At 70.5% G+C, this 55,382-nt stretch carries 53 protein-coding genes and 9 pseudogenes (1 of these 62 running past the window's edge); 31 read left to right on the top strand and 31 right to left on the bottom strand.

Annotated elements, in window-relative coordinates:
• Positions 1-1,438: AfsR/SARP family transcriptional regulator (locus tag EES42_RS39955; RefSeq protein ID WP_241196890.1), on the bottom strand; the 1,438-nt coding region annotated here is incomplete at its 3' end.
• Between the two features lie 232 nt (positions 1,439-1,670).
• Between EES42_RS39955 and EES42_RS39960 the strand changes: the two genes are divergently transcribed.
• Positions 1,671-2,324, top strand: coding sequence for a cutinase family protein (locus EES42_RS39960; protein WP_124723119.1), 654 nt, complete (start codon positions 1,671-1,673; stop codon positions 2,322-2,324).
• An 85-nt stretch (positions 2,325-2,409) separates the two neighbouring features.
• On the opposite strand, the gene EES42_RS39965 is transcribed toward EES42_RS39960, so the two are convergent.
• The 3 genes from EES42_RS39965 to EES42_RS39975 all read right to left on the bottom strand — a co-directional run bounded on the left by EES42_RS39965 (position 2,410) and on the right by EES42_RS39975 (position 4,614).
• The gene (locus EES42_RS39965) at positions 2,410-3,480 is read right to left on the bottom strand and encodes a BTAD domain-containing putative transcriptional regulator (protein ID WP_124723120.1); all 1,071 of its coding nucleotides are present in this window, start codon (positions 3,478-3,480) and stop codon (positions 2,410-2,412) included.
• Positions 3,481-3,593: 113 nt separating this feature from the next.
• Complete coding sequence (locus tag EES42_RS39970) at positions 3,594-3,953, bottom strand: VOC family protein (RefSeq protein ID WP_124723121.1); 360 nt, start codon at positions 3,951-3,953, stop codon at positions 3,594-3,596.
• Between the two features lie 181 nt (positions 3,954-4,134).
• Entirely contained in the window at positions 4,135-4,614 is a 480-nt protein-coding gene (locus tag EES42_RS39975) for a winged helix-turn-helix transcriptional regulator (protein ID WP_124723122.1), read from the bottom strand.
• Positions 4,615-4,729: 115 nt separating this feature from the next.
• Here EES42_RS39975 and EES42_RS39980 point away from each other — a divergent pair, with 115 nt between their 5' ends.
• Both EES42_RS39980 and EES42_RS39985 read left to right on the top strand, forming a co-directional pair.
• A complete protein-coding gene (locus EES42_RS39980) occupies positions 4,730-5,974 on the top strand; it encodes an MFS transporter (protein ID WP_124723123.1) in 1,245 nt (414 codons plus the stop codon).
• Positions 5,975-6,006: 32 nt separating this feature from the next.
• On the top strand, positions 6,007-6,669 hold the full coding sequence (locus EES42_RS39985; RefSeq protein ID WP_124723124.1) for a lysophospholipid acyltransferase family protein: 663 nt from the start codon (positions 6,007-6,009) through the stop codon (positions 6,667-6,669).
• A gap of 180 nt (positions 6,670-6,849) precedes the next feature.
• On the opposite strand, the pseudogene EES42_RS46935 reads toward EES42_RS39985, so the two are convergent.
• Positions 6,850-7,095 (bottom strand): annotated as a pseudogene (locus EES42_RS46935) (DUF5988 family protein); the annotation flags it as partial.
• Between the two features lie 64 nt (positions 7,096-7,159).
• Positions 7,160-8,671, bottom strand: a complete 1,512-nt coding sequence (locus EES42_RS39995; RefSeq protein ID WP_124723125.1) for a DHA2 family efflux MFS transporter permease subunit — start codon at positions 8,669-8,671, stop codon at positions 7,160-7,162.
• 170 nt (positions 8,672-8,841) lie between these two features.
• On the opposite strand from EES42_RS39995, the gene EES42_RS40000 reads away from it, so the two are divergent.
• The 3 genes and pseudogenes from EES42_RS40000 to EES42_RS40010 all read left to right on the top strand — a co-directional run.
• On the top strand, positions 8,842-9,297 hold the full coding sequence (locus EES42_RS40000; RefSeq protein ID WP_124723126.1) for a MarR family transcriptional regulator: 456 nt from the start codon (positions 8,842-8,844) through the stop codon (positions 9,295-9,297).
• A gap of 269 nt (positions 9,298-9,566) precedes the next feature.
• Positions 9,567-10,196 (top strand): annotated as a pseudogene (locus tag EES42_RS40005) (alpha/beta fold hydrolase).
• Between the two features lie 4 nt (positions 10,197-10,200).
• Positions 10,201-10,428: pseudogene (locus EES42_RS40010) on the top strand (metallophosphoesterase); the annotation flags it as partial.
• Positions 10,429-10,487: 59 nt separating this feature from the next.
• Here the strand turns inward: EES42_RS40010 and EES42_RS46940 are convergent.
• Positions 10,488-10,817, bottom strand: a pseudogene (locus EES42_RS46940) (FAD-dependent monooxygenase); the annotation flags it as partial.
• Positions 10,783-10,884 (bottom strand): annotated as a pseudogene (locus EES42_RS47460) (hypothetical protein); the annotation flags it as partial. The pseudogenes EES42_RS46940 and EES42_RS47460, both read right to left, overlap by 35 nt.
• A 216-nt stretch (positions 10,885-11,100) precedes the next feature.
• Here EES42_RS47460 and EES42_RS40025 point away from each other — a divergent pair.
• Positions 11,101-11,736 (top strand): L,D-transpeptidase family protein, encoded by a 636-nt coding sequence (locus EES42_RS40025; protein ID WP_124723128.1) that lies wholly within the window; start codon positions 11,101-11,103, stop codon positions 11,734-11,736.
• Positions 11,737-11,841: 105 nt separating this feature from the next.
• Here EES42_RS40025 and EES42_RS40030 read toward each other — a convergent pair whose 3' ends face one another.
• Complete coding sequence (locus EES42_RS40030; protein ID WP_124723129.1) at positions 11,842-13,020, bottom strand: GDSL-type esterase/lipase family protein; 1,179 nt, start codon at positions 13,018-13,020, stop codon at positions 11,842-11,844.
• Positions 13,021-13,093: 73 nt separating this feature from the next.
• Entirely contained in the window at positions 13,094-13,663 is a 570-nt protein-coding gene (locus EES42_RS40035; protein ID WP_124723130.1) for a TetR/AcrR family transcriptional regulator, read from the bottom strand.
• A gap of 555 nt (positions 13,664-14,218) precedes the next feature.
• Here EES42_RS40035 and EES42_RS40040 point away from each other — a divergent pair.
• Both EES42_RS40040 and EES42_RS40045 read left to right on the top strand, forming a co-directional pair.
• On the top strand, positions 14,219-14,758 hold the full coding sequence (locus EES42_RS40040; RefSeq protein WP_124723131.1) for an ArsR/SmtB family transcription factor: 540 nt from the start codon (positions 14,219-14,221) through the stop codon (positions 14,756-14,758).
• On the top strand, positions 14,755-16,017 hold the full coding sequence (locus EES42_RS40045; RefSeq protein WP_124723132.1) for an MFS transporter: 1,263 nt from the start codon (positions 14,755-14,757) through the stop codon (positions 16,015-16,017). Before EES42_RS40040 ends, EES42_RS40045 begins: the two co-directional genes overlap by 4 nt.
• 210 nt (positions 16,018-16,227) lie before the next feature.
• On the opposite strand, the gene EES42_RS40050 is transcribed toward EES42_RS40045, so the two are convergent.
• From EES42_RS40050 to EES42_RS46945, 3 genes and pseudogenes are all read right to left on the bottom strand, one after another.
• A complete protein-coding gene (locus tag EES42_RS40050) occupies positions 16,228-18,138 on the bottom strand; it encodes an ABC transporter permease (RefSeq protein ID WP_346775443.1) in 1,911 nt (636 codons plus the stop codon).
• Positions 18,102-18,794, bottom strand: a complete 693-nt coding sequence (locus tag EES42_RS47750) for an ABC transporter permease (protein ID WP_323187758.1) — start codon at positions 18,792-18,794, stop codon at positions 18,102-18,104. Before EES42_RS47750 ends, EES42_RS40050 begins: the two co-directional genes overlap by 37 nt.
• A 209-nt stretch (positions 18,795-19,003) precedes the next feature.
• Positions 19,004-19,102: pseudogene (locus EES42_RS46945) on the bottom strand (ABC transporter ATP-binding protein); the annotation flags it as partial.
• A gap of 476 nt (positions 19,103-19,578) precedes the next feature.
• Here EES42_RS46945 and EES42_RS40060 point away from each other — a divergent pair.
• Together EES42_RS40060 and EES42_RS40065 are read left to right on the top strand one after the other, a co-directional pair.
• Positions 19,579-19,854 carry a hypothetical protein gene (locus EES42_RS40060; RefSeq protein WP_124723133.1) on the top strand — a complete coding sequence of 92 codons (276 nt, stop codon included), beginning with the start codon at positions 19,579-19,581 and terminating at the stop codon, positions 19,852-19,854.
• Positions 19,851-20,123 (top strand): hypothetical protein, encoded by a 273-nt coding sequence (locus EES42_RS40065; RefSeq protein ID WP_124723134.1) that lies wholly within the window; start codon positions 19,851-19,853, stop codon positions 20,121-20,123. Before EES42_RS40060 ends, EES42_RS40065 begins: the two co-directional genes overlap by 4 nt.
• 18 nt (positions 20,124-20,141) lie before the next feature.
• Here EES42_RS40065 and EES42_RS40070 read toward each other — a convergent pair.
• The 3 genes and pseudogenes from EES42_RS40070 to EES42_RS40080 all read right to left on the bottom strand — a co-directional run.
• Positions 20,142-20,478, bottom strand: a pseudogene (locus EES42_RS40070) (transposase); the annotation flags it as partial.
• A gap of 79 nt (positions 20,479-20,557) precedes the next feature.
• Positions 20,558-20,812 (bottom strand): DUF6332 family protein, encoded by a 255-nt coding sequence (locus tag EES42_RS40075; RefSeq protein ID WP_206433823.1) that lies wholly within the window; start codon positions 20,810-20,812, stop codon positions 20,558-20,560.
• A 276-nt stretch (positions 20,813-21,088) separates the two neighbouring features.
• Entirely contained in the window at positions 21,089-21,316 is a 228-nt protein-coding gene (locus EES42_RS40080; protein WP_124723135.1) for a hypothetical protein, read from the bottom strand.
• Positions 21,317-21,460: 144 nt separating this feature from the next.
• On the opposite strand from EES42_RS40080, the gene EES42_RS40085 reads away from it, so the two are divergent.
• The 3 genes from EES42_RS40085 (at position 21,461) to EES42_RS40095 (ending at position 22,960) form a co-directional block, all read left to right on the top strand.
• The gene (locus EES42_RS40085) at positions 21,461-22,015 is read left to right on the top strand and encodes a pentapeptide repeat-containing protein (RefSeq protein ID WP_124723136.1); all 555 of its coding nucleotides are present in this window, start codon (positions 21,461-21,463) and stop codon (positions 22,013-22,015) included.
• A 75-nt stretch (positions 22,016-22,090) separates the two neighbouring features.
• Positions 22,091-22,474 (top strand): VOC family protein, encoded by a 384-nt coding sequence (locus tag EES42_RS40090; RefSeq protein WP_124723137.1) that lies wholly within the window; start codon positions 22,091-22,093, stop codon positions 22,472-22,474.
• A gap of 99 nt (positions 22,475-22,573) precedes the next feature.
• Positions 22,574-22,960: a nuclear transport factor 2 family protein gene (locus EES42_RS40095; RefSeq protein ID WP_124723138.1), complete on the top strand. Its 387-nt coding sequence runs from the start codon at positions 22,574-22,576 to the stop codon at positions 22,958-22,960.
• 85 nt (positions 22,961-23,045) lie between these two features.
• Here EES42_RS40095 and EES42_RS40100 read toward each other — a convergent pair whose 3' ends face one another.
• Complete coding sequence (locus EES42_RS40100) at positions 23,046-23,615, bottom strand: TetR/AcrR family transcriptional regulator (RefSeq protein ID WP_124723139.1); 570 nt, start codon at positions 23,613-23,615, stop codon at positions 23,046-23,048.
• Positions 23,616-23,716: 101 nt separating this feature from the next.
• On the opposite strand from EES42_RS40100, the gene EES42_RS40105 reads away from it, so the two are divergent.
• Both EES42_RS40105 and EES42_RS40110 read left to right on the top strand, forming a co-directional pair.
• Entirely contained in the window at positions 23,717-24,628 is a 912-nt protein-coding gene (locus EES42_RS40105) for an alpha/beta hydrolase family protein (RefSeq protein WP_124723140.1), read from the top strand.
• A gap of 309 nt (positions 24,629-24,937) precedes the next feature.
• A complete protein-coding gene (locus EES42_RS40110; RefSeq protein ID WP_124723141.1) occupies positions 24,938-25,597 on the top strand; it encodes an MSMEG_1061 family FMN-dependent PPOX-type flavoprotein in 660 nt (219 codons plus the stop codon).
• Between the two features lie 63 nt (positions 25,598-25,660).
• Here EES42_RS40110 and EES42_RS40115 read toward each other — a convergent pair whose 3' ends face one another.
• The 3 genes from EES42_RS40115 to EES42_RS40125 all read right to left on the bottom strand — a co-directional run bounded on the left by EES42_RS40115 (position 25,661) and on the right by EES42_RS40125 (position 27,914).
• Positions 25,661-26,005, bottom strand: coding sequence for a hypothetical protein (locus EES42_RS40115; RefSeq protein ID WP_241196891.1), 345 nt, complete (start codon positions 26,003-26,005; stop codon positions 25,661-25,663).
• A 133-nt stretch (positions 26,006-26,138) separates the two neighbouring features.
• Positions 26,139-26,771: an RNA polymerase sigma factor gene (locus EES42_RS40120; protein ID WP_124723142.1), complete on the bottom strand. Its 633-nt coding sequence runs from the start codon at positions 26,769-26,771 to the stop codon at positions 26,139-26,141.
• A gap of 294 nt (positions 26,772-27,065) precedes the next feature.
• Positions 27,066-27,914 carry an alpha/beta hydrolase gene (locus tag EES42_RS40125; protein WP_124723143.1) on the bottom strand — a complete coding sequence of 283 codons (849 nt, stop codon included), beginning with the start codon at positions 27,912-27,914 and terminating at the stop codon, positions 27,066-27,068.
• A 164-nt stretch (positions 27,915-28,078) separates the two neighbouring features.
• Here EES42_RS40125 and EES42_RS40130 point away from each other — a divergent pair, with 164 nt between their 5' ends.
• On the top strand, positions 28,079-29,992 hold the full coding sequence (locus EES42_RS40130) for an SMI1/KNR4 family protein (protein WP_124723144.1): 1,914 nt from the start codon (positions 28,079-28,081) through the stop codon (positions 29,990-29,992).
• 290 nt (positions 29,993-30,282) lie between these two features.
• Here the strand turns inward: EES42_RS40130 and EES42_RS46950 are convergent.
• Positions 30,283-30,393: pseudogene (locus EES42_RS46950) on the bottom strand (transcriptional regulator); the annotation flags it as partial.
• Between EES42_RS46950 and EES42_RS40140 the strand changes: the two are divergent.
• Complete coding sequence (locus EES42_RS40140) at positions 30,389-30,994, top strand: SgcJ/EcaC family oxidoreductase (protein WP_241196892.1); 606 nt, start codon at positions 30,389-30,391, stop codon at positions 30,992-30,994. The pseudogene EES42_RS46950 and the gene EES42_RS40140 overlap by 5 nt on opposite strands.
• A gap of 30 nt (positions 30,995-31,024) precedes the next feature.
• On the opposite strand, the gene EES42_RS45295 is transcribed toward EES42_RS40140, so the two are convergent.
• Positions 31,025-31,279, bottom strand: coding sequence for a TetR/AcrR family transcriptional regulator (locus tag EES42_RS45295; protein WP_164495520.1), 255 nt, complete (start codon positions 31,277-31,279; stop codon positions 31,025-31,027).
• A 148-nt stretch (positions 31,280-31,427) separates the two neighbouring features.
• Positions 31,428-32,141: a GNAT family N-acetyltransferase gene (locus tag EES42_RS40145; RefSeq protein WP_124723146.1), complete on the bottom strand. Its 714-nt coding sequence runs from the start codon at positions 32,139-32,141 to the stop codon at positions 31,428-31,430.
• A gap of 399 nt (positions 32,142-32,540) precedes the next feature.
• Here EES42_RS40145 and thpR point away from each other — a divergent pair, with 399 nt between their 5' ends.
• From thpR to EES42_RS40180, 7 genes are all read left to right on the top strand, one after another.
• Positions 32,541-33,167 (top strand): RNA 2',3'-cyclic phosphodiesterase, encoded by a 627-nt coding sequence (thpR, locus tag EES42_RS40150; RefSeq protein ID WP_124723147.1) that lies wholly within the window; start codon positions 32,541-32,543, stop codon positions 33,165-33,167.
• Positions 33,168-33,344: 177 nt separating this feature from the next.
• Positions 33,345-33,575: a histidine phosphatase family protein gene (locus EES42_RS40155; RefSeq protein WP_241196893.1), complete on the top strand. Its 231-nt coding sequence runs from the start codon at positions 33,345-33,347 to the stop codon at positions 33,573-33,575.
• A 284-nt stretch (positions 33,576-33,859) separates the two neighbouring features.
• Complete coding sequence (locus EES42_RS40160; RefSeq protein WP_124723148.1) at positions 33,860-35,404, top strand: FMN-binding glutamate synthase family protein; 1,545 nt, start codon at positions 33,860-33,862, stop codon at positions 35,402-35,404.
• A 928-nt stretch (positions 35,405-36,332) separates the two neighbouring features.
• Complete coding sequence (locus EES42_RS40170; protein ID WP_124723149.1) at positions 36,333-37,286, top strand: GlxA family transcriptional regulator; 954 nt, start codon at positions 36,333-36,335, stop codon at positions 37,284-37,286.
• Positions 37,287-37,406: 120 nt separating this feature from the next.
• Positions 37,407-38,405, top strand: a complete 999-nt coding sequence (gap, locus tag EES42_RS40175) for a type I glyceraldehyde-3-phosphate dehydrogenase (protein WP_124723150.1) — start codon at positions 37,407-37,409, stop codon at positions 38,403-38,405.
• A gap of 186 nt (positions 38,406-38,591) precedes the next feature.
• The gene (locus EES42_RS45300) at positions 38,592-38,744 is read left to right on the top strand and encodes a hypothetical protein (protein WP_206433824.1); all 153 of its coding nucleotides are present in this window, start codon (positions 38,592-38,594) and stop codon (positions 38,742-38,744) included.
• A 497-nt stretch (positions 38,745-39,241) separates the two neighbouring features.
• Entirely contained in the window at positions 39,242-40,228 is a 987-nt protein-coding gene (locus tag EES42_RS40180; protein WP_206433825.1) for an MFS transporter, read from the top strand.
• A 243-nt stretch (positions 40,229-40,471) separates the two neighbouring features.
• On the opposite strand, the gene EES42_RS40185 is transcribed toward EES42_RS40180, so the two are convergent.
• Complete coding sequence (locus tag EES42_RS40185; RefSeq protein WP_124723151.1) at positions 40,472-40,993, bottom strand: MarR family winged helix-turn-helix transcriptional regulator; 522 nt, start codon at positions 40,991-40,993, stop codon at positions 40,472-40,474.
• Positions 40,994-41,162: 169 nt separating this feature from the next.
• Between EES42_RS40185 and EES42_RS40190 the strand changes: the two genes are divergently transcribed.
• Positions 41,163-42,431 (top strand): FAD-dependent monooxygenase, encoded by a 1,269-nt coding sequence (locus tag EES42_RS40190; protein WP_124723152.1) that lies wholly within the window; start codon positions 41,163-41,165, stop codon positions 42,429-42,431.
• Here the strand turns inward: EES42_RS40190 and EES42_RS40195 are convergent.
• A complete protein-coding gene (locus EES42_RS40195) occupies positions 42,377-42,913 on the bottom strand; it encodes an NUDIX hydrolase (RefSeq protein ID WP_241196894.1) in 537 nt (178 codons plus the stop codon). The genes EES42_RS40190 and EES42_RS40195 overlap by 55 nt on opposite strands.
• A gap of 123 nt (positions 42,914-43,036) precedes the next feature.
• Here EES42_RS40195 and EES42_RS40200 point away from each other — a divergent pair, with 123 nt between their 5' ends.
• Together EES42_RS40200 and EES42_RS40210 are read left to right on the top strand one after the other, a co-directional pair.
• Positions 43,037-43,570: a nucleotidyltransferase domain-containing protein gene (locus EES42_RS40200; protein ID WP_124723198.1), complete on the top strand. Its 534-nt coding sequence runs from the start codon at positions 43,037-43,039 to the stop codon at positions 43,568-43,570.
• A 23-nt stretch (positions 43,571-43,593) separates the two neighbouring features.
• A pseudogene (locus EES42_RS40210) lies at positions 43,594-44,100 on the top strand (nucleoside hydrolase).
• A gap of 34 nt (positions 44,101-44,134) precedes the next feature.
• Here the strand turns inward: EES42_RS40210 and EES42_RS45305 are convergent.
• The 4 genes from EES42_RS45305 to EES42_RS40230 all read right to left on the bottom strand — a co-directional run bounded on the left by EES42_RS45305 (position 44,135) and on the right by EES42_RS40230 (position 49,308).
• Complete coding sequence (locus EES42_RS45305; protein WP_164495511.1) at positions 44,135-44,638, bottom strand: response regulator transcription factor; 504 nt, start codon at positions 44,636-44,638, stop codon at positions 44,135-44,137.
• 572 nt (positions 44,639-45,210) lie between these two features.
• The gene (locus tag EES42_RS40220) at positions 45,211-47,346 is read right to left on the bottom strand and encodes a serine/threonine-protein kinase (RefSeq protein ID WP_164495512.1); all 2,136 of its coding nucleotides are present in this window, start codon (positions 47,344-47,346) and stop codon (positions 45,211-45,213) included.
• A gap of 109 nt (positions 47,347-47,455) precedes the next feature.
• The gene (locus EES42_RS40225) at positions 47,456-48,103 is read right to left on the bottom strand and encodes a response regulator transcription factor (RefSeq protein ID WP_124723158.1); all 648 of its coding nucleotides are present in this window, start codon (positions 48,101-48,103) and stop codon (positions 47,456-47,458) included.
• Positions 48,088-49,308 carry a sensor histidine kinase gene (locus EES42_RS40230; protein ID WP_124723159.1) on the bottom strand — a complete coding sequence of 407 codons (1,221 nt, stop codon included), beginning with the start codon at positions 49,306-49,308 and terminating at the stop codon, positions 48,088-48,090. Before EES42_RS40230 ends, EES42_RS40225 begins: the two co-directional genes overlap by 16 nt.
• A gap of 109 nt (positions 49,309-49,417) precedes the next feature.
• On the opposite strand from EES42_RS40230, the gene EES42_RS40235 reads away from it, so the two are divergent.
• From EES42_RS40235 to EES42_RS45835, 3 genes are all read left to right on the top strand, one after another.
• Positions 49,418-50,185: an ABC transporter ATP-binding protein gene (locus EES42_RS40235; RefSeq protein WP_124723160.1), complete on the top strand. Its 768-nt coding sequence runs from the start codon at positions 49,418-49,420 to the stop codon at positions 50,183-50,185.
• On the top strand, positions 50,182-52,569 hold the full coding sequence (locus EES42_RS40240; RefSeq protein WP_241196895.1) for an ABC transporter permease: 2,388 nt from the start codon (positions 50,182-50,184) through the stop codon (positions 52,567-52,569). Before EES42_RS40235 ends, EES42_RS40240 begins: the two co-directional genes overlap by 4 nt.
• Before the next feature lie 250 nt (positions 52,570-52,819).
• Positions 52,820-53,248: a DUF1772 domain-containing protein gene (locus EES42_RS45835; protein ID WP_331750580.1), complete on the top strand. Its 429-nt coding sequence runs from the start codon at positions 52,820-52,822 to the stop codon at positions 53,246-53,248.
• Between the two features lie 133 nt (positions 53,249-53,381).
• Here the strand turns inward: EES42_RS45835 and EES42_RS45840 are convergent, their stop codons facing one another.
• The gene (locus EES42_RS45840; RefSeq protein ID WP_124723161.1) at positions 53,382-54,347 is read right to left on the bottom strand and encodes a terpene synthase family protein; all 966 of its coding nucleotides are present in this window, start codon (positions 54,345-54,347) and stop codon (positions 53,382-53,384) included.
• On the bottom strand, positions 54,344-55,382 hold the 3' portion of the coding sequence (locus EES42_RS40260; RefSeq protein ID WP_164495513.1) for a cytochrome P450. It continues 338 nt past the right edge of the window; 1,039 of the gene's 1,377 nt are visible here — the last part of the coding sequence; its start codon lies beyond the right edge, outside the window — the gene reads right to left on this strand; its stop codon occupies positions 54,344-54,346. The genes EES42_RS45840 and EES42_RS40260 overlap by 4 nt, the downstream gene beginning before the upstream one ends.

Below are 55,382 nucleotides of genomic sequence, written 5' to 3' on the forward strand. Positions count from 1 at the left end.
GGGCCGGCCTCGACGGCCGCGCCGCGAGCCGGGCCCCCACCACGGCGAGCGCCAACGGCAGCCCCCCGCAGTACGCGACCAGGTCGTCGGCGGAATCCGGGTCGTCCCTCAGCCGCTCCGCACCGGCCGCCGCCGCCAGCACCGCCAGGGACTCGTCGTCGTCCAGCGGTGCGAGGGCCACGGTGTCCGCCCCGGTCACCCGGGCCAGCCGGGCCCGGCTGGTGATCAGCACGGCCGCCTGCGGGCTCGCGGGCAGCAGCGGCGCCACCTGGAGGTCGCCGACCGCGTCGTCGAGGACGACGAGGAGCCGCTTGCCGGAGGTCCGCGCACGGTAGAGCCGGACCAGCTCGTCGCGGTCGGTGGCGCGCGGGGAGCCGCCGTCGAGACCGGGCTCGCCCAGCGCCCGCAGCAACCGCACCAGCACCTCGCCGGCGTCCTTGGGCGTGCCGTCCTGATCGCACAGCTCGGCGAAGAGCTGGCCGTCGGGGAAGTGGCCGGCGCTCTCCTCGGCGGCGCGCACGGCGAGCGCGGTCTTGCCCACCCCGGCCATCCCGGTCACCAGCAGCCGCCGGGGCCGGTTCGTCCCGGCCGCCAACCGTGCGGTCAGCAGGGACAGTTCCGCGGACCGGCCGACGAAGCCGTCCTCCGCGGCCGGAAGCATGGTGGGTACATCGGACCGCCCCCGCGCTGCCCCTGCACCTCGCAACCCCAACTCCCCGCCCAGCACGGCCTGGTACGTCGCGCCGAGCGCCTCGCCCGGGTCCACCCCCAGCTGATCGACGAGCACCTTGCGCCCCTCGTAGTACGTCTGGAGGGCGTCGGCCTGCCGCCCGCACCGGTACAGCGCGGTCATCAGCTGGGCGCGCAGCCGCTCGCGTACGGGATGTTCGGCGACCAGGCCCGTCAGCTCGGCCGTCACCTGCTCGTGCATGCCCAGCGCGAGATCCGCCTCTATGCGGTTCTCCAGCGCCAGCATCCGCGCCTCCTCCAGTTGCGGCAGCTCCGCCTCCAGAAGGAACTCGGTCACATTCGACAGGGCCGGACCGCGCCACCACCCGAGCGCCTCGGTCAGCAGTGCCTGCGCGTCGGCGAAACGCCGCTCCCGCAGTGCCTCACGGCCGAGCCGGTCGAGCCGCTCGAACTCGACGACGTCGATCCGGGCCCCGGGCGCCCGCAGCACGTAGCCGGGCTGCCGCCGCACGATCTCGACCTCGTCACCGAGCAGCTTGCGCAGCCGCGACATGTACGTATAGATCTGCGCGCTCGCTGTGACCGGCGGGTCCCACCCCCACAGCAGCGCGCCGAGTCTGGAGTCCGAGACGACCCGCCCGTGTGCGAGCAGCATCGCGGCAAGGACCGTATGCACCTTGGAACCGGACAACGCGATCCAGTCCCCGTCACGCCGGGCCTCCACCGGCCCGAGAATCCGGAAGTCCATGCGGCAAACCCCTTTCAGGTCTGAGCCTCCTGCATGAACTCCGAAGTTAGGCGGCGCCCTTATCCATGGGTTATCGCCGACGGCCGGACGCCGATACCGCCCGCGATACGGCCCGCCGGAGCCGGGTTTCATCGCGATGTCATCGACCGCTGCCACTGTCTTCGATGACCCGGGCCGACCGCGTACCGCACCGGAACGCGGCCGCGCCGGCCAACCACATGGGGAGGACGGAATGCGAACAAGAAGTATCGCGGCCGCGGCAGCCGGTCTGCTGCTGACCGCCGGGATTTCGGTGGCACAGGGGACCGCGGCACAGGCGGCGGCACCGTGCGAGGGCACCTACACGATCGTCGTCGGGGGCACGGGCAGCTCCTGGAACAACGACGGTTTCTACGGCAACATCCAGCAGCACGTCGGGTACCCCACCCAGATCCCCAACGGCGCGAGCGCCCGGGCGGGCGTCAACGAGCTGAACCGGCTGGTCCGCGACCAGCGGGCGGCCTGCCCCGGCCAGCACGTCAAGATGGCCGGATACTCCCTGGGCGCCGCGGTGGTGCACATCTGGGTCACCGAGAACTGGCAGACCTTCGGCAACGTCAACGCCATCCTCATCGCGGACCCCAAGCGCCAGGGCAACCCCGGCGCCAACGGCGGATCCGTGCCGTTCGGCGGGATCGTCGGAGCACCGCTCGCCGGTGCCGACAAGTTCTTCGGCAATGTGCCGGTCAAGACCATCTGCCACTGGGACTACGTCTGCGACGAGTCCGCCGGCATCTGGACGTACCCGGCCAACCACGTCAACAACTACCCCGAAGACTTCAACATGGACCACCACAACGACGGCGCCAACGAGCAGTGGTACAACGGCGCCTGGTACCCCGCGTAACCACGGACGCCCCGATCACCACCTGCCGACGGCCGGTCGGCCGGCCACCGGCAGGTGGTGCTCACCCACCGGCGTCCCGGACCGGTCACGGCGCGAGACCGCCGAGGCCGGCTCCGGGGACCAGCCCGGCCTCGTCCCCGCGCAGAATCATCTGGCACGTCCGCCGCAGCATCCGGCCGGGACGAACCCCCAGGTCGTCGGCCAGCCGGCGGCGGGCACGATCGAACACGGACAACGCGTCGGCCTGCCGGCCACCGCGGTAGAGCGCACGCATCAGCATCGCCGCCACCGACTCGTTCAAGGGATGCGCCGCGGAGAATGCGGACAGCTCGGCGATCGCTTCGCAGTGCCGGCCCAGTCGCAACTGCCACTCCGACTTCCGCTGCACGACGGCGATCCTGCGCTCGGTGAGCCGCAGCCGTTCCAGCTCGGCGAACGGACCGGGCAGACCGGCCAGCAGCTCCCCGCGGAACAGCCCCAACGCCCGGGAGCACAGTCGGACCGCCTCCGCCGTCTCGCCCGCCCGATCGGCCGCCGAGGCATCGGTGACCAGCGCCTCCATGCGCGCCACGTCCACCTCGACCCCGCCGGCGGAGAGCCGGTAGCCGCACCGGTCGTGCTCGATCACCGACTCCGGGCCGCCCCCGGGGCGCAGCGTCTTGCGCAACCGGTAGATGTACACCGGCACCACATTCGTGACCGGCGGCTCCATCCCCCACACCCCGTCGAGCAGCTCCTGCTGACTGACCGTCCGTCCCGTACACAGCGCCAGTGCCGCCAGCACGGCCTGCTGGCGCAGATGCCCCGGATCCAGGGCCCGTCCGCCCAGCCGCACCTCCAGCGGCCCGAGCACGGAGATCTCCACCCTCGGCCCGCCCGCCGACCGCACCACCGGGCCCGCCGCCTGCGGACGGGGACCGCAACCGGGCACGACCAGGCCGCAGTCGAAGGCATGGACGACGGCGGCGGCCCGGTCGCGCAGCCCGAGCTTCACGAGGATCCGCGCCAGGTGCCCGGCCACGACGTCCTCGGAGACGGCGAGGTCGGCAGCGATCTCGTCGTCCCGCAGACCGCAGCCGACCGCGTGGAGCACCTTGCGCTCCTGTCGTCCCAGGGCTGCGGCGGTCGGCCGGCGGGTCGTGACGGTCGTCGGCATCGCTGCTCCCCGAGCTCCGGGCCGGTCGTTCTGGCGGGCGCCGTCGAAAAGGTAAGGGCGGGAGCGCCGGACGAGGCATCCGGAACGATCCGGAGTGACATGTGCCGACGCGCCTACGGCCCCTCGATGCCGACGACGGTCCCGAACGGATCACGCAACTGGGCGATCCGCCGCCCCGGCCCGATCACCAGCGGACCCCGGTGGTGCTCACACCCGGCCGCCAGCAGACGCTCGCGCACCCGGTCGACATCCGCCACTCCCCAGTACACGACCGGGCTGCCGCCACGCGGATTGCGCTCGTCGTCGGCGGGGTGGAACCCGATCTCGACCCCGCCGGCCTCCACCCAGGCGTAGACGTCTCCGGCATCGCTGACGTCCACCTGCACGGGGACACCCAACAGCTCTCCCCACCAGCGGGCCGAGGCCTCGGGATCCAGGGCGAACGTCATCACGGTACGAACCCTGTCGAACACGACCCACCTCCAAGGTGAGCCATCCTACGAGTCCCGGGGCACCGGGAGCGCCTGTCCGAAGTGCGGCCTCCCCGCTCCCGCACCCCATCCCACCAGCGGCTATCGGCTCAGCCGCTTGAACCGCCGTACTGCCGGGGGCAGGAAGACCGCCGTCAGCAGCACCGGCGGGCGTAGTCCGCGCCTATCGGCCCGGCGGGCGGTGGGGTGTCGTGGTGCCGTCGAGTTTGGTGACGACCGTCTCGTCCGGCGTGAGGGGCCGGCCGTCGTGCGCCCGGACCTCCAGCGGGAGCAGGGGGAGGCCCTGGCGGCGATCGGTCAGTTCCGAATGGGGTTCGCCGGGTTCGAAGAACCGCGCCTCGCCCCACTGACGCAGCGCGACGATGACGGGGAAGAGCTCCCGGCCCTTCTCCGTCAGCTCGTACTCGTTGTGCGCGCCGCCGTCCGGCGCCGGTACCGACTCCAGGATCCCGCCCGCGACCAGGGTGCGCAGCCGGGCGCTCAGGATGTTCTTGGCCACCCCGAGGCTGCGCTGGAACTCGCCGAAACGCCGGCTCCCGTCGAAGGCGTCGCGCACGATCAGCAGCGACCACCAGTCGCCGATCGCGTCGACCGATCGCGCGACCGGGCAGTCGCTGTCGTCGAACCTGGTCCGTTTCACCACGACGCTCTCCTCTGCTCTGCGGTCAACCGCCCATCCCATGTCGGTTGCAACATGCTACCAGCTACCTCTACGGTCACTGGTGGCAACATGCAACCGAACTGCTGGAGGGTCCACCATGCACCAGGCGACACCCGCCGCCGCACTGCCCCGCGGCGCCACCGCACTGTTCGCGGTCGCCTGCGGAACCGCGGTCGCCAACGTCTACTTCGCCCAGCCGCTTCTGGTGGCCCTCGGCAACGAGTTCGCGATCGCCCCGGCGGCGCTCGGCGCCGTCGTCACCCTCACGCAGATCGGGTACGGCCTCGGCCTCTTCCTCATCGTTCCGCTCGGCGACCGGCTCGACCCCCGTCGCCTGATCACGGTGCAACTGCTTCTGCTGGCCGCCGCGCTCCTCTTCGTCGCGACCGCGACCAGCAGCGCGGCACTCCTCGCCGGAATGGCCTCCGTGGGGCTGCTCGCGGTCGTGACACAGTCCCTCGTCGCCTGCGCCGCCTCCTTCACCGAGCCCGCCCGGCGCGGCCGCGTCGTCGGCACTGTCACCAGCGGCGTCGTCACCGGCATCCTGCTCGCCCGTACCGTCTCCGGACTGCTCGGCGACCTCGCGGGCTGGCGCTCGGTCTACCTCACCTCGGCGGTACTGACCTGTGCGGCGGCCCTCGCCCTGCACCGCGTCATACCCCGGCGCGACACACCGGCACCCACACTGGGATACGGGCGCCTGCTCACCTCCACCGTCCGCCTGTTCACGCGCGAACGCCTGCCACGGCTGCGCGCGCTGTTCGCGCTCCTCGTCTTCGCCGCGTTCAGCACCCTGTGGAGCAGCGTCACCCTGGTCCTCAGCGATCCCCCGATGTCCCTGTCGTCCACCGCGATCGGCGCGTTCGGACTGCTCGGCGCCGCCGGAGCACTCGCCGCGAACGTCGCGGGCCGGCTCAACGACCGCGGCCTCGCGAACCGGACCACCGGCTTCGGCCTGGCCCTGCTGACCCTCTCGTGGCTGCCCCTCGCCCTCACCCGGCACTCGCTGTGGGCCCTCGCGGCCGGAGTGGTCCTCCTCGACCTCGCCGTACAGGCCGTGCACGTCACCAACCAGAGCCTGATCCACGCGCTGCACCCCGAGGCGGGCAGCCGGCTCATCGGCGGCTACATGGTTTTCTACTCGATCGGAAGCGCAGTCGGGGCCCTTGCCGCGACAACCCTGTACGCCGCGGCGGGCTGGAGCGCGGTGTGCGTGCTGGGCGCCGGATTCAGCGGCCTCGCACTCGTCGTCTGGGCACTCACCGAGAGCGGCGCCACCCGGCCTGCCGGGAAGATGAGTACGACGACTCACGCTCCGGCCGGCGCCCGCCCCCGACGATGAGGACCAACATCGTCCAGACCGGGAGACCGTTCATGCTCAGCCGCATCGCCGACGTCCTGGTGCCCGCTGTCGGCCGCCTGACGGTGACCGCCGACCCCGGCACCGAACTCGCGCCCGGCAGCATCGTCGCCGCGAACCACACGTCCTTGGCCGATCCCGCGATCGTGACCGCCGCCCTGCACCGCCTCGGCGCCGAGCCGGTCATCATGGCGGCCGCGGGGCTGTGGCGCGTCCCGGTGCTCGGCCGTGCGCTCGCCCGCGAAGGGCACATACCCGTCATCCGCGGTGACCGGCGCGCCGCGGCCGCGCTGGACGCCGCGGCGGAAGCCCTGGAGCAGGGACGGCTGGTCCTGATCTACGCCGAAGGGGGCCTGCCCCGCCGCAGGGATGCCGCGGAAGCGGCACCCGGCACCTTCCGCAGCGGCCTGGCCCGGCTCGTCGAACGCACCGGCGCCCCCGTCGTACCCGTGGGCCAGGCCGGAGCCCGCCGGATCACCTCGGGCGGCGCCGCCAAGCAACTCGCCGGCCTGCTCACGGCCCCACTGCGCCGGCCGGACCTTCACGTACACGTGGGCGCGCCACTGGAGTTGACCGGCGACCGCGCCATCCGGACGGCACTGGCCCGGACCGCGGTGACCACCGCGTGGCGTACGGCCGCCGCCCATCTGCGAGAGCCCGCCGCACTCGCCGCGTAGCCCCCGGGAGCGGCGGCCCGCCCGGCCCTCCCGTTCCCGCGCCGGTGCGGACAGCGGAGGGCAGCGGTCCGGGACGCTGCCGGGCCGCTGCCTCATGGATCGTTCCGTGTTGTCGGCCGACGCCGACCGGTTCCGGTCGCGCCCGGCCTGTCCGGCCTGTCCGGTCTGCTCGGCGACGTAGGTGCAGCCGCTCCAGGCGAACACCTGGAGCTCTCGGTTGCCTTCGACGACGGTCTCGTCGGTCGGCTCGAAGTGCTCGTACCGGTTGCCCGAAAGTACCTTCACCTTGGAGTTCGTGTTCGCGATGTAGCGCACGCGGTCCTCCTCGTGGATGAGGAACGTAGGACCACCAGTGAGAATGACGTTGGGATTCTCCATGACTGCCGTCTCCTTCGGCGCAGGTGCGGATTGTTCGGAAGTCCTCATTGCTTCGGCTTGGCAGTAGGGGTGCTTCGCTGCGCGCAGGATCGGCGGTTGCTCTAAAGCTCGTCTAAAGCGTTTTCCCGTCCGCCGGCCCCGTCGTGGCGCCGACGGCCCGGCCGGTCCGGGGGCCGGCCCCGGCCGGAGGAACGACAGGGGCTGTGGCCGGGTCGGTGCCCGGTGTGCGGGACTTGGTGTGGTTGCGGATCAGGAGGCAGGCGAGCAGGCCGACCATCAGGACCGAGATGGGCAGGGCCACGGTGCTGTGCAGAGTGGAGAGGAAAGCGGCCGAGTAGGTCTGGCCGGCCGAGATCCCGGCGGAGAGCTGTCCCTGCACCAGGGCGCCGACAGCGGCTGCGCCGATGACCGAACCGATCTGGCGGACGGTGTTGTTGACACCCGAGGCGGCTCCGGCGAGCTGGGGCGGGATATTGCGCATGGCCTCGGTGGACATCGGGGCGACGATGCATCCGACGCCGAGCCCGGTGAGCAGGGTGGCGGGGACGAAGGCGTACCAGGAGGTCGCGGGGCCCGCGATCAGGGCGATGGCGAGGACGCCGGACGCGTACAGGGCCAGTCCGGTGATCATCAGGTACTTGCCGCCGATCCGGTCGGACATGCGCCCGGCGAACGGGCCGAGTGCCATCGACACCAGGGAGGACGGGGCCAGCACCAGACCCGCCTTCATCGCGCTCATGTGCAGGACGGACTGGAGGTAGAGGTTGAAGGGCAGCACCAGCCCCAGCATGGCGATCGAGACGAGTCCGACCAGCACGGTCATCACGGTGAAGTTGCGGTCCTTGAAGAGCGCGAAGGGGACGAGCGGCTCACGGTCCTGCCGGCCGCGCTGGTGCAGCAGGAACCCGACGGCCAGGGCCGCGCCCGCGGCGAGCAGCGTCCAGATGCCCGGACCCCACTGGTAGCGCTCGCCCTCCTGGAGACCGAACGCCAGGCAGAACAGGGTGGCGGTGGCGAGAAGAACGCCCGTCAGGTCGAAGCGGTGGGCGCGGGCGGGGCGGATGTCGGGGACGAGCAGGAACGTGAGGACGAGCGCGGCGATCCCGATCGGTACGTTTACCAGGAAGATCCAGCGCCAGCCCACGGCCGAGACCAGGACGCCTCCGAGGGTCGGCCCGGACAGGGTGGCCAGGCCCGCGACCGTGCCCCAGATGCCCAGCGCGGAGCCGCGCCGGGAAGCCGGGAAGACGGACACGATCAGGGTCATCGTCTGCGGTACGAGGAGTGCGGCGCCCAGCCCCTGTACTCCGCGGGCGGCGATCAGGGCCGCTGCGTTCGGGGCGAATCCGCAGGCGATGCTTGCCAGGGTGAAGACGACCAGGCCCGCGGCGAACAGGTTGCGCGGGCCGCGCATGTCGCCGAGCCGGCTCGCGGTGATCAGCAGCACGGAGAGCGTCAGCGCGTAGGCACTGACCACCCACAGGGTCTGGTCGAGCGAGGCTCCCAGGCCGTTGATCATGTCGGGGATCGCGATGTTCACGATCGTCAGGTCCAGCAGGGTCATGAAGAACCCGAGCGAGAGCGTCACCAGGACAGCCCAGGGGTTCCCGCGCCACTTGAGCACGACCGTCTCCTTCGTCCGTCGATGGCCGGTGTCCCGGCGTCTGCTTCGAAGCTAACCCATCTTCTTAGATGTATCAAGATAGATGTATCGAAGTAGTTGCATCGCTGGAAGATGCATCCTTGGGAGATGCATCTTCAGAAGATGCATCGAAAGCGATGTAACCTGCCGGCATGGATGGAGTAGAGCTATTCCTGCTGGGGCGAACCTTGATGAAGATCGGGGAGGGCGCGATGCCCGAGCCGGAGGGCGGCGCGGCCCGCTACGGCGGCGGTGTGCGTTCGGTCCTCATCGTGGTGAGCGACCTGGCCACCCACCCCGACAGCGCGGTCGGCGAGATCGCGGCCCGTACCGGCCTTCCACAGAGCCAGGTCTCCACCGCGGTGGCCCGGCTGAAGGAAGCCGGTGCCGTGGTCACCAACCCCGACCCCGCGGACCGCCGCCGCCTACTGGTCCGGCAGTCCGCCAGCCCCTCCGACCGGATGGCCCAGGTCAGGGCAACCTCCATCGAGGGCGCACTGGCCGACGCGCTCGGCGACGATCCCGAGCGGCTCAAGGAAGTCACCGAGGCCCTGGACGTGCTCGCCCGCCACCTGTCCCCGCAGGCCAGGTCCCGCAAACAGGCCTGACGAATCCGCTCCCGGGGCGGACGCAACCGCCGCTTCGGACGATCCCGGAGTGCCCCACCCCGGCGTGCCCCGGCGCGCACAAGCTCCGCTTAACCGGGAAGAGCTGGCTTTCCGGCACATGAGCATCCACGAGACCGAAGCAGAACTGTGGATCCGGCGCTTCCACCCGGCTCCCGAGAAGCCGATCAGGCTCGTCTGCCTGCCGCACGCGGGCGGCACCGCCTCCTCCTTTTTTCCGCTACTCGCAGGTCCTCGCGGCGACCGCGGACGTGCTCACGATCCAGTACCCGGGGCGCCAGGACCGGCGGCACGAACCGCCACTGACTACGGTGAGCGCCCTGGCGGACCGGATCCACCGGGTACTCGCGCCCTACCACGACCGTCCGCTGTTCCTCTTCGGCCACAGCATGGGCGGCGTCCTCGGCTTCGAGGTGGCCCGCAGGATGGAACGCGAGGGCCGGCCGCCCAGCGGTCTCATCGTCTCCGGGCGGCGCGCCCCCGACATCTACGCCGCGGACAATGTGCACACCCGCGGGGACGAGGCGCTGATCGCGGAGATGAGTACCCTCTCGGGCACCGACCCGGGGGTCCTCGCCGACGAGGAGATCCTGCGGATGGTGCTGCCCGCCATGCGCGCCGACTTCAAGGCGATCGAGACCTACCGCTACCGGCCGGACGGACCGTAGCCGGCCCTCGGCTGCCCGCTGAGCGTGCTCACCGGGGAGTCCGACCCGCGCGTCAGCCTGGAACAGGCCAAGGCGTGGCGGGAGTTCACCAGCGGCCCCTTCACCTTCCGCAGCTTCCCGGGCGGCCACTTCTTCCTGACCCCGCAGCAGGACGCCGTCACCGCGGCGATCGCCCAGGACATGGCCCTGATCTCCCAGCCCGCCGCCCACTGAACCCGTGGCGCACGGGAAGCTGCTGGCCATCAGTGACCTGCACGTCGGTTACCCCGAGAACCGCCTCGTCGTCGAAGGGCTGCGGAGCACGAACGATCAGGACTGGCTGATCATCGCCGGTGACATCGGCGAGCTGGTGCCGGACATCGAATGGGCCGTGCGGCTGCTGGGCGAACGCTTCGCCAAAGTGGTGTGGACACCGGGGAACCACGAACTGTGGACCCCACCCGAGGCACGCAGAGTGCCGGAACCCTCCGGCGAGACCACCGTGAGCGTCACGCCGTCCGCGTCCTGCTCGATATCGATGACTTCCTGGCCGAGCCGCACCTCGACACCCAGCTCGACGGCGCGCTCCCGCAGCAGCTGCTCGCTGCGCCACTGCGGAACGATCAAGTCGTAGTCGGTCTCGGCCAGTTCGCCGTCGATGTCCCGGTAGACGAGACCGAAGTGACTGCGCCCCCAGGTGGGCGTGTCCGGTGTCCGGAAGCGTTCCTCCAGGCCTCTCTTGCGCAGGAAGTCCGCGATGTGTGCGTTGGAGCATGCCGCCGGAACGCTCCAGGAGCTCGGACCGACGTTCCAGTACGACCGTGGGAACCCCGGCCGGCCCCAGCTCGCACGCAAGCGTCAGACCGGCGGCGCCACTACCGACGATGACTATGGGATCAGACATGGTCTCAGCTTCCGCCATCGGGCTTAAGCGACCGCAAAGCGCCAGGGCCTATGGGGGTCGCGCAGGCTCACGACCGCCCCGGTCCCTGTCCGGGAAACGGTGGTGACCAGCCAGGACAGCGGCGGACTGTCCGGGACAGCGGGCATTCCTTGCTGCACGGCGCACGCGGCCAGCAGGGTCGGTGTTGCCGGCGAAACAGTCACGTACAGCGACCCGTCAGACAGGAGTGCTCACATGCGCAAGAACGTATGGTCCGCACGCATCGTCCCCCTCGCGCTCGCCGCGGTCTTCGTCGGTGGCCTGAGCGCCACCACGGCCGCCCCGGCCCAGGCGCGCACCGAGACCAAGGCGTCCGCCCAGACATCCGCCCAGACATCCGCCCAGGCGTCCGCCCGGGTGACCGACGCCTACTACCTGCGCTTCAACAAGGGTTCGGTCACCAACTCCCGCCTCGAACTGGTCAAGCGCACGCCCGGCCGGGACAAGGTGATCAAGACCTACAAGGCGGGCTCGGGCCAGGTCAAGAACACCTGCGCCGTCGGCAAGGGCTGGCTGCCCAACGCCGGGGCGAGCAAGCCGTACGCCGTTCAGTGGCACCGCAAGAACTTCGACGGCATCATCAACGGCTTCGTCATCAAGATCTCCGACCGCAAGTGCCACAACGGCACCAAGCGCACCGAACTGTTCATCCACAGCGAGATGAAGCCGAACGGCAAGCAGGGCACCATCGAGTCCGAGCGGTGGACCAACAGCGGCCCCAACGACTACTACTCCAACGGCTGCATCAAGCTCAACCCGACCAACATCAAGGACCTGTTCAAGCGGCTGGACCGGGTCGGCTGGCCGAAGAAGATGTACGTGGTGAACTGACCCCGCGCCAGTGCTCCGTCCGTGGTGCCCGGGAAGCCCGTCCAGAGGCTTCCCGGGCACCACGTGTCGGTGGCGACGCGTCACCGGCGAGAACCGCCGGCGGCATCAGCCGGTACTGACGGCGAACGGGCCGCCGTCGCCGAACACGAGCCGGGCGAAGTTCTCGCCGATGCGGCGGTGTCCTGCCGGGTCGGGGTGGACCTCGTCGGGCAGCGGGAATTCGGCGTAGTCCTGCTCGCCGTACAGGTCACGGCCGTCGAGGTGGTACAGGTTCGGGTCGTCGGCCGCCCGCTGTCCGACGATCCGGGCGAGCTCGTTCCGGATGACGTTGAGTGTCAGGCGCCCGGCGGCGCGTTCGGCGGGATCGCCGGTCGCCTTGAACCGCAGGGTGCCACCGTCGAAGTCGGGGGCGAGAGGGCCGGGGGTGTCCTCCTGGACCGGACACAGGACGGGGGAGACGACCAGCAGAGGCGTGGTCGGATGCCCCTCGCGGATGGTGTCGAGGAAGCCGTGGACCGCGGGGCCGAAGGCGCGCAGGCGCATCGCGTCGGAGTTGACGACATTGATGCCGATCTTGACGCTGATCAGGTCGGCGGGCGCGTCCCGCATCGCCCGGGCGGTGAACGGATCCAGCAGCGCGCCGCCGCCGAACCCCATGTTGACCAGCTCCACCCCGCCCCGGGCGGCTGCCAGGGCCGGCCAGGTGGCGGTCGGACGAGTGGCGTTCGAGCCGTGGCTGATGGAACTGCCGTGGTGCAGCCAGACCCTGCGCCCGTTGTCCGGCGCCTGCTCGACGGGGGCGTCGGTGCGCAGGGCGATCAGCTCGGTGATCTCCGTGTGCGGGAGCCAGATCTCGATGTCCTTGTCACCGGCCGGAAGACCGGTGAACCGGGCGGTGCCGGCCGGCCCCTCCGAGAGCTCGGAGGACTGGGTGACCATGTCGGTGATCGTGCGTACGTTGCCGCCGGCCACCGTGGCCTGGGCGGTGAGACGCCCATCGACCAGCAGGTCGTACACGCCGTCCGCCGGGGCCGGGAGACCTCGGTAGACCCGCTTGGTGGGCAGTGTGTCCAGCTCGATCGTGGTGGCCCGGGTACGGAAGGCCAGCCGTACGCCGGAGGGCTGGGCCTCGGCCACGGCCAGTTGATCGTCGGGGATCTGTCGGCGTGCGCGGGCGGGCAGCCGATGCGGCAGCAGACCGTGCGCGGTCGTTTCCACATCGAGGAAGCCGCGCAGGAGGTCCGTGGTGACCGGCGTGGTGATCGTGTTGTGTTCGGTGTTCATCGCCTCAGTGCCTCAGCCTGTTGATCAAGATTCTCGGAATGTTGTGGATGAGCCGGTGCGGCACCCCCGCGGGTCAGGGTGTGGCCCGGTTCCGCAGGAGGGCGTCGAGGGAGTCCACGATCCAGAGCCAGGACTCCTGCGAGTCCGGGGCGCTGTGCTCGAAGCCTCCGGCCAGCTCCAGGCTGACGTAGCCGTGGAAGACGCTCCCCAGCATCCGGACCGCATGCGTCTGGTCCGGCCCCGTCAGGTCGTAGCCACGCAGGATCGCCCGGGTCATCTGTGCGTGCCGCACCCCGGCGCTGGCGGCCGCCGTCTCGGGATCGAGCCGGAGCCGTGCGGCGGCGTACCGGCCAGGGTGCTCCCGGGCGTAATCGCGGTAGGCGTCCGCGAAGGCGGCCAGGGCGTCCTTGCCGGCCCGCCCGGCCACGGCGTCGGCGACCCGGTCGGCGAGTTCCTCCAGGGCGAACAGGGCGATCCTGGTCTTGAGCTCCTGGGAGTTCTTCAGATGCGAGTACAGACTCGCGACCTTCACGTCGAACCGCCGGGCGAGCGCCGAGACGGTCACCTGGTCGAAGCCGACCTCGTCGGCCAGCTCCGCCCCCGCCAGCGTCAGCCGCTCCGGGGTCAACCCCACTCTGACCATAACCTTCCTCCTGTTCAGCGATAGCCATTATGCTTTTGCCTAAAGCTTTTAGGCAAAACGGCCTCCTCCTCATGGAGCCGCTGGCTGAACACGTCGACGGGCTGGTCGACCGATTGCTGTGAGGGCGTCTGCCCGGATCGGTTGCTCTTTCCGCTCGCGGAAGTGCGACCACATCGGCGACTTCGCCGGCTTTGCCGACTTCGCCGACTTCTTCGGCTGATTGCGCTCGGTCGTTCCGTCGGGGAGACGGCTGTCGACCAGGGCGGACGTGCGGACGTACGGGCCCCACCGGGACCCGTGCGTCCGTGCGTCCGTGGGCCCAGCTGCCCAGCTGCCCATCCGCCCGTGCGTCCGGGTGAAGGGCGAGCTGCTCACCTCGGAACGGATCCGGGCCGCCGTTCCGATCCAGCCTCGGAAGCCCGGGATCTCCAGGCCTGCTTCTACGGCCTTCTTCGCGGTCTTGTCCGCGAACCACCGGCCACCGCCTCCAGAAGCCTGAACGGAAACGGAACAACCCCCTTGCCCAATGGTCAAGAAACGTTGACCATTGGACGCATGCCTACCGACGATCTTCCCGAGACGTTCCACGTCACCACCGACGAGCAGCTGCGCGCCGTCTCCAATCTCACGCGTCACCGGATCATGGCCGTGCTCCGCTTCGAGCCCGCGACGATCACGCAGATCGCCGAGCGAGTGGGCCTTGCGAAGGGGAGTTCCAGCTACCACGTACGGCTGCTCGAACGGGCGGGCCTGGTGAAGGTGGTACGGACGCGGAAGGTCCGGGGGGTCACCGAGCGGTACTACGCAATGGCCGCGCGGGCGATCGCACTGCCGGATCCGGGCGAGGGAGGGCCGGATGTGCTGATGCGGCATGCGGTGGCGGACCTGGAAGCGGCGCCGGCGGATGGCGAGCGGCACGTACGGATGGCGCATCTGCGGCTCACCGAGGAGCAGTTCGCGGAGCTGGGGGCGCGGCTGCAGGCGCTGGCGGACGAGTACCGGGAGCTGTCCGATTCCTCGCTGCCGGACGCATCACTCGTCTTCGCACTTTTCCACCCGGCATCGCGCCAGCAGGCCGAAGGGGACGCCAAGTGACGTCAGACGTACGGAAGTTGCCGACCGGGTTCGGGCGGCTGTGGACTGCGCAGACGGTGTCCTCGCTCGGTGACGGGGTGTCGCATGCCGCGCTGCCGCTGATCGCGTTGACGTTGACACGGGATCCGATGGCGCTCGCCGTCGTCACGGCCGCCGGAACGCTGCCGTGGCTGCTCTTCGGGGTGCTGGGCGGTGCGCTGGTGGACCGCTGGGACCGTCGGCGCACGATGTGGGTCACGGACGCGGCGCGTGCGGTGCTGCTCGCGATACCGGCGGCAGCGGCCGCGCTCGACCTGCTGAGCATTCCGCTGCTCGCGGCCGTCGCCTTCCTGCTCGGCCTCGGCGGGCTCTTCTTCGACACGGCCGCCACGGCCTGTCTGCCGGATCTGCTCGGCCGCGACCCCGCGCTCCTGGAACGCGCCAACTCCCGCCTGCGCGGCACCCAGACCGCCGCGTCCGGCTTCGCCGGTCCGCCTGCGGGCAGCGCCCTGCTCGCACTCGGGCGGGCGGTTCCACTGCTCGCCGACGCGGTGTCGTTCGCGGTCTCCGCGCTGCTCGTACGGTCGCTGCCCGCCGCACCCCGGCCTCTACCGCAGGCCCGTGAGTCGCTGCTGCGGCAGGCACGGGCCGGCGCCTCGTACGTATTCCGGGATCAGCTGCTGCTCGGGCTCGCGTTACGTCCGGCGGTCGGGAACATCGCCTTCCTCGCCGTGGAGACCGTACTCGCCCTCTTCGCGCGCGATCGTCTCGGCATCGGCACCTTCGGCTTCGGCCTGCTCCTCACGGCGGAGGCCACCGGCGGTCTGCTCGGTGCGGGCATCGCCTCCTTCCTCGGCCGGCGACTCGGCACCGGCACCGCGCTGACCTGCACGGCCGCAGCCGAGGGACTCGCCGTCCTGGGCCTTGCCGCCGCCCCGAACCCGTACGTCGCCGGCCTCGCGCTCGCCGTCTGCGGAGCGGGCATGGGTGCCACGATGGTGCTCGGCCCCTCCCTCCGACAGGCGATCGTCCCCGCCCAACTGATGGGCCGGGTCGCCTCCACCTCCCGCATGCTCGCCATGTGCGCCGCCCCGTTCGGCGCCTTCCTCGGCGGCTGGCTGGCCACCACCTACGACGTACGCACCCCGCTCTACACCGCCGCCGGCCTCCTCCTCACCATGACCGCCGTCACGTCGACCATGACCAGCGACCGCCGGGTCGAGGCGGCGCTGCGTGCCGCCGCCCCGGCCGATGAATCAGATCTCACCCGGAATCCCTGAATCCCGATCAGGAGCGTGCCGTCCGGGGCTCCGCGAGCCCGTTGGGCCGGTGCTGAGCGCACCTTGATGCTGAACGGACGGAGCCTCGGCTTCTTGGCTGAGCTGTCTGATGCAGGAGACGAGATCCGCCCGTGTTGTCACCCAGGTGGTGTCGTTCAGTGAGTCCATGGCGTAGATCCTGCACGGTGCGTACCGGTGAATGGGCGTGGTTCACTGCGCGTTGATCGCCCGCAGCATGTTCAGGCGGGCCGCCCGCCCGGCCGGCCAGAGCGAGGCGAGGATGCCGATGAGTACGGCCACGGCGAGGAACAGGGCCAGGCGCGGCCAGGGCACCGTCGTCGTGTAGTCGGGCAGACCCGAGGCCGTCAGGCTGCCGCCCGTCCAGGCGAGGAAGACGCCGGTGCCGATGCCGAGGACCGCGCCGAACAGGGAGATGACGACCGACTCCAGGCGGAGCATCCGGCGGATCCCCGTGCGGTCCAGGCCGATGGCGCGGAGCATGCCGATCTCGCGGGTCCGCTCGTACACCGACATGGCGAGGGTGTTGATCACGCCGAGGATCGCGATGACGGCGGCCATGCCGAGCAGCCCGTACATCATGGCGAGCATCACGTCGATCGCGCCGGATTCCTCCCTGGTGATCTGTTCCCGGCTCTGCACCTTCAGCAGCGGGCTGTCGCCGAACGCGGAGCGGATCTCACGGTCGAGGCCCGCGGCCCTGCCGGGTTCGGCCTTCACGAGGACGCTGTCGTACCCGCCGTCCATGGCGTACGGCAGGACATCGCCGAGGTCGCCGACGACGCCGGACACGACGCGGTTCTCCGCATAGACGCCGACGACCGTGAGCTGCTTGAGCCCCGCCGGCTTCCCGGAATCCAGGTCGAACCGGCCCTTCACGATGTCGCCGGTCCGCAGCCCCGCCCGCCCGGCGTAGGTCTCGGAGACCGCGATCCGGCCGGGGCCGAGCGCGGCGGCCGAGCCGCTGGTGAAGTCGATGTCCGAGACCTTGCCGAGCTGCTTCGGGTCGAGGCCGGAGACCAACGCGTACTCACCGTCCACCGTGAGCCCGGCCGAGGCGAGAGGGGTCGTCGCGGCGACGCCGGGGACGTCGGCGATCTTGTCGGCGAGCTTCGGGTCCAGGCCCAGATACGCGGAGTTGGCGATCCTGTAGTCGGCGGTGAGGCCCTGCACGGCGGCCCGGCTCATGGCCCGGTCGACGGAGTGGCCCGCCACGGTCAGGCCGGTGATCAGGGTGAGGCCGATCATCAGGGCCGAGGAGGTGGCGGCCGTGCGGCGCGGGTTGCGCAACGCGTTCTCCTGGGCGAGCTTGCCGCTGACACCGAAGAGGCGGGTGGTGACCCGGCCCGCCAGGAACACCAGTGGCCGGGACAGCAGTGGGGCGAGCACGATCGTGCCGGCCAGGGTGAGGAACGAACCGAACATGGCGAGCAGCAGGTTCGTCTCCGCACCGTTGTCCAGTGTCGATACGTACAGCATGACGGCGACGCCCGCGCCGGTGAGCAGCGCGCCGAGGGCATTCCGTACGCGCATGCCACGGGCCGGGGCCGATGCCTCCACGCTGCTGAGCGCCTCCACCGGGGCGATCTTCGCGGCCTTGCGGGACGGCAGCCAGGCGGCGAGCACCGTGACCAGTACGCCGACGGTCAGGGACCCGAGCAGTGCGGTGGGTGCGACGACCAGCGGGCCGTCGGGAAGCCCGGCGCCGGCCGAGTCGAGCAGCGGACGCAGTCCGGCGGCGATGCCGAGGCCGAGGACGAGACCGGCGGCGGACGCACCGAGTCCGAGTAGTCCGGCCTCGACGAGGACGGAACGCACGACCTGACGGCGGGAGGCGCCCACGGCGCGCATCAGGGCGATCTCGCGGCCGCGCTGGGCGATCAGCATGGTGAAGGTGTTGGCGATGATGAACACGCCCACGAACAGGGCGATTCCGGCGAACACCAGCAGCATCTTGGTCAGTGCCTCGGTGTTCTCCGCGGTCTGCCGGGCCTGCTCGGCGGCGAGTTCGGCGCCGCTCGTCGCGGTCGCGCCCTCCTTCGGCAGCAGTGCGCGGACCCGCTCGGTCAGGGCGTGCTGGTCGGTGCCGGGCGCGGCGGCCACGGAGATCTCGTTGAACCGGCCGGGGGAGAGGAACAGGCCCTGCGCGGTCCTGGTGTCGAACAGGACGAGAGTGCCGCCCGCGGTGACCCGGGGGCCTCGGTACGGACGATTCCGACGAGATTCTTGGTGAGGGCGGGTCCGGTGGTGGCGAACCGTACGGTGTCGCCGATCCGGTAGCCGGCCTTCTCGGCGGTCGTCGTGTCCAGTGCCAACTCGCCCCCGGCGGCCGGTGCTCGGCCGGACACCAGCGGGTGCCGGGCGTCCTTGCCGTCGGTCCCGATGACGTAGTCGGCGGCCAGGTTCTGCCAGCTGCTGTCGGCGTTGAGCGGCTCGCCGTCCTTGCGGGCGAGGGTCGCGCTGCCGTTCACGGAGGGCCGCGCGGCCGTGACGCCGGGCAGGTCGCGCACGCGGTCGACGAGGCGCGAGTCGAGGACGGTGGTCGGCGTCTCGCTCCCGGCCCCGGGGACGTACTCGGCCTGCACGGAGACCGCCACGTCCTTGAGGCTCACGGTGGAGGCGGCGCGGAAGGCGCTCGCGACCGTGTCGCCGAAGACGAGGGTGCCGGAGACGAAAGCGACGCCGAGCATCACCGCGAGCGCGGTCATGACCAGCCGGGCTTTGTGCGCGAGGACGTTGCGCAGGGCTGTTCGCAGCATGGAGATGGTCCAGAAGGTCCGGAGGGACGGGGATTTCGCGATGTACGGGCCGTGCCGGGGGTCGTGCGGGGTGTGCCACGGGTCGTGCGGGGTCTGCCGGTTGTGCGGGACGTTCGGTGGGCTCGCGGAGGCGTCAGGTTTCGGTCTCGTACGGGCGTCGGGCGTCGGGCGCCGGGCGTTGGGCGTTGGGCCCCGGGCTCGCGCGCCGCTCAGCTCGTACGGTTCCCGGCGTCGAAAAGCCGCATACGGTCGAGGACGCCCTCCGCCGTCGGGGCGAGCAGCTCGTCCGTGAGGCGGCCGTCGGCGAGAATCCGGGACCGGCCGGGCGGGCGGTCGGCTCCGTTCCATGCTCGGCGCGCGCCGCGGCCGATCCGTAGGTCTCAGGGCGTGAATGCGCGGCCTGCCGAAAGTCGGGCGGAGAGAGGCGCCGTAGTTCTCGCGACCGACCGGGGGTCCTACTTATGGCAGAGGGAAGCGGGGAGCGGGTGGGGCGATCGGTGGCCGGTCGGCGGATACCCGGGGTGCTGACGTGCGCGCTGCGGGCCGACGTCACCACAGTGACTCTCGTCGCCCCCGACCCGCGGCATTCACGCGATCACGCCACGCCACGATCCCTACCCCTGTGCGCCAGCCTTCCTCGACCAAATCGTCACGGCCTTCACCGCGCGCCCCTGACCGAGCCGACCACGGGGGTCGAGGAACATCGAGGGCGAGTTCACCGGCCCGGTTCCCGATCCGGGCTCCGGCGTAGGACACTCGGGTCAGCAGAACGAAGGAGAGATCTGTGACGGCTCAACCCGAGCACCCCGCAGGCCCCCGGGTCACCGCTGTCCCGCACACCATCAACGCGATCGGTGATGCGTTGACCGGTGCCGAGCGTGCCCGGTTCTACACCGAGGTCCTGGCCGCCGAGGAAGGCGAGGTGCCGGGCGTGATGCGCCGCTGGTGGAAGACGGCGATGCTGCACCGTGCCCCCGCCGCGGTTCAGAGCCGGGCCAATGCCGCGGCCGGTCGCGCTCTCGTCTCCGTCGACGACCTGCTCGTGGACGAGCCACGGTGAGCTGGACCGTCTGGACGGAGGAGATCCCGGCACAGACCGTGCTCGACATGCCCGTCGACCTCCGCAGAAAGACGGCGAACTTCCTGCGGGCCCTGGCCATCGAGGCCGGTGGCGCGATCAACCTCGGCAGGAAACCGCCCGGCGACGCGATGGACGACTTCGAGGTCCGGTACTCCCTCGAAGTCCCCGGCGAACCGGTCATCATCGAGTACATGATCATGCGGGAAGCCAAGGAGATACGCGTCTCGGTCCTGGTCTGGTTCCACTAGGAAGTCATCTTCTTTCGCGAGTCGGCGGCAGCAGATGAGGATGAAGGCGATGCTGGTGAACGCCAGGAAGTGTTCGGCCTTGCGTTCGTAGGGGCGGTGGAGTCGGCGGCAGCCGGCAAGCCAGGCCATGTGCGCAGGCGATGCAGCTTCGCCCACACCCTGGCCTTCGACCACTCGGTGACCGGCGGTGCGCCGTAGCCCCGGACGGCCCGAACGACGCGGCGCGCAGCTGCTGCCACGTACACCCAGAGGTTGCCACGAACACGATCGCCGCCAGCACCTCATGGTCGCCACGCCGACGCCGACCGCCACCCCGAGGCCGCGAGGGTGCCTCCGGCACCACACGCCGGAACAACTCCTACGACCAATCCGGCACCAGCCGCTGAACAATCCGCACGCCGGCAGGCTACCGACCCCGAGGAGGAGGCCCGCAGTCAGTGACCTCTACGGCGCTGCGCGTCGAACCGACGCAGCACCCGCACCAGACGCCACACTCCGGCCGCCACTCCGAGCAGCGCACCCCCGACCAGCGCGCCCTTCCTCGCTGGACCAGAGACGCCAAAAGCCAGTGCGAGAGCGAGAGCGACGGCAAAGACCGCTGCAGCCAGCACGACGGCAGTCACCAGAGCAAAAACGATCTCCACCGTCATTGCGTCTTTTTCCCACCGCGACTCACGCCCCATATCCATGCTGCAAGTCTCACATCACGGTCAAGCCATTGCGCCGGACCGAACAGCAGCTGGCGCTCACTCGTCGAGGCGCACTGACCAATTGAGATGACCTCACCTGTCCGTCTGTCCAGGAGAGTTGGATGCTCACGGCTCGGTATGCGCCGGCCAGGGATTTCCTGGGAACGCGATCGGCTCCGACGATCCTGCGGGACTGCCGACATGACTGGCATGGCCGGCGTGATCCTGGGCGGCGACTACGACGCCGCTCGGCCCGCGGGCGGAACTGAGCGCCAGTCAGCCGGTTGCCCGGTCCGACTGCATTCGTGAGGCGGCGTCCGCCCATCGGGCCCTGCCGAACACTCCGTCGACGGCGTCCTCTTCGTACCGGCCTCGGCGGTCCAGCCAGGTCACGAGCCACTCGGCGAGACTGCCCGCACCCACGAACCACGCCCTGGACGGGTCCTGGCCACTGATGGTCAGAGCCTCCGTCACCTTCTCCGAGACCGAACTTGGCAGCTGCACCTGGAGTACCTCAAGAACAATTGGTACATCACCGACTGAATCCGTACGCCGTACGCGGAGCCGCCGATGGTGCATGGGCCGGTTGGATCCTGCACAGGGGTGTGGTCCCGTGCCGGCGGCAGAGCCGTGGAAGAGCGGGTCGAAATGGCGATCCCGAGATCAACACCAAACGCCCCGGAAGGCCCCCTGACGCATCCACGCCCCAACCCGTCCCCGACCGCGCCGCCGTGGCCGCACTGCGGTCACGGTTCCAGCGAGCAGGATCCGGTCGGCTGCCGGGGCGCACATGTCCCCGGCCACACGGCCTGCCTCACCCACCTGACCCGCGCCGACCGCCGCGCACATCTGGACGACCCGGGCCCGCGTGCGGACCTCGACCTGCGCGGCACCACGTTCGAAGATCGTCTCTGGGAGTCCTTGCTCGACGTCCTGCGCGACAGCCACACCGGCGGGGAGCCCGTCATCGGCTCCGCCCGGTTCACGTCGGCGGTCTTCGAATGCCATGCCTGGTTCGACTCGATGGCCTTCGACGGCAACGCCGTGTCCGACGCGGCGACCTTCCGGGACGCAAGCTTCGAGGGCGCGGTTTCGTTCGAGGGGGTGGCCTTCCAGGAGGCGACCTTCGACGACCCGGGGCAACTGCCTTTGCCCACACACTCTCCGGGACCGAGCCGGAGGCTCACGGGCCCCTGCCCATGAGGCGGCAGAGCACTTCGGGGTGTTCGGCCGCAGTTTTGGTGGCGGACCGAGCGGTGCTCAGGCAGGCTGAGCCGCATGGTCTCGGTAGTGCAGAACGTGGCGATCGACTGTTCGGATGCCTATGAGCTGGCTCGGTTCTGGAGTGAGGTGACCGGTTGCCCACTGCACCCGGAGGACAGACGGGGCAGCAGGGAGACCCAGGTGACGCTTCCGGAGGGCCCGCTGCTGTACTTCAACCAGGTGCCGGAGCCGAAGACAGTCAAGAACCGGATCCATTTGTGCCTGCGCCCGACGACCTCGCGCGAGGAGGAGGTCGAGCGGCTGTTGGCTCTCGGCGCCACCCTGGTCACTGATCGCAGGGAGCCCGATGGCGCGGGCTGGGCCGTCCTCGCCGATCCTGAAGGCAATGAATTCTGTGTCCTCCGCAGCGAGTCCGATCGTGCTGCGATGTCTCCCTGAAAGCCCCTGAGACCACAAGAATGACTCGGAAGCCGAGTCGTGCTCCGCGCGTGATAACTCGGTTGCGACGGGCGTGGTCACCCGGGCGAAGATGCCTGCATGAGCCGAGAGACAGAAGACGTACGTGAAGCGATCGCAGGCGAGCTGCGTCTTATGGACCCCAGCGTGCGCATGTCACGCTCGCTTGCCGGACAGCTGATGGACCCGGACTTCGTAGAGGTCGGCGCTTCGGGGCGGCGGTGGACGTATGACGAGATGCTTGCCGCGCTGCCCGAGCTGGACGGTGCGGCAGAAGGCAGTCCGCGCTATGAGCCCTCGAACTTCACCGGTGTCCTGCTGGCACCCGGACTGGTGCACCTCACCTACGAGACCACGTTGGACGGAGAGCGGGCACGGCGGAGTTCGCTCTGGCGAAAGCAGGGTGCGGCCGCGACGTGGCAGATGTACTACCACCAGGCCACACCCATCCCGCCCGACAGCGTGTGACTGCGGAATTCGAGTCCGGGCCCGGACCGGTGTTCCGCGGCGGGACGTGCCTGTCGAGTACGGGCCGTGGGGCCGGGTCCTGCCGCTATGCCTTGCGACGACATCCGGCGAGGAGGATGGCGACCATGTGCTTGGCGTCGGCCTGTTCGTAGTCGGGGCCCGTGATGCAGAGGTTTCCGACGGCGCGCATGAGCGTGTAGGCGGTGATGCCGGGGCTGAGTTCGTCGGCGGCGGCGCAGGCGTCGAGCAACGTCGCGCAGGCCGGGACCAGTGTGTCGAGCATGAGGCTGTGGAGGTTCTCCAGCCCCGCGTCACCCGACCCCAGCGCGGCGCCGAGGCCGTGCTTGGTCACCAAGAACTCCACGAACGCGTCCACCCAGCGGGTCAGCGCGGTGAACGGGGAGGCTGAATCCTCCAGGAGCCGGGGCGCGAGTGCGGCGCAGGTGTCGATCTGGTGCCGGTAGACGGCGGTGACGAGGTCCGCCCGGGTCGGGAAGTGCCGATAGATCGTGCCGACGCCTACGCCGGCGCGTTCGGCGATGTCGCGGATGGGGGCTTGGACGCCCTGATCCACGAAGACCGCCGCTGCGGCCGCCAGCACGCCGCCGCGGGTGCGTTGCGCCTGTGCTTGGCGTACTCCGACCGTCTCCGGCACGAGGCCCTCCTGGTTCGCGGAACAATGTTCCGCTAAAGTGGCGGAACGGTGCTCCGCCAAAATACGGCAGAGCGCTCCCGTGGAGAAAAGGCAGGTCCCCCATGTCTTCCAGCTACCTCGACCAGCGGATCGTCGCGGTCAAGCCCATCGCCGTTCCCGCGCCCGACCGCGGCATCGACCTACAGGTGAAGGTCACCGCCCCGCTGTCGGGCCAGAACCTCCCCGTCATCGTTTTCTCCCACGGCAACGCATGGTCCCTGGACGGATACGAACCTCTCGTCGACCGGTGGGCCGCAGCCGGGTTCGTCGTCGTGCAGCCCACCCACCTGGACTCCCGCCGCAACGGCCTCGGGTGGGACGACCCGCGCTTCGCCACCGTCTGGCGCGTCCGGATCGCCGACCTCCACGCGGTCCTCGACGGCCTCGACGACATCCTCCTCCAGGCCGGCGGCCTGGAGACCCGCGTCGACCGTGGACGCACCGCGATCGTCGGCCACTCCTGGGGCGCCCAGACCGTCGGCGCGCTCCTCGGCGCACGCGTGCTCGACGCCGACGGCATACCCGGAGAAGACTTCTCCCACTCTGCGGTCGCGGCCGGCGCGCTGATCGCCGCGACCGGAACCGGCGACACCCTCACCCCGTTCGCCGCCGAGCACCTTCCGTTCATGAGGCCGGACTACTCCACCATGACCACCCCGGCCCTGGTCGTCGCGGGCGGCAAGGACCGGTCCCAGCTCTCCACGCGCGGGCCGGAGTGGTTCACCGACGCCTACCGCCTCAGCCCGTCCCCGAAGAGCCTGCTCACCATCGCCGAGGGCGAGCACACCCTGGGTGGCATCGCCGGCGAGATGGTCGCCGAGACCACCGACGAGGACCCCGCCCGCGTCGCCCTCGTCGCCGACGCGGTCTCCGCCTACCTCCTCGACGCCCTCAAGCTCAACAGCGCCGCGTGGACCGCCCTCGACAACGCCACCGAGGCCGGCGACAGTACGTGGAGCATCTCCAGCAAGTGAACCCGGCCGGACCGCGCCGTCGACCGAGCCAAGAGTGGACCCCACCTCGCGGAGCACGCCCAACGCCTCATGGTGAGCCCGGTCCACAGAGGGACCAGTGTCACCAGGAGCCGGTCGGTGAAGACCAGTTCGTACTCCGGCCCGGCCTGGCCCGGCCCGGCCCCGCCTCCCGCCGGAATCCGCCCTCACACCGCCCGTGACGCCCGGACCCACAACGCGCCACCCAACGCGAAGCGAGATCTACGACGGACTCGCCCCCGCCCTCACCGGCCGAGACCGATCGCAGGCCGGCTCGTTAGGGTCGGAGGCATGACGACACCCCGTGCCGACAGCGCCTTCGACTCGCTCCGCCTCGACGCCGTACCCGACCAGGAGGCGCTGCGCCGGGCCTACGGACTCCCCAGCGCCGCGGCCGTGCGCAAGCAGATGACCGAACTCACCGAGCAGACCCGGCGGTTGATCGGCTGCTCGTCGCTGGTCCTGGTCGCCAGCGCGGACGCAGAGGGCAACTGCGACGTCTCGCCGCGCGGCGGCCCCGCCGGGTTCGTAGCCGTCCTGGACGCGCGGACGGTGGCGATACCGGACGCGACCGGCAACAAGCGGCTGGACACCCTGCAGAACGTCATCGCCACCGGGCGGGCCGGGCTGCTGTTCGTCATCCCCGGGCGGACCACCACCCTGCGGGTGAACGGCCGGGCTGTCGTCTCCACCCGCCCGGAGCTGCTGTCGCAGCTGACCGCCGTGGGAAAGCCGCCGGCCAGTGCGCTGGTGCTGGGGATCGAGGAGGTCTACCCGCACTGCCCCAAGTCGCTGCTGCGCAGCGGGGCCTGGAAGCCGGAGCAGTGGCTGCCGACGGACGCCCAGCCGACCTCGGCCGAGGTGACGCTGGCCCAGCTGCGGATGCCGGAACTGACGATCGCCGACATCGAGCAGGTGGAGGCGGACTCGCTGAAGTACCGGTACGAGTAACCGGCCGACCTGAGACTGCTGAACCACCAGCCGGCCGAACCCCCAGGCCGGCACGCCGCAAGATCATTCGTGGGTCGGCCCGTAAGGGCCGGCACGGTTCAGCTCGCACCTCCCCTCCGTGCAGGTCCGACGCAGCCGCCCGGCCGAGACGGTCTCCACGAGGCCGATCACCCAGCACATCGGGCAGCCGCGCAACGCGACCAGGCCGACCGGGGCGAGCAGAAGGCTCGCCGGCCCGACGACCGGCAACAGGGCCAGGGACCCGGCGAGCGCGCCGAATCCGACGGCGCCGCGGGCCAGATGGCGCGGAACGGTGTCGCTGGCGAATCCACCACGCGCCGACGCACCGCGTGCGCCGGCGGTGCCAGGTCCGGAATCAGGTCCGGAACCGGGCAGGGAGCCGGTCATGGAACCAGATCCGGCACCAGGTTCGGAACCAGATCCGGCACCAGGTTCGGAACCAGATCCGGCACCAGGTTCGGAACCAGGCGTGGAGGCGGGTTCGGAACCGGGCGTGGCGGTGCGTGTAGTCGTGTTCGGGTCAGTTGTCATCGTGGGTTCCTCTCGTCCCGGCCGCCGGATCGTCCCGCAGCGCCTCGCGCACCGCCGAACGGGCCCGGTGCAGGCGGGACTTCATCGCGGCGGTGCTCAGCCCGAGCCGGTCGGCGACGGTGCGGCCGGGCAGGCCCTGGACGTCCCGCATGACCAGCACCTGCCGCTGGTCCTCGGGCAGGGCGGCGACGGCAGCCGCGACGCGTTCGGCCTCCAGGCGCAGCAGGACGTCCTCCTCGGCGGATCGGGCGGTGCCGCCGAACGCGTCGAACGCGCCGTATGAATCGAACGCGTCGAACCGGCCCGACGCTCCGAGCCCGCCGGGTTCGTCGGCCGGTCCGCGACGGAGCAGGGCGCGGGTGCGCCGCAGGCACTCGTTGCGGACGATCCGGAACATCCACGATGCCAGCGCCCCGGAGGCGCGCAGCATGCCGATCTTGCGGTAGAGGATGATCAGTGCTTCCTGGGCGGCATCCTCGGCGTCCTGCGGCGTGGCGCACAGCGTGTGCGCGAACCGGTGTACGTGCGGGTAGGAGCCGTACACCAACGCGGTGAGCGCCTCGACGTCGCCGCGTTGCGCCGCGCCGACCAGGGTCGCGCCGGGCCAGGTGTGGTCAGCCACGCTGACGCCTCCGGCGGCGCAGCAGCGTGACAGTGCACGCGCACAGCAGCAGCGCGGCGGCCGCGGCGGCGGCGATGACGACGGCGGTCATGGGGTCCTCCCGGTGGGGTGCAGGGCGGACGCGGTCGTCCGCACACATATGAGAGGCGCGGCGGGCGCGAAAGGATTCACCCCTGTCCGCGATCCAGTGGTTCGGGGCGCCTCGGCGCGTACGTCCGCAGACCGCGACCGAGCCCGGCGGTGCCAAGGGCCGTGGATCCACACCTGTGTTGTTGATCCACACCTGGACGGCATTCAGCGCTCGTCGGACCGCCACAGCCAGCGAAGGGCATCGGGGAGCAGGACGCCACCGTGGTTGGGGCTGTGACCGCCGTCGCCCAGGACCAGCCGAAAGTCGTAACCGGCTTCCGCGAGCGCGGCTGCGACGTGCAAATTGCCGGCGAGCCAATTCCTCTCGCGCTCGTTCCAGCGCAGGTCACGATGGCCCGCCTGGAGGAAAATTCGAAGCGGCTTGCGGGGAACGCGGGGAATGAGTTCGGGGTACGGATTCCCGGCCGGCATCTGTGTGAAGCTGGACAGGAAGGCGATGACCCGGCTGAACCTGTCGGGGCGCAACCATGCCGCGGTGAAGGCGCAGTTGCCACCGCTGCTGCCACCGCAGACGGCCCACTGACCCGGGTTCTCGGCGATCGAGTAGCGCTTCGTGACCTCGGGAATGATCTCGCCGAGGAGGAAACCGACGTACCGGTCGTCGTATGCGTCGTACTCGATATTGCGGTTCTTCGGGTTCTCGGCGCCGGGGACGATGCCGGGGTCGACGAACACCCCGATGGTGACCGGGATTTCACCTCGCTGGACGAGGTTGTCCAGGACGATCGCGCCGCGGACTTCCCCATCGGGATCGAGGTACCACCATCCGTCCTGGAACACCACGAGCGACGCCGGCTCGGAAGGGGTATAACGCGCGGGCACGTGGATCCAGAACTTCCGGGACGTCCCCGGGTAGGTCACGCTGTCGTTCCAGTCGAACTCGATCGTCTCACCCGCGGGCACTCCGGGTTGTGCAACAGAGTCGGGGCCATGGACGTAACGAACGTCCGACTGGTGAACCGGAAGCGGCTGGTAGGGCACCTCGATCGTCACATGGGCCAACCTAGGAGAGACCGAAACCCGGCTCAAGGGGATTGAGGCCCGGTGCGAAGCGGCGGTCGCAGTGAGTCGTCGTGGACGGCTGCGGTGTCACTCGGCAGTAGCCGTGTGCGAACAGGGCCGACAGCGTTGTCAGTGCCGGATGACATCATCCGGACATGAACGGTGATTCTTTCAACTGGCACGAGTTTTTGGGGCGTTGGCAGGAGGAGTGGGTTCCGCGCGAGGACGAGGAAGCGGACGAGGCTGAGTACGAGAGCGAGGGTGGCGGGCAGGCCGTCGCCCGTCTGGGCAGGCCCGGGGCGGACGAGGTGGCGATCGCCGCGGCCGAGGAGCGGCTGGGGCGGCGGCTGCCGCCCTCGTACCGGGAGTTCCTGTCCGTGAGCGACGGGTGGCACGTGGACCAGATGGCCGGGATCTATCAGCTCGGCGGCGCCGCGGACATCGACTGGTTCCAGGATCCGTACGACATGACCCCGATGTACGAGGAGAACCTGGGCGACAACCCGCGCGAGGAGGACGTCCTGCTGGCCGGCATGTGGCAGCGGGCGCTACAGCTGGAGACGGACTCCGACATGTCGTACGCCCTGCTCGACCCGGGCGACAGCGACCAGGACGGCGAATGGGCGCTCTACGTCTACAAGGGCTGGGGCGGTGAGCTGCCGGACCGATATCCGTCGTTCCGCGCGTACATGGAGGCCATGTACCGCGGCTTCCACTCCGTCCGGGTGGAGAGACCCGACTTCGAGAACGCGACCACGCGCGCCCAGGACGCCCACGTGGAAGCAGCCCATCTGCTGGCCCTGCGCGGACGTTACGAGGAGGCCCTGCCCCTGCTGGAGGAAGCGCTGTCCTTCGGACGGCCACGGAGCGCCGCCCTGCTGGCCCAGATCCGGCATCTGCTCGCTCCGCACAGCTCCCAGGGTTACGGCAATCTGGTGGCCGACCCGCGCTACCTGCCCGAGATTCTGCCCGTGGAGGCCATGGCACCGGCCCGCGGCGAATGGCGGCTGGGCGGGGACGACCACTGGCTCGGGATGATGGCCGCCCGCGGGGCCGCCCGGAAGACCGCCGAAACCGTACTGAGCACGATGCGGGACGGCACATACTGCTACGCGCCTCCCGGCGCATGGGGACGGGCCGTCGCCGAGGCCCGGGAGTCGGCCCGCTGGGGGGCGACCGACGCCGCATGGCGGGTGCTGCGGGACGCGCTCCCGCTGTGGGAGGCGCCCGGCCCCTTGCTGATCGCCCCGATCGGCCTGCTCGCCGATCCCGTCCTGGGCCCGCTGATCACCCCGGAGCGTGGGCGGGAGATCCTCGCGACCCCGCGAGCCGGGGAGACGGGCCCCGCTCCCGCGCCGGTGCCCGATCTCGACCCGCCGGGGCTCGCCTGGCTGACGGAGCCTGCGGCGAACCGGTGGCCGCTCGACGGATACCGCTGTGTCTGGGCCGAGGGAATCGACCCGTCCCGCCTGCCCGGCCTGATCGGTGAGGAAGGCGCCGGACTGAGCGCGCCCACGGATCCGGGCAAGGCGTCCTGGCGGGCACCCAGGCCCCATGAGCGGGAGGGGGTGGAACTCTGGGAGGACCGGGCCGTGGTCGCCGTCGGCCGCACCGCGGAAGCGTGGGCCTTCGCCTTCGGAGGTCACTCCTGCCACCTGAACCAGCTGTTCCTGTCGCCCGCCCCGGCCGCCTCCTCGTCCGGCCGTGCGGTGGTGGTGTGGCGCGACCCGAGGCGCACGTCCCCGGGTGACCACCCGACCGCGTTCCACCTGTCGGTGGCCGAACGGGGCGAAGAGATCTACGCGTTCACCGTGCGGGGTACGGAGATCCAGCGCTCCGGCGCGATACCCGGGGCCCTGGACCCCGTACGGCTGTTCCGCCCGGAAGACACCGAGCTGGACCGCGAACTGCGCGTGCTGGAGGCCCTGCATACAGAGCTCGGGCTCTCGCTCCCGCGCTTCGCGCTGACCCGGGGCAGGCTCCACACCTTCACCACCACCTCCTGGACCCGGGCGCCACGCGCGGACGAGGGCTTCGCCTATGCCTACATCGGCTTCGCGCGGCGGTGACCGGTCGCGGGGGCCGCTGCGGCGGATGACGGATTCCGACGCTGCTTTCGCTACCGACTCCGTTGTCGCTGCTTCTGCTTCTGCTTCTGCTGCTGCTGATGCCGTCGCCGCGGCCCGGCCCCATGCGGTATAGTTGATCTTGAGAGTTCGCCGCAACACACGGCGGATGACCTCGCGTTGGTCGTCCAAGGAAAGACGCCCCGCTTCCTGCGGGGAAATGCAGGTGCAAGGCCTGCCCAGCGCTCGCTCACGAGGCCCTTCCCCCGGCGGGGGAAGGGCCTCGGATCGTTTCAGGCGGAGGTGGCTTCGAGAAGGGTTTCGGTGGCCGCCGTGCGGGCGTAGAGGACGGAACGGCCGACGCGGTGGGCGCTGACCGGACCCGCGTCGCGCAGCGCGGTGATCGACGCGTGGCAACGCCATGACGCGCAGGCCCACGGCGCCCGGTTCACCGTCGACGCCACGTACATCACCTTCGTCGGCACCTACTACCAAGGGCGCGCCGACATCGTGGAGAGCCACCGCACGCCGTTCGAGAAGCACCTGAAGGGGCCCCGGCTCTCCGACGAGGTCCTGGACATCCGCTTCCACGGGCCGGACGCGGCCGTGGTCACAGGCCGCGGCGACACCTGCAAGGGCAGCCGGCCGCAGAAGCTCACCAAGATCCAGACCTACACGCTGGTGCGCGAGGCGGACGGGGAACGGCGCCTCGCAGCCTTCCACAACACCAAGCGCAAGCCGCTGCTGGAGGCGATCTCGTTCAGGACCGCCCCGGGCCTGGTCCCGGCCGCCCAGAAGCAACCCCCCGTCCCTCACCGCCATGAAGCGGCCACCGGCCGCGGAGAGCCCGAGCGATCACTCATGACGCCGCGACGTGCACAGCGCCGGCCAGGCCGAATGCAGCCGAGTCGCCCCCCGTGGCCACGGCCGCACGGACGAAGTCGGCCACGTCCGTCTCGGGTATGCCGCCGCCTCGGCCGCGACATCGAACTCGGGATCGTGTGAGCGCACCGGGCATCGGCGCCGCCGCCGTTTTCAGTCCGGAGGCCCTGCCAGGGCCTTGAACGCCGGGCGCAGCAGGGCGGCGATGCGGTCTGCCGGGACGTCGCGAAGAGCGGCCAGGCCGAGGAACTGGTGGCCGATGGTGATGCCCAGCAAGGCCGTGACGAACAGTGCGGCGCGCAGCTCGGGGTCCTCGGTCGCGGGCAGGGCGGCGCTGACGCTGTCGATCTGCCGGTCGAGGGCGGCGCGGACGGATCGGCCCTGCGGAACGTGCGAAAGTGGCCGCAGGGCCGACCCGGAAGCACCGTCCTGTCAGGGCGCCCACGCCCGACCGTACGAGCAACAGCAGTTCACCGCTCGGTGAGCTGCTGCATACGTGCTCACCCCGGCCTCGCTCACTGGGCCTGAACACCTGCTGCCCGCCGCAGCACGGGCGCTACGAGTCGGCCGGGGTGCGGAACCCGCGGAACGTCACCGGCTTGCGGGTCTCGAAGCCCAGACGTTCGTAGAGCGCGACGGCGGCGGTGTTGCTGTCGGCCACGTGCAGGAAGGGACGCTCGTGCCGGGCCACGATGCGCGCGGCGAGCGCGCCGACCAGGCGGGCGGCACAGCCTCGCCCGCGGGCTTCGGGGGCGGTGCAGACCGCGCTGATCTCGGTCCATCCCGGCGGTCGTAGTCGCTCCCCGGCCATCGCCACCAGCGTGCCGTTGTCGCGGATGCCGAGGTAGGTGCCGAGTTCGGGGGTACGCGCCCAGAACGGTCCTGGCTGGGTTCGTCCGGCCAGGTCGAGCATCTCGGGCACATCGTTCGGGCCCAGTTCGACCACGTCAGTTCCGGCCTCGGCCGGGGAAGGGACGGGCGAGCCGGCGCCCGGCCGGATCATCTGACGCCCTTCGAGGACGAAGACGGGTTCCCAGTGCGACGGGGGGATCGACGGGCAGTCGAACATGTCCGCGAACCCACCTGGCCCCAGCAGTTGCGTGAGGTCGGCCCACTCCGCCGGCCCCGGTCGGGCGGGCACTGCGCAGAAGGTCGAGACTTCCGGCAGGTAGGTGACGGCCCGGCCGTATCCGCGGGCGAGGTGCGCGTGGTGGCCCCGGAGTGACGCGCCCACCGGGTCGTCGAGTACGACAGCGTTGCTGCCCTCCATGGTGCAGTGCCTTCCGTGTCGAGCGTGAGGCTGCGCGCTGCCGTGCGATGCGACGCCTGGGCGCCGCGGCCGGTGCGAGGAGGCCTCACTGATCAGCTGTCCGCGATCGGACTCTAATAGGGCCGAGCCGCGCACCTGGAACGGGGCCGTCAGCCCAGGCGAACACCTCGGCGACCTCGGGGTCGTGCTCCCCGCGGCAGGACACCCAAAGCCGATCCACCGGCCGGGGTGTCTTCGCCGGCGGCGCTGCCAGGTCCGGGTGCCCCACCAGCCCGTCGTCTCCTGCTTCAGCTTTCCGCCACCCTCAGAAGTGACTTCTTCAGCGTTCGCGACCGCGAGCGCCCCTTCTGCCGTACCCGGGTCGTTGCATCCACTACCGGGTGCGGTACGAAGTCCGGTGTGAACGATCAGACCCAGCCCGCGACTGTGCGCGTGTTCATCGCGCTCGCCCCGCCCGACCACGCGAAGGAAGAACTCGCCCGGGAACTGCGCCCCGCCTATGACACGTACCCTCGCATGCGATGGAACCGCATCGAGGACTGGCACATCACCCTGGCGTTCCTCGGGGAGCTCCCGGTCGGGACAGTTCCGCTCCTGCGCCCGCCCCTCGCCGACCTCGCGGCGAACCACCGGCCGATCCGTCTGGCACTGCGCGGCAGCGGGAACTTCGACGACCGGGTGCTGTGGAGCGGAATCGACGGAGACCTCGATGGGCTGCGCATGCTCGCGGCCGATGTGCGTGCCGCCGTCAAGAACTGCGGTGTCTCCTTCGAGGACCGCCCCCTGCGCCCCCATCTGACGTTGGCCCGTGCCCGCCGAGGGGATCGGTCCTCGGCAGGAGAAATCGCCGAGGGGATCGCCGGATTCGCCGGATGTCAGTGGCCCGCCGAACGTCTGCACCTGGTCGGGAGCAACGTCGGCCGCAGCCGGGGACCGATCCACTACCGCGACATCGAGGCCTGGCCCCTCGGCAACGGGAACCCCACCGGGTCCCGAACGAACCGACAGCGGCCTGGGGAGGCGTGACGACCGGTTCACCTTCAACCGCACCATCATCATCGAAACCGGCACCAGCTACGGACTGCAGTGGTTGCGGGCTGCAGTCCGGCAGGACACAGCCCACAGGAGGTACGCGTTCATGCGCACTCTTTACGTCGTCACCCACCCGGAGGCGACGCACCACGTCGAGGGAGTCGTCGGCGGATGGAACACGACGAGGGCGTGGAGGGCGCAGAGACCAAGGCGGCTTGCGCGCACCGTATCTACGCGGCCATGGACGACATTTTGCAGCGCCCTTGCGCGCACCAGACCATCGTGACGCACGGCGGCTTCCTGACGTTCGTCGTCGCGTCCTGGATCAGGATGCCGATCGAGTCGGCCGGCTACGCCAGCAAGAAGCCGTACACGCCGCCATGGTCTCTGCCCCGGCGTTGACCGCCGGGGCTGCCGGGACAGTCATGCACGTTCTACGCCCTGTTGGCGAGTTGGGACACCGCCCACGGTGAAGCCGCGCTCGGCCATGCCGTTCGACGACGATTCGGCGGTGGGCCGGACTCACGCACCCTGCCCCGTCCGCCCATCCGCGAGACCTCTAACATCATGTGGCGTTTTGTCGTCGGACGCCGGTGCCCGCCTGGCCGTGTCCGTCGCCCGACGCCCACGACGTCCGCCGCACAGCGACGGAGTCGGGTATCGAGCAACCGAGGAGAGGAACGTTCATGCGCGCTCGGAGCATCGGAGCGGCCGCCGCAACAGCATTGGCGCTGGTGGCTGCCCGGGACCTCGTCCAGAAGAAGCACGCACTGCTCAGAAACTTCCCCGTGATCGGCCACGCCCGGTACCTGCTGGAGACGATCGGGCCGGAACTGCGCCAGTACGTCGTGACGTCCAACGAGGAAGAGCGCCCGTTCAGCCGTGACCAGCGCACCTGGATCTACGCGTCGGCGAAGGAAGAGAACAATTACTTCGGGTTCGGAACCGACGTAGACGTCGAGCACGTGCAAGGGCACGCGTACGTGAAGCAGCGGACGTTCGCCGGCACGCTGCCCGATCTGCACGACCCGCAGGCCCCGCTGCCCTCGGCCAAGGTGCTGGGCGGACCGCGCGGGCGCGCCAAGGCGTTCCGGCCGGCGAGCGTCGTGAACATCTCGGCGATGAGCTTCGGATCGCTGTCCGGCGCGGCCATCACGGCGCTCAACAAGGGCGCGGCGCTGGCCGGCGCGATGCAGAACACGGGCGAGGGCGGCCTCTCGCCGTACCACCGCAACGGCGGTGACCTCGTCCTCCAGATCGGGACGTCGTACTTCGGCTGCCGCAACGAGGACGGCACCTTCAGCCTCGACAAGCTCAAGGACGTGGTCGCAGGCGCCCCGGTCAAGGCGATAGAGATCAAGCTCTCCCAGGGCGCCAAGCCGGGGCTCGGCGGGATGCTGCCGGGTGCGAAGGTGACCCCCGAGATCGCCGAGATCCGCGGCATCCCGGCCGGCGAGGACTGTGCCTCTCCCTCCCGGCACACCGCGTTCCACGACGTCGACTCGATGCTCGACTTCGTGGAGCTGATCGCTACCGAGACCGGTCTGCCGGTCGGGATCAAGAGCGCCGTGGGGGAGATGAGCTTCTGGGAAGAGCTGGCCATGCTGATGGCGCGTGGTGACCGCGGGGTCGACTTCGTGACCATCGACGGAGGCGAGGGCGGCACCGGGGCGGCTCCCCTGATCTTCACCGACTCGGTGTCGCTGCCGTTCCGGATGGGCTTCTCCCGTGTCTACAGCACCTTCGCCGAGCAGGGTCTGACCGACGACCTCACCTTCATCGGATCCGGCAAGCTGGGCCTGCCCGAGAACGCCGCCGTGGCCTTCGCCCTTGGTGTCGACATGATCAACGTCGCCCGCGAGGCCATGCTGTCCATCGGCTGCATCCAGGCTCAGAAGTGCCACACCGACAAGTGCCCCACCGGCATCGCCACTCAGAACCCGTGGCTGGTGCGCGGCGTCGACGCACCCTCGAAGGCCACCCGGGCAGCTGTCTACCTGCGCACCCTGCGCAAGGAGCTGCTGAAGGTCTCGGGAGCTGTCGGTGTCGCCCACCCGGCACTCATCACGACCACCGACATCGAGATCATGAACGGCGACTACGACGCCCGTACCCTGGCGAGTGTCTACGGCTACAAGGACGGCTGGGGCGAACTCGGCCCGGAACTGACCCAGGAGATCACCGCGCTGCTCAGCACCGAACCGACCCCTCCGCAGAAGCCTGCCAGCTGACGCGTGACGCGTGACCCGTGACGCGTGCCGGTGCCTGATCCGCGAGGTCGGGCGGTACGGGGGTGGTCGGCCGGGCCGGACATCCCGCACACGCACCCGTGAGCGGCGGGGCCCACGGTTCCGCCCGGGCCGCTCCTCGCGTGCTCAGCCCAGGACGTTCGTGATCTCGGCAGGGTCTGTGCCGGGAAGAGGACGGTGCCCTTCGGCCCAGTGGTTGGACCACCCGCAGAGCCCGCACGCGTACCGTCCGTCGAGTCCGTGGACTTCTGCGTCGCAGCCGCTGCACCGGGTGGTCGTGATCTCCGGGGTTGCTGCGACAACGCGGGAGGACCAGCCGCACTGGTTGGAACAGATCCAGGACCCGTCAGGGCCCTGGCCGGCGGCCGCGCCGCAGTTTCCACACGTCATGGAGGAGCCTCCTTCGAAGGCGGAGCCGCCACGGGTGAGGCGGGGCCGTGTCCATTTTGGCAGGGGTGCGAGGTGTGGGGGTAGGCCGTACCGGGGCGCGAAGAAGTGTTTCGGCGCGTCATTCGCATCCGGTATTCGTACGGATGCATCAATTGAGGTGCGCCCAAGTACGCCGATGGCCCCGACCGCCCGCCGCGGGCTGACCGCTCAGAGCCTGGCGCTGCGACGCTACGGTCCCCTGCACTCCCACACCCCCTGCACCCACACTCCCGCACCCCCGGACTCCTGTGCTCTCACGTTCCCGCGCTCTCACGCTCTCACGCTCTCACGCTCTCACGCTCTCACGCTCTCACGCTCTCACGCTCTCACGCTCTCATCGCTCTCACGCTCTCACGCTCTCACGCTCTCACGCTCCCGCGCTCCCGCGCTCCCGCGCTCTCACGCTCCCGCGCTCTCACGCTCCCGCGCTCTCACGCTCCCGCGCTCCCGCGCTCCCGCGCTCCCACGTACCCTGTTTCCCGTGGTCTCCCGCTTGCATCGCGTCACCGTCCTTGTGCTGGAGGGTGCGAAGCCGCTCGATGTCGGCATTCCTGCACAGGTGTTCACGACCCGTGCGAGCATGCCGTACGAAGTGCGGGTGTGCGGTGCGGCACCCGGTCTCGTGACCGGCGGCGACGGCCTGTCGTACCACGTCGCCCACGGCCTCGACGCGCTCGCGTGGGCCGACATCGTCTTCATCCCGGGCTACCGGTTCCCGGACCGTGACGACCCGCCGCATGCCGTCGTGGACGCGTTGATCGCCGCCCACGACGGGGGCGCGCGGCTCGCCGCGATCTCGACGGGTGCCTTCGCGCTCGCCGCCACGGGCCTGCTCGACGGCAGGCGCGCCACGACGCACTGGCATTACGCGCGGGCGCTGGCGGCGAAGCATCCGCTCGTTCAGGTCGACGAGAACGTTCTGTTCGTCGACGAGGGCAGCGTGCTGACGTCGGCCGGTGCCGCCTCGGGCATCGATCTGTGCCTGCACATCCTGCGCGGCGACCTCGGAGTGGCGGCGTCGAACCACGCGGCCCGGCGCCTGGTCGCGGCCCCCTACCGCAGCGGCGGTCAGGCGCAGTACGTGCCGCGCAGCGTGCCCCAGCCGCTGGGGGAGCGGTTCGCCGCCACCCGCGAGTGGGCGCTGCATCGGCTGGGCGAGCCCCTCACCCTTGAGGTGCTGGCCCGGCATGCGGCGGTGTCGCCGCGTACGTTCTCGCGACGCTTCGTCGAGGACACGGGGTACACGCCGATGCAGTGGGTCATGCGCGCCCGCGTCGATCTGGCCCGTGAACTGCTCGAACGTTCGGAGCGGAGCGTCGAGCAGATCGCCACCGATGTCGGTCTGGGCACCGGTGCCAATCTGCGGCTGCACTTCCAGCACATCCTCGGCACCACGCCGAGCGAGTACCGGCGCACGTTCGCGCAGGGCGAGTAGCCCGCGTCACGTAGCCGGCTGGCGTCACGTGGCGCGATCCTTTTGAACCATGGCGATCACGCCGCTGTCACGGACGGATGCGGCACGCGACGCTGGTGGCGAACCGAAGGGACACCACTCATGACTCGCATCGCCGTCAACGGATTCGGCCGCATCGGACGCAATGTGCTGCGCGCGCTGCTCGAACGCGACAGCACCCTCGAAGTCGTCGCCGTCAACGACCTCACGGAGCCCGCCACCCTCGCCCGGTTGCTCGCCTACGACACGACGTCCGGCCGGCTCGGCCGCCCGGTGACCGTCGACGGGAACGTCCTCGTCGTTGACGGCCGTCGCATCACGGTGCTCGCCGAGCGCGAGCCGGCACAGCTTCCGTGGGCCGAGCTCGGCGTGGACATCGTGCTCGAAGCGACCGGCCGCTTCACGTCGGCCGAGGCCGCCCGGGGCCACCTGCACGCGGGCGCGAAGAAGGTGCTCGTCAGTGCTCCGTCGGACGGCGCCGACGTCACACTCGCGTTCGGGGTCAACACGGATGCGTACGACCCGGACGCGCACACCATCGTCTCGAACGCCTCGTGCACGACCAATGCGCTGGCGCCGCTGGCCTCGGTGCTCGACGACCTCGCCGGCATCGAGCACGGCTTCATGACGACGGTGCACGCCTACACGCAGGAGCAGAACCTGCAGGACGGTCCGCACCGCGATGCCCGCCGTGCCCGTGCCGCCGCCGTCAATATCGTGCCGACCACGACGGGCGCCGCCAAGGCGATCGGCCTCGTGCTGCCGAACCTCGCCGGCAAGCTGTCCGGCGACTCGATCCGCGTGCCGGTTCCGGTGGGCTCGATCGTCGAACTCAACACGACCGTTGCCCGCGACGTGACGCGCGACGACGTGCTGGCGGCGTACCGAGCGGCGGCGGAGGGGCCGCTGGCCGGCGTGCTCGAGTACTCGGACGACGCGCTCGTGTCGTCCGACATCACGGGCAATCCGGCCTCGTCGATCTTCGACTCGGCCCTCACCCGCGTCGACGGCCGCCACATCAAGGTGGTCGCCTGGTACGACAACGAGTGGGGCTTCTCGAACCGAGTGATCGACACCCTCGAACTCCTCGCCACCCGCTGACCGGACGCCGGGGCGGCCCCCACCTCCGGAGGCCGCCCCCCTCCTGCTCCAGTGGTTGAGCGGGCCGCCAACGACGGCCCGATCGCTCTCTTTCCTCCTTCCCGCCCCGCGACCTGCGGTGAGGTAGCCCTGCGATCGTGGGCCCTATGGGTGGACCGGTTGAGCGGGTCGATGAAACAGGGCCGGGTGCCGGCAGTCGTCGACCGGGCCGAGGCGATTCGACAGGGATGGCTGCACCGCGTCGCTCTCGTCAGCCACCGGAGTTTCGTCCCGGACGCCCGCGAGGCGTTCGACCAGTACCGCGTCCTGCGCGAGGCGAACCGGCCCTCCAGCTACTGATCGTTTCCAAAGAAGGTTCGCGGTCGCCCCGTCGTCTGTGAGGTCGGTCGGTCCACCCGACCACCCAGGCCGGCACGGAGAAGCCGAGAAGCAGATTGCATTGGTTGAGCCCTGTTTTCCAACGACTTCCTCATTTACTTGAACGCCGTTTGGCACGGGGGTTGTTCCTGATTTTCGTGTGACTCTTCCCCGGTGCGTGACGCCTTTCCTTAGCTGTCCTCGCCTCTTCATACTCCCTCGTCGGTGGTGGTTTCGGCCCGCGGAAGGTTTTGGCGAAGTGCCGTTCAGCGCTTCGAGCGCACTGCCCCACTTGTTGCCGGAGACGGCGATCGGACGTTGGGGGAGTGTTGACGGCAGGTGCAGCGAATCGAGTGCCCGATGAACCATCCACCGAAGGCCCAGGAGGCCCAGGAGGTGGGGAAAGCCGACTTGTCGCGCACGGCATCCTGCTAGAGCGTGGCCCGAGGCGCACGCTGGCGACCGCCAGCTTCATCAACATGCTCGGCAGCGGTGTGTTCACGCTCAGTGCCGCAGTGTTCTTCACCCGCTCCGTCGGGCTGCCGGTGTCTCAAGTCGGCCTAGGCATGGGCCTGGGCGCCCTGGTGGGACTGCTGTCCGGGGTCCCGGTCGGCCGGATCGCCGACAGGCGCGGACCGCGTGAGATCTACATGCTGACCCTGACCGCGCAGGCCATCGCCATGGCGATGCTGGTTCTCGTCCACACCTTCTGGCTGTTCACGGCAGTGATCTGCCTGACCGAACTCGCCGGTTCGGCCAGCCAGGCGGCCCGCAGCCCCATCGTGCGGGGTCTTGCGGGCGAGCAACCCGCCAGGTTCCGGGCCTATCTGCGGTCCGTCGTGAACCTGGCCTCCAGCATCGGCGCCCTGCTGGCCGCGCTGGTCGTGCAGTTGGATACGCATGCCGCGTATCTGTGCCTGGTCCTGGGCAACGCCCTGAGCTTCGTGGCAACGGCTGTCGTCGTGGGCCGCCTTCCTGCCCTGCCTCCTGTCCCGACCCCTCCCGGTGCCGGACGCTGGTCGGCGTTGAAGGACTACCGCTACATGGTGATCACCGCACTGGACGGCATCATGTCGATGCACGGCTCCGTCCTGGTCTTCGCCCTGCCCCTGTGGATCGTCGGCCACACCGACGCGCCCCGCTGGTTCGTCGGAACCAGTGTCCTGCTCAACACCATCATGGTGGTCGTCCTGCAGGTCAGGGCAAGCCGCGGCATCGACAGCAACGCTTCCGCGGCACGCGCTTGGCGCCGCGCGGGCTGGGCCTTCCTGGCCGGGCTGTCCCTGATCGGTCTCGCCTCCGGCCTGCCCGCATGGAGCGCGGTCCTGCTGATCCTCCTCGGAGTGGGTGCCCACACCCTCGGTGAACTCCTGCACGCGGCAGGCTCGTTCGAGCTGCGCTACAACCTGGCCCCGCGCACGCCCAGGGCCAGTACTCGGGTGTCTTCCGCTTCGGCAGCGGACTGACAAGCGTCGCCGCACCCTCCCTGCTGGCCTGGGCCTGCCTCGACGCGGGCACCCCCGGCTGGCTGCTTATGGGCGGCCTCTTCCTCGTCGTCGGGCTCGCGGTACCCCACGCGGTCCGATGGGCAGAGCAACCCCACCCGGGCGGAACAGCCCGTGGCGCAACTGCCTGACGCGCACCGATCGCTGTGGCCACGACGCCATCTCCTGGCCCGGCTGAACGCGAACACGGGTACGCGGGTGCGTTCAGCCTTCGCCGTACTCGTCGAACCGCGCCAGCCGGGCCGTTACGTCGTCGACGAGACGGGCGAGGAGTCGGGCGAGGTCGTCCCGGTCCTGCGGCGGCCAGTCGGTGAGTGCTTCGGTGAACCAGCCCAGCAGTGAGGCCACGTACCGGTTGGCCCCCTCCGCACCCGCCTCGGTCGGCTCGATGAGGCTCGCTCGGCGGTCGTGCGGGTCGGCGACACGTCGTACGAGACCGCGTTTCTCCAGGGCCTGGACCTGGCGGGTGACATGCGGGCCCACGACCTGCATGCGGTCCGCGATCTCGCCGATCCGCAGCGGCCCGTCAGCCGTGCGGAGCGACAGCAACACACCCATGGCGGGGCGGTCGAGGGGGAGACCGGCCGCCTCGGTGGCGCGTTCGGCGAGTCGCCCCTTGGTGACAGCGGCGCTGAACTGGATGATCCGGGGCAGCACGGCGAGCAGATCGGCGGGCGGCTCCTCCGACGGGGGCTGCCCGGGGGACTCGGCGGACTCGGGGGGCACGACACCAACTCCACTTGCATACCTAAGTTAGGTATCTATATCGTAGGGGGCGGTTGCGCCGACAGGGGCGCCGCATGGCCTCCATAAGGATACCTAAGGTATGCATCCTTGCTTGTGCGGTGCGCGACGTCCTCATGCCGGGTACTCCCCGGAGGAAAGGTGAGAAGTCATGAACCACGCATCTTGCCCCGCCCGCCCCGCCTACCCCGTCCGCCGCGTACTGATCTCCGGAGCGAGCATCGCGGGCCCCGCCCTCGCGTACTGGCTCGACCGGTACGGCTTCGAAGTGACCGTCGTCGAGAGGGCCCCCACCGTACGAAGGGGCGGATACGCGATCGACATACGCGGCACCGCCCGTGAAGTCGTCGACCGGATGGGCCTGTTGACGCGTCTTCGCGAGGCGCACGTGGACAGTCGGCGGATCACCTTCGTGGACGCGGACGGCGAGACGATCGGCTCGCTGCGGCCCGAGCAGATGACCGGCGGAAAGGCGGGATTCGACCTCGAAGTCCGGCGCGGCGACCTGGCGGACATCCTCTGCACGCCGTTGCTGAACCGGATCGAGTTCCTCTTCGACGACTCGATCGCCGCGCTGGACGACGAGGGGGACGCCGTGCACGCCGTCTTCGACAGCGGCGCTCGCCGCACCTTCGACCTCGTGATCGGTGCGGACGGACTGCACTCGAACACACGTCGCCTGGTCTTCGGCCCTGAAGAGCCCTTCCACCACTACCTCGGCCACATCTTCGCCGGCTTCACACTGCCGAACGAGTTCGGGCTCGCACACGAGGCGGCCATCTGGAACGTGCCGGGACGAGGCGCGGTCCTCTACGCCCACGAGCCGTCCGAGCCCGCGCACGGCTTCCTCACCTTCACCCGCCGGACCCCGCCCTTCGACGCCTTCCGCGATCCGAAGGCCCAGCGCGCCCTGGTCGCGGCGCACTTTCCCGAGCGGGTCTGGCACCTGCCACGCCTGGTGGAGGCGATGCGGGAGGCCGACGACCTCTTCTTCGACGTCGTGAGCCAGATCCACATGCCTACGTGGTCCTGCGGTCGCGTCGCGCTGGCGGGCGACGCCGCGCACGCGACCTCGTTCATCTCCGGCCAGGGTTCGAGCGTCTCGCTGGTCGGCGCGTACATCCTGGCGGGCGAACTGGCCACGCACACGGATCACGGCGACGCTTTCGCCGCCTACGAGCGCCGGATGCGGCCTTTCGCGGAACGCAACCAGGCCCTGGCCACCGAGGGCGGCACCGTGGTGACACCGACGACGCAGGAGCAGATCGACGCCCGCAACGCCGTGGTGCGCGACCCGCAGGCGGGGAGGGAGACACCGAGCGCCGAAGAAGGGCGCGCGGCGCACTCGGTGCTGGTGCTGCCCGACTACGCGGTGGCCGTCCGGGACGCAGCACCTGGCCGCGCGGGCGGGCGGCTCTGAACCGTCCGGGAGATACGGGCGTCACACCACGGGCCGTCCGGCACCAGGGCGCCGAGCACGGCCAACAACTGCGGCGGCTCAACCGGGTCCGGCAGCGAGCCCAGATCCAACCACGTCATCCACCCGTGTGTGTCCAGGTCGACCTGCTCATCGGGGAGCAGTCCGGTCCGCACGAGCGCCGGTTGCTCCTCGGTGAACCGCGCGACGAAGAAGTGCTCCGTCCCGATGTACCGCTTGCCGTTCCACCGCACATCACGCCCGACCGGCACAGACCGATCGAGTACCGCGGCCGGGTCGAGTCCGGTCTCCTCGGCCAGCTCGCGCCGCGCCGCCACCAGCGGTGTCTCGCCCGGCTCGATGCCGCCACCGGGCGGCTCCCAGAGCCATGTCCCGTCGAACGGGTCACGCCAGCGCAGAAGAAGCAGGCGATGGGAAGCGTCCAGACAGATGACCCGGGCTGCGGACCGGTGCGTTGTTTCCACCACCCTGACGCTATGCGGCACTCGGAATGTCGCTCAAGACCTGGGCCATGTCGGTCGACGGCTCGACCACGTCCGAAGGGCAGTGGGCAAAGTCGTTGCCCGATAGGCTGGCCGACTGTGGACATGGGACGTGCTGATCAACAACTCCGCCTGATCGCCGAGGCCGTAGAGGTTGCCGGGGCCCTTGAGGTCCCGGTGTGGCTTCGCGGCGGATGGGCCATGGACTTCTTCCTCGGTGAGATCACGCGAGACCATGAGGACATCGACTGGTTCACTTGGGCGGACGATGCCGGGGACCTGGCACGAGGGCTGCTGCGGCACGGCTATGAGCCGGTCCCGGGGTCGCCACCCGACCTGCAGCTCGATTTCCTCAAGAACGGCCTGGAGAGCAGCTTTACGCTCCTGGACCGGGACAGGGCCGGCCGTGTGGTGGTTGCCGGAGGCCCCTGGGCCGGTGCGCCCTGGCCCGAAGGCATGCTCGACGCCGGGCCGGGCCGTATCGGTGGTCTGCAGTGCGCGATCGTCGGTCCGCGGGCCCAGATCGAGATCAAGCGAATGACGCCTGTCTGGGATCCTTCCCGGCCTCGGCGGACCAAGGACACCGAGGACATCGCCCGTCTGGAGGCGGCCCTCCGCGCACAGGGCGAAACGGCCTGAGCGAGGGCTTGGGCATCGTCGTGATGGGCGGCGTATTCCAGGGGCAGACCAATCTCGCGAGGATGCCCGGCGAGTACAACTTCTGGGTCGACGCCCCCGCGGCACGCGCCGTACTGCGGTCCGGGGCGCCGCTGCGCTTCGTCGGACTCGACGTCACGCTGCAGGTGCGCCTCACCCGGTAGCACGCTGCCGAAATGCTCTCCGGAGGCGGACGCTTCGGCCGGTACGCGGGGGAGAGGACGCCGGGGTGGATCGACACGACGGCCAAGCGGTACCCGGGGGATCCCGAAGCGGCCCGGTCCTGCGCGATGCACGATCCGCTCGCGGCCGCGGCCGTCAGCCGGCCGGACCTGCTCACCTGGGCTCCCGCGCATGTCGACGTCATCACCTCCGACGCGGTGGGACGTGGTGTGGCGGTCGCGGACCTGCTCACCTCGGAGGGGGCTCCCGCGGCGAACGCACAGATCGCGACGGCGGTGGACATCGACGCGTTCCTCGACCACCTCCTGGAACGCATCCGATCGATCTGACCCCGAACGCAGGCGCGGGGGCGGCCCTCGGTGTTCAGAGGGCGGTCCGGAGCTCGCGCGACTCCCGATGTGAGGGGCAGGGTGTCGACAAGAGCCCGCTCAGCCGGGCGCGGTGCACGGTGGAGAGCCGGTCGCGGGTGCCGAGCTTGCGGTAGATGCGCTCGATGTGTTTGTTGACGGTGCGAGCGGTGATGCCGAGCCGCCGGCCGATCGCGGTGGCGGTGAGGGCGTCCGCGAGGAGCAGGAGCACCGTCGTCTCACGGGGAGTCAGCCCGTACGGCGCGGCGTCCGCCGGCACGGGCGCGCGGCAGTCGTGACAGCCCGACGACACGTCAGCGGCACCGGCGCGCCACTGGCTGAGCAGGACCCGCTGCCGGTCCACCGCCACCAGGAGCGGCTGCACCTCGACGCCATAGGAGAGGGCCGCCGGGCCGAAGACCGCGTCCGGCCGGAACAGTATGTAGCCGCGTACGGGTGAGTGGACGCCAGGCAGTGGGATACCGAAGGCGAAGCGCCCTCCAGGGGTGAAGCGGCGCACATCACGCAGGTGCTGGAGACGGCCCAGCGCATCCGCCTGCCGAGGGGCGGAGTCTCCCGTCGAGGCGTAGTGCTCGGCGAACGGGCGGCCGATCCTGAGAGCCGGCGGGCCTGCGGATGGTCGAAGACGGATCGCGTTGCCGGTGCCGTGACGATGGACATCGCGCCTTCGTCCGGCTGCCAGTCGCCCTCCTTGCACACGGCGGCTTCCGCGTCGCAGGCCCGCAGCAGCTCCGCCAGGACGAGGGTGTGCAACGCGTCGGGATCGCGTTCGTGCATGATCTGGACAGCCAGGTCCCGCATCCTGCGCAACTGCGCCGCCGTGCCGGTCATCGTCTCGCTCCCTGCCCGCCTCGAACCGCTTCACCGCCGGATCCTGCTTCTCCGCCGCAGGTGCGCACCCGCTCGCCGGCCTGCACAGTGGGGGCGCCATTGCCATTGTCGGCGGGCGCGGGACGGGCCGGCACGGATACGGAGGCACTTGACGGGATGGCACGGGGTCCTGGTGGCACTCCGGGATCCGCGTCCGGTACACGGACCCGGAGGCCTGGAGGGCGGCGAAGGCGCGGCGGGTCAGGGATCGATGCGGAACGAGTACAGACCGAGAGCGGTGAAGTACGCGTTGCGGCCGCTGATGTGGATCTCCGAGGAGATCCGGGCTTCGTCCTCGCTCCACGGCATGGCGGACGGATCCCTCAGTGGCACCTCCCAACGCGGCTTTCCCGTACGGGAGTCGAGAGCCAGGAGTTTGCTCGGATGGGACCTGCCCGCGTAGACGGTGTCCCCGACGACGGCGACTCCCTCGGTGCCCGCACCGATCTCGCACCGCCAGTGCTGCTTGCCCGTCCTCGCGTCCAGGGCGTAGAGAAACCGGTCCTGACAGTGGACGTAGACGGCGTTCCCCCGCACCTGGACGTCATTGATGCTGCCCCCGAGCCGGCGCTTCCAGCGCTGCCGGCCCGACACGGTTTCCAGGGCGTGCACCCAGTGCTCCTCAGTGCCCAGGCAGACCGTGCCGCCGTGGACGGCGGGCGAGCCGGAGGTCGTGTCTCCAGTGCCGGAGAACTTCCACCGTGGCCTGCCCGTGGAGGCGTCCACGGCGTGCAGCACGCCCTTGTTGGTCATGGCGAAAACGGTGCCTGCCGCGACGGGGGTCCGGCCCGTGGGCATGCCTTCCCCCGTCTGGAAACGCCAGCGGTGACGGCCGGTTCTGGGGTCGAAGCCGTACAGGTAGCCGTCCGTGGCGCGGGCGTAGACGAGTTTGTCGCCCGCCGCCACCGAGACCCCTCCGAGACTGGGCAGCGGTACGGACCAGCGGCGCTTGCCGTTGGCGACATCGACCGCGTGGAGCTTGCCCTCCGAACTCGCCGCGAAGACCGTGCCACCGAGGACCGCGGGTTGGTCGGCCACGGAGCTCTCCGCGGTGTAGGCCCACCGCTGGCTGCCGGTGGCCGCGTCGACCGCGTACAGGCTGTTGTTCTTGTGACTCCCGAGATAGAGCGTGCCACCCGCCATCGTGGCGTTGCCCATCTCGCTCCCCGGTGCGAAGCGCCAGTTCTGCCGGGGGTCCGGTTCCTCCTCCTGGAAGACTCCGGCCAAGGTGTAGGCCCCGGCTCCGGTCGCCGACAACGCCGCGAGGCCGAGCAGCAGCTTTCGGCGGGGCAGCCGCCGGCGACCGGAGTCCGCCGGCGGAGAAAAGCCCTGAAGGCGGGGCGGGTCCGGCCGAGGACTCCGCTGCGACGACGGTTGCGGTTGCGGTGGTGACACCGGCGGGGCGGGCCGTGCCGCGGTACGGGTCCGGGCGCCGTGCAGCGGTACGGCGGCCGGGTCCACCACCGTCGGCTCGTATCTGACCTGCTCGGCGGCCTCCCTGGTCCGGCGGGAGATCTCCGCGGCGAGCGCGGGCGGCGGCCAGGGCGGCGCACCGCCGGGCAGACCGGCCAGCACGGTCTCGATCGTGGCCGGTGTGGGGCGTTCGGCGGGGTCCCGGGCCAGACAAGCGCGCAGCAGGTCGGCCACGGGCGGATCGATGCCCGTCAGGTCCGGTTCCTCGGACAGGACCCGGACATCGACGGCCGCCGGATGGCCTGTGCCGTACGGCGACTGCCCCGACGCCGCGAACGCCAGCACCGCGCCGAGCGCGAACACGTCGGAACGGGCGTCGAACCGGCCGTGCTGCAGATACTCCGGAGCGATGTATCCGGACGTGCCGATGACACCGGTCCGGGTCAGCCGGGTGTCCTCACGGGCGCGGGCGATCCCGAAGTCGATGATCACCGGGCCGCTGTCACCCAGCATCACGTTGGACGGCTTGAGGTCACGGTGCACCAGCCCGGACACATGGATCCGCCGCAGGGCCGCCGCCAGGAGAAGACCGAGCCGGCGCACCTCCAGCGGCCCGTACGCACGGACGGCCTCACTCAGTGAAGGGCCGGGAACGTACTCGGTGGCCAGCCATGGCGGATTCTCGTCCACCCCGTCGGACAGCACCGCCGCGATTCCGGCGCCGGAGACCCGTGCCGAGGCCCGCGCCTCGTGGGCGAACCTGCGCCGGAACTGCCGGTCCTCGGCGTACTCGGGGCGGATCACCTTCACGGCCGCGAGACCGTGGGCGCTCCCCGTTCCGCCGACGCCGAGATACACCAAACCCATGCCGCCGCCGCCGAGCCTGCGCAGCACTGTGTACGGACCGATGTGTTGTGGATCCATACGCCCGGTCATCACCGACCCGCCCCCCCCATGCGTCACAGATGACTCTATGTCACCCCGCTTCATGCCCACCAGGTTTCCCCGCAGCCGGGCGACGGGAGACGGGTGGTCAGGTTCGTAGGTAGGTGAGCACGGCGAGTACTCGGCGGTGTCCGTCGGTGGTGGTGGGGAGGTCGAGCTTGCTGAAGATGTTGCCGATGTGTTTGTTCACCGCGGCGGGGCTGATGAACAGTTGGGTGGCGATGGTGCTGTTGGCGTGCCCTTGAGCGATCAGACCGAGGACTTCGTGTTCGCGGGGGCTGAGTGCTTCGAGAGGGTCTTTCCGTATCCGGACGAGCTGCTGGATGACTTCGGGGTCCACGACGGTGCCGCCGTTGGCGATCTGGTCGATCGCGGTGGTGAAGTCGGTCACCGCGGCTATGCGTTCCTTGAGGAGGTAGCCGACCGCGGTCCCGCCGCCGGAGTCGAGGAGGCCCAGGGCGTAGGAGCGTTCCACGTACTGGCTGAGCACGAGTACGGGCAGTCCGGGGAATTCCTCGCGGAGTTGCACGGCGGCTCTGAGTCCGTCGTCGCTGCGGGTCGGTGGCATCCGGACGTCGGTGATGATCAGGTCGGGCTGTTCGGCACGTGTGGCTGTGATCAGGGAGTCGGAGTCGCCGACCGCGGCGATGATGTCGTGTCCGACGCGTTGGAGCAGCCCGATCAGGCCTTCGCGCAGCAGTACGGCGTCTTCTGCCACGATCAGGCGTAGTGACATGGAACCTCCACGTGCAGCAGGGTGGGACCTCCGGCCGGGCTCGATACCCGTATACGGCCGTCGAGCGCCCGGACCCGGTCGGCCAGCCCGGTCATGCCGGTGCCGGCTTCGGTGTCCACGCCGCCGTGGCCGTCGTCGGTGATGTCGAAGATCAGCAGGTCGGCATGGTATCTGCCGCGGACCTCTGCCGTCGCGGCGCCGCTGTGCCTGGCGATGTTCGTCATTGCCTCGTTGAGGAGGTAGTACATGGTCGTTTCGATTTTTCTGGGCAGCTTCTCGGGTAGCCGGAGGTCGACGGTGACGGGGATCGGGAACCGGGCGGCGTAGTCCTCGATCGCGGCGACGAGTCCGTGGTCGGCCAGTACCGGCGGGTTGAGTCCCCGGATCAGGGCCCGCAGTTCCTGGTGGGCGGCGGAGAGCTGGCTCTGTGCCTGGGTGAGCAGTTCGGACCGGGGGGAGTCCGGCGGGGTGTCCAGGTGGAGCATCGCGAGGGTCATTCCCAGGGACACGAGCCGTTGTTGTGCTCCGTCGTGCAGGTCGCGTTCGATGCGTGCGCGTTCCGCGTCGAACGAGTCGAGCAGGCGGACCTGCGAGGCACGTATCTCGCGCAGCTCTTCGCCGAGTTCCCGGTCCCGTGGGGCCAGGAAGGTGCGTGCCATCGCGGCCCGTGCTCCGGCCCATGAGGTGACTGTGTACGGAGACGCGAGCAGCACGATCGCGCTGAAGACCGCCCAGGGCCAGGTTTCGCCGTCCAGCGAGCTGAGGAAGACGGCGGGCAGCGCGAAGGTGAAGCCCAGCACGATCAGGTCCAGCCACCACAGTGCGGCCGTCGAGACCAGGGTGAACAGCAACTCTCTCCAGGTCACCGGTTCTTTGAGCCGGCCTGCGACCCATGCCCTGATTCCGCGGGTGTCCGGGCGGCGGTGCGGGTCCGGGAGCCGGTCGAGGTCGACCAGTCGCAGGCGGTGGCGTTCGACCGTGGCCACTGCGCTGGAGGCCAGAACGAGGCCCACCAGGGGGGCGATCCCGATCAGCACCACCAGCAGTACGATCCCCGCTGCCAGGCAGGCTGCGAGGATCGTCACCGCTGCCGTGCCGAACAGGACGCCGCTGATCAGGTAGGCCAGGGACCTCCACGGCCAGCTCGAAGTCAGGAAGCTCATGGGGCGCTGAGCCATCGCCTGCCAGGCCGTTGTGGGACGCATGCGGTCACCGTAGCCCGGGAGTTCGGGCGGCCGCGGTAGTGCCTGCACTACCCCGGAAGTAGCGGGCGGGTCAGTGCCCGGCCCTCGCCCCGCGCGGTGGGATCGGGGCATGACGACAACGACACGAACCCTCGTGCAGGACGCGGTCGAACTCCACGGCGTACGTAAGGTCCACGGCACCGGTGACCACGCGGTGACCGCGCTGGACAGCATCTCCGTCGGCTTTCCCCGCGGCACGTTCACCGCGATCATGGGCCCCTCGGGCTCGGGGAAGTCCACCCTGCTGCAGTGCGCGGCCGGACTGGATCATCCGACCGACGGCCGGATCGTTCTCGCGGGAGTCGACATCGGCCGGCAGAACGAGAAGCAGCGCACCGAGCTGCGCCGCAAGCACATCGGTTTCGTCTTCCAGGCCTTCAACCTCGTCGAGTCGCTGACCGCGGCCCAGAACGTGGAACTGCCCTCCCGGTTCGCCGGCCGCAGGGCCGGGCCCGGCCAGGTCGCGGAAGCGCTCGCCTCGGTCGGTCTGGCCGACCGCGCGAACCACCGGCCCAGCCGGCTCTCCGGCGGCCAGCAGCAGCGCGTGGCCCTGGCCCGGGCCCTGGTCACCCGCCCCGACGTCCTGTTCGCGGACGAGCCCACCGGCGCCCTGGACACCGGCACCTCCCGCCAGGTGCTGCGCATGATGCGGATGCTGGTCGACCAGGAGGGCCAGACCACCTTGATGGTCACCCACGACCCCGTGGCGGCTTCCGCGGCCGATGTCGTCGTCTTCATCAAGGACGGCCGGATCGCCGGCCGGATCCCGCTGGACAAGGACCCGCAGAGCGACAACGCCGCCGTGATCGCCGCTCACATGGCCCGGCTGGAGGCATGATGCTGATCATCGCGAACGTACGCGAACGCTGGTCCGGTTTCCTCGGCGCCTTCCTCGCCGTCCTGGTCGGCGTGGCCCTCATCACCACCACCCTGGTCATCCACGACTCCTCCCGCCCCGCCACCCAGCCCCGCTACGCCGGTGCCGCCGCTCTGGTCCTGCCCGGACAGGCTCTCGACAGGGACGGCAGCCCCGAGGACCGGATCCCGTGGAGCCCGGCCGAGGCCGCACCGATCCGCGCCGCACTGGAAGCGGTCCCCGAGGTCGCCGCCGTCGTGGTGGACCGCTCCTTCTACGCCCAGGCCTTCCGCGGTGACAGACCCGTCACCGACGAGGGCGCCGCGGAAGCCGGCCACGGCTGGGACAGCGCCAGGACGGCGCCCTACCGGTTGGTCTCCGGCCGGGCCCCGAGCGGGGACCGGGAGGTTGTCGTCGACCGCGCCCTGGGCGTGGCAGCGGGCAGCGGACTGACCGTCAACATCACCCGGGGCCGCACCGAGTTCACCGTCGTCGGCACCGTCGACGGCCCCGGCTACTACTTCAGCGAGGCATTCGCCGCCAGGCAGCAGCCCGGCGTGGGCGTCTGCGCACTGATCGCGGACAAGGGAGCGTCCGGCGCCGCGATCGTCTCCGGCGCACAGCGGGCCCTCGGCGGCAAGGGCACGGTCCTCTCCGGTGACGCCCGCTCCGCACTCCAGCCCCAGTACATCGACCACAAGCGCGACCTCGGCGTCCAGCTCATCGGCGCCATGGCCGTCCTCGGCCTGTTCACCACGGTCTTCGTCGTCGCTTCCATGCTGGCCCTGTCGACCGGCATGCGCCGCCGGGAGATCGGCCTGCTGCGCACCATCGGCGCCGCACCCGGCCAGATCCGCCGCATGATCCTCGGCGAGGCCGCCGTGGTCGGCCTGCTCGGCTCGGCCGTGGGCTGCCTGGCCGGTGTCGCCGCCGCCCCGCTGCTGCGCGACATCCTCAAGGGGCTGGACGTCACCCCGCCGGGCATGGAGGTCACCGTGGCGGCCTGGCCGCTGCTCACCGCGTCCGCGGTCGGTGTCGGTGTCAGCGTCACCGGTGCCTGGGCCGCGGGCCGCAAGGCCGCGAAGGTCGCCCCGATCGAGGCCCTGCTCGACAGCCGCCCCGCGAACAACGGCATGGGGCGGGGCCGTTGGATCGCCGCGCTGTCCGTTCTCGGCCTGGGCGCCGTCCTTGCCCTTGCGACCGCGACCACCGGCGCCGACAGCCGTATCACCATGGCGCTCTTCGCGACCATGACACTCATCGTCGCGGCCGCCCTGCTGGCCCCCGCCCTCGCCGGCCCGGCCGGCCGCCTTCTGACCGCCCCCTTCCGCAAGCGCGGTTCGGCCGCCGCCGTCCTGATCCGCGGCGAACTCACCGCCAACTCCCGCCGCGCCGCTTCCCTGGCGGCCCCCGTGATCGCCGCGGTCGGCTTCGCGGTCCTGCTCAGCGGGGTGGTGGAGACGATGCGGGTGGCCTATCCGGCGGGCGAGGCCCTGAAGGTCGCCGGGCAGACGATCGTCACCCCCGACGGCACTCCCGGCAACACCGACGAGGTCGTCGCCGCGAACCCGGTCGGCAAGGCTGCCCTGCCGACGCGCGCCTTCGTCGGTGAGCAGCGGACCGTCCTGGACGTGCTGGGCACCCGTGATGCCCGGTGGAGCCGGCCGGGCGAGGCCGTTCTGGGCCGGCGCACCGCGTCCGGACTGGGCCTGAAGCAGGGCCAGAGCGTCCCGGTCCGGTTCGCCGACGGCGCGAGCGTCCGCCTGAAGGTCGGCAGGGTCCTGCCCGACGACCCGGCCCGCGGTGACTTCGTGGTCGCCCGTGACCTGGTCCGGGCCCACGACCCGGCCGCGCTCACCGACGACATCTTCGTCCCGGCGGGCAGCAGGGCCTCCGTCGCGGTCCCGGGCACCGCCCGGCACGACGCCCTGCGGTACGCCCTCGACGACTACAACACCGACGCCAGGCTTACCGACGGCCTGGCCGCCATGCTCATCGTCATCGCGGTCGGCTACAGCGTGATCGCCGTCGCCAACAGCATGGCCATGGCAGCCCACGGCCGCCGCCGTGACTACGCGGTGATGAAGTCCGCCGGCGGCACCGTCCGCCAGCTCCTCGCGGTGGCCGCAGGTGAGACCGCCCTGCTGGTGGTCGTCGGAGCCGGCCTCGGTGTCCTGGTGACGCTGCCCCCGCTGGCGGGAATGGCCTCCGGTCTCTCCCAGGCCACCTCGTCGGCCGTCAGCCTGCACCTGAACGGCGCAGCCATCACCACGGCGATCACCGGCACCCTGGCCGCGGCAGTCCTGGCGGGGGTGATGGTCACCGGGAAGACACTGAGGAAGTCCGCCCAGCCATCACGCCGGTGAGAGAGCCCGCCTGCGCAGGCCGTCCGCGTATGCCTGCCTGCGACCCCGACGGCCGGCCCGCGGCCCGTGGCCCGCTGTGCCGCGGCCTTGCCGGTCGCCGCCGTCGACGAGTGGCTGCAACCGGCACGGCTGCTCCCCGCTGTCCGCGGAGTGATCCAGCAGCGGCGCTCGATGCCGGCCTTGGTCGTGCGGACGTCCTCCAGGACCCCGCCGTTGCGCTCGATGCTGCGAGCGGAGCCGGACCCCGTTCATGGGCGCGGTCCCTCTCCTCGGTCTCGCCGTCGTGCTGGCCTGGCGCGGCCACGGCCGCTCCGCACCGCCCTGGCTGATCGCCGCACTGGTCCTGTACCTGGTGGCCTTCATGGTCACCAGCGGCGTCAACGTACCCCTCAACGACCAGCTCGCGCGCGCCGGCGATCCCGCGCATGCCGGGCAACTGGCGGCAATCCGCGCGGACTTCGAGAACAAATGGGTCCTGTGGAACGTCGTCCGCGCGCTCCTGCCTGGCCTGGGCGCTGTACGTGTACGGAGCGCATCAGCCGCACGAGAGCAGGCACACCGGTGCATCCGCGCGGATTCCTGCTCCGGCGTTCCGCTCCGGTCACCCCCCGGTCGCACAGCACCCGCAGGAAACCCGGCCCCACTACGCCCCGCTCGTTTCCCCCGCACCTGGCCCTGACGACGGTGCCCAGGCCTAGCACCTGGCCGGCAGTCGGCTCCCGCCCCGGCCGCCGGGCCGCCGCCCCGCCCCGGCCGGCCGGCCAGGACGGACGACGGCCACGGCGGCCCGGCGGCTCCCCGGGACGCGGGGGCTATCGCCCGTAGCGGGCGTGCCCTATGTGCCATACGTAGGAGGCTGCGACGGCCTCCATGGCGTGAGCGTGATCCGTGAGCGGGTTCTTGCCTCCGGCGGTGAGTTCGGTGATCCGAAGGCGTGCGGCGGAGGCCTGGTCCTCACACATGCGGGAGGCCACCCGGAACGCCTCTTCGAGGCCGTACCCGTGGTGGCGGACCAGCAGTGTCGGCAGGCTCAGAGGATCCGGGCCGCCGCGTTCCGTCTCCTTCGCGTACGAGGCGAGGTCGTTGATCCACCCGGCGAGGTCGGCAACGGCCTGTTCCAGTTCCCGTACGGCCGGCGAGGCCCGCTGGTCCTCGGTGAGTTCGTACCCGAGCATGATTTCCGCGGCTGCCATGACGGTACGGACGAAGACCGTGTGCGGGCGCATCGCACGGTAGTCGCCCAGGGTGACCTGGCCGGGTTCGCCGAGGTGGTGGGCCTCCCACAGGATGCCGAAGAGGCTGTCCCGCAGGTGCGCGGTGAGCCGTAGGTACTGCGTGGGCGTGGCCCGTTCCCGGAACCGTTGCAGGAGGTCCTGCAGGGCGGCGGTGCAGGGGTCGTCACCGGCCGCCGGCCCGTCGTGGCCGGCCAGCAGTTGGACACAACGGCCGGTGCGGCGGACCAGACGGGCGGTGTCACGGCCGCCTTCGGCCTCGCCGTGCACGTCGTCGAACGCGGTGAGCCACACGAAGAGGCCGGCACAGAGGACCACGCCGTCCCGGTCCGCCGTGGGCAGGACACGGGCCACCCCCTGGGCCGTGATGTTGCAGAGGGCCTTCGCCGCGCCCGGTGAACCGGTCAGGGGGAAGGTCCGCAGCCAGTGGGCGGTCTGCTCCTCGACGGCGTCGGCATACGGGCTGGTGGCGAACGGGCCGGGGAAGGAGCCCCGGAGGTCGGGCATCGGCAGGGTACGCGGGTCCGGCCCGCGGGTGCGGCTCATGCGGCTTTCCCCGCAACGGCCCGCCTGGTCTCGGCGACCATACGGGGGTCCGACGGGTGCACGGTGAGCAGCCCGACCGGTTCTACGGCGGCGCCGGGAACGGGCCGCAGCCGCCAGCGGGACGCGATGAACGCCGTGATGACGACCGACTCCGTCCACGCGAACGCGTCGCCGATGCACATGCGTTTTCCCGACCCGAAGGGGATGAAGGCTCCCCGCGGCGGCTGGGGGCGCTCCGGCAGCCAGCGGTCGGGGTCGAAGCGCAGCGGGTCGGGATACAGGTCCGGGTCCCGGTGCAGTGCGTAGGGACTCCACAGCACCTGTTCCCCGGCCGGCAGGGTGACCTGTCCGAGGCGCACGGGCTTGGTGGCCTGCCGGGTCACCAGCCAGCCGGCGTGGTGCAGGCGCAGGGTCTCACTGACCAGTCTGCGGGTGAAGGCGAGCCGGGGGACGTGCTCGGCGGTGATCGGGCCCTGCGCGACCACGGAGTCGACCTCCTCGTGCAGCCGGCGCTCCAGCTCGGGGTGGCGGCCCAGTTCGTGGAACAGCCAGGCCAGCATGACTCCGGTCGTCTCGGATCCCGCGGCCAGCAGCCCGATGATCTCCGACAGGATCTCGTTGTCGGGCAGGGGCGCACCGCTCTCGTCCCGGGCCTCCAGGAGCAGCGTCACGAGGTCGTTGTGGGCGCCGGGGTCCGCCCGGCGCTCGGCGATGATGTCCGCCACCTCGCTGCGCAGCAGGCTGCGGGCGGCCTTGAGCCGCCGGTTGCTGCGGGTGGGCAGCCGTTCCAGTGAGGACACGGGCACCATGGTGCGCCAGATGGCCGCGGTGAAGACCGTGTCGACGGCGTCGAGGATCGCGCGTGCCCGCTCCTGTTCCGCGCGGAAGGAGCACAGCACCGCCATGGCCACGTCCTGGGCCATGAGCCCCATCTCGGTCTTCAGGTCGAGGACTTCCCCCTCGCTCCAGCGCGCGATGGACGGCGCCACCGTTTCCCGCATCGTGTCGACGTACCCGCTGATCTGTTCGCGGTGG

The organism is Streptomyces sp. ADI95-17 (genome assembly GCF_003846175.1).
Taxonomy (GTDB): domain Bacteria; phylum Actinomycetota; class Actinomycetes; order Streptomycetales; family Streptomycetaceae; genus Streptomyces; species Streptomyces sanglieri.

Excerpts from the sequence above, each read along its gene's own strand:
- EES42_RS39985 (WP_124723124.1), top strand. The coding sequence starts at position 6,007 with ATGCTCAGCCGCATCGCCGACGTCCTGGTGCCCGCTGTCGGCCGCCTG.
- EES42_RS40200 (WP_124723198.1), top strand. The coding sequence starts at position 43,037 with ATGGGACGTGCTGATCAACAACTCCGCCTGATCGCCGAGGCCGTAGAG.
- EES42_RS40160 (WP_124723148.1), top strand. The coding sequence starts at position 33,860 with ATGCGCGCTCGGAGCATCGGAGCGGCCGCCGCAACAGCATTGGCGCTG.
- EES42_RS40235 (WP_124723160.1), top strand. The coding sequence starts at position 49,418 with ATGACGACAACGACACGAACCCTCGTGCAGGACGCGGTCGAACTCCAC.
- EES42_RS40155 (WP_241196893.1), top strand. The coding sequence starts at position 33,345 with ATGGAACACGACGAGGGCGTGGAGGGCGCAGAGACCAAGGCGGCTTGC.
- EES42_RS40220 (WP_164495512.1), bottom strand. The coding sequence starts at position 47,346 with ATGGATCCACAACACATCGGTCCGTACACAGTGCTGCGCAGGCTCGGC.
- gap (WP_124723150.1), top strand. The coding sequence starts at position 37,407 with ATGACTCGCATCGCCGTCAACGGATTCGGCCGCATCGGACGCAATGTG.
- EES42_RS40230 (WP_124723159.1), bottom strand. The coding sequence starts at position 49,308 with ATGCGTCCCACAACGGCCTGGCAGGCGATGGCTCAGCGCCCCATGAGC.
- EES42_RS45835 (WP_331750580.1), top strand. The coding sequence starts at position 52,820 with ATGGGCGCGGTCCCTCTCCTCGGTCTCGCCGTCGTGCTGGCCTGGCGC.
- EES42_RS40035 (WP_124723130.1), bottom strand. The coding sequence starts at position 13,663 with ATGGTCAGAGTGGGGTTGACCCCGGAGCGGCTGACGCTGGCGGGGGCG.
- EES42_RS39965 (WP_124723120.1), bottom strand. The coding sequence starts at position 3,480 with ATGCCGACGACCGTCACGACCCGCCGGCCGACCGCCGCAGCCCTGGGA.
- EES42_RS40030 (WP_124723129.1), bottom strand. The coding sequence starts at position 13,020 with ATGAACACCGAACACAACACGATCACCACGCCGGTCACCACGGACCTC.
- EES42_RS40000 (WP_124723126.1), top strand. The coding sequence starts at position 8,842 with ATGGATGGAGTAGAGCTATTCCTGCTGGGGCGAACCTTGATGAAGATC.
- EES42_RS40225 (WP_124723158.1), bottom strand. The coding sequence starts at position 48,103 with ATGTCACTACGCCTGATCGTGGCAGAAGACGCCGTACTGCTGCGCGAA.
- EES42_RS40180 (WP_206433825.1), top strand. The coding sequence starts at position 39,242 with ATGCTCGGCAGCGGTGTGTTCACGCTCAGTGCCGCAGTGTTCTTCACC.
- EES42_RS40085 (WP_124723136.1), top strand. The coding sequence starts at position 21,461 with ATGGCGATCCCGAGATCAACACCAAACGCCCCGGAAGGCCCCCTGACG.
- EES42_RS45840 (WP_124723161.1), bottom strand. The coding sequence starts at position 54,347 with ATGAGCCGCACCCGCGGGCCGGACCCGCGTACCCTGCCGATGCCCGAC.
- EES42_RS40130 (WP_124723144.1), top strand. The coding sequence starts at position 28,079 with ATGAACGGTGATTCTTTCAACTGGCACGAGTTTTTGGGGCGTTGGCAG.
- EES42_RS40110 (WP_124723141.1), top strand. The coding sequence starts at position 24,938 with ATGACGACACCCCGTGCCGACAGCGCCTTCGACTCGCTCCGCCTCGAC.
- EES42_RS40145 (WP_124723146.1), bottom strand. The coding sequence starts at position 32,141 with ATGGAGGGCAGCAACGCTGTCGTACTCGACGACCCGGTGGGCGCGTCA.
- EES42_RS39980 (WP_124723123.1), top strand. The coding sequence starts at position 4,730 with ATGCACCAGGCGACACCCGCCGCCGCACTGCCCCGCGGCGCCACCGCA.
- EES42_RS40090 (WP_124723137.1), top strand. The coding sequence starts at position 22,091 with ATGGTCTCGGTAGTGCAGAACGTGGCGATCGACTGTTCGGATGCCTAT.
- EES42_RS40115 (WP_241196891.1), bottom strand. The coding sequence starts at position 26,005 with ATGACCGGCTCCCTGCCCGGTTCCGGACCTGATTCCGGACCTGGCACC.
- EES42_RS40105 (WP_124723140.1), top strand. The coding sequence starts at position 23,717 with ATGTCTTCCAGCTACCTCGACCAGCGGATCGTCGCGGTCAAGCCCATC.
- EES42_RS40075 (WP_206433823.1), bottom strand. The coding sequence starts at position 20,812 with ATGGATATGGGGCGTGAGTCGCGGTGGGAAAAAGACGCAATGACGGTG.
- EES42_RS40025 (WP_124723128.1), top strand. The coding sequence starts at position 11,101 with ATGCGCAAGAACGTATGGTCCGCACGCATCGTCCCCCTCGCGCTCGCC.
- EES42_RS39960 (WP_124723119.1), top strand. The coding sequence starts at position 1,671 with ATGCGAACAAGAAGTATCGCGGCCGCGGCAGCCGGTCTGCTGCTGACC.
- EES42_RS40040 (WP_124723131.1), top strand. The coding sequence starts at position 14,219 with ATGCCTACCGACGATCTTCCCGAGACGTTCCACGTCACCACCGACGAG.
- EES42_RS40190 (WP_124723152.1), top strand. The coding sequence starts at position 41,163 with ATGAACCACGCATCTTGCCCCGCCCGCCCCGCCTACCCCGTCCGCCGC.
- EES42_RS40095 (WP_124723138.1), top strand. The coding sequence starts at position 22,574 with ATGAGCCGAGAGACAGAAGACGTACGTGAAGCGATCGCAGGCGAGCTG.
- EES42_RS47750 (WP_323187758.1), bottom strand. The coding sequence starts at position 18,794 with ATGCTGCGAACAGCCCTGCGCAACGTCCTCGCGCACAAAGCCCGGCTG.
- EES42_RS40240 (WP_241196895.1), top strand. The coding sequence starts at position 50,182 with ATGATGCTGATCATCGCGAACGTACGCGAACGCTGGTCCGGTTTCCTC.